This is a genomic window from Wolbachia endosymbiont (group A) of Longitarsus flavicornis, from assembly GCF_963931955.1.
Taxonomy (GTDB): Bacteria; Pseudomonadota; Alphaproteobacteria; order Rickettsiales; family Anaplasmataceae; genus Wolbachia.
On record NZ_OZ008337.1, the window covers coordinates 1 to 57,671 of the forward strand.

The 57,671-nt window shown below is 35.0% G+C and carries 55 protein-coding genes, 1 tRNA gene and 8 pseudogenes (1 of these 64 running past the window's edge); 19 read left to right on the forward strand and 45 right to left on the reverse strand.

Annotation, left to right across the window (positions count from 1 at the left end):
• Positions 1-3,238 (reverse strand): annotated as a pseudogene (locus AABM58_RS00005) (hypothetical protein); the annotation flags it as partial.
• Positions 3,239-3,862: 624 nt separating this feature from the next.
• Here AABM58_RS00005 and AABM58_RS00010 point away from each other — a divergent pair.
• Together AABM58_RS00010 and AABM58_RS00015 are read left to right on the forward strand one after the other, a co-directional pair.
• Complete coding sequence (locus AABM58_RS00010) at positions 3,863-5,203, forward strand: hypothetical protein (protein WP_338405915.1); 1,341 nt, start codon at positions 3,863-3,865, stop codon at positions 5,201-5,203.
• Between the two features lie 9 nt (positions 5,204-5,212).
• Positions 5,213-7,414: a hypothetical protein gene (locus AABM58_RS00015; protein WP_338405916.1), complete on the forward strand. Its 2,202-nt coding sequence runs from the start codon at positions 5,213-5,215 to the stop codon at positions 7,412-7,414.
• A 266-nt stretch (positions 7,415-7,680) separates the two neighbouring features.
• Here AABM58_RS00015 and AABM58_RS00020 read toward each other — a convergent pair.
• Positions 7,681-7,911: pseudogene (locus tag AABM58_RS00020) on the reverse strand (TomO hydrophobic C-terminal domain-containing protein); the annotation flags it as partial.
• Positions 7,912-7,990: 79 nt separating this feature from the next.
• Between AABM58_RS00020 and AABM58_RS00025 the strand changes: the two are divergent.
• Complete coding sequence (locus AABM58_RS00025) at positions 7,991-8,749, forward strand: hypothetical protein (RefSeq protein WP_338405917.1); 759 nt, start codon at positions 7,991-7,993, stop codon at positions 8,747-8,749.
• 359 nt (positions 8,750-9,108) lie between these two features.
• Entirely contained in the window at positions 9,109-10,035 is a 927-nt protein-coding gene (locus AABM58_RS00030; RefSeq protein WP_338405918.1) for an Rpn family recombination-promoting nuclease/putative transposase, read from the forward strand.
• Positions 10,036-10,104: 69 nt separating this feature from the next.
• Here the strand turns inward: AABM58_RS00030 and AABM58_RS00035 are convergent, their stop codons facing one another.
• The 9 genes and pseudogenes from AABM58_RS00035 to AABM58_RS00075 all read right to left on the reverse strand — a co-directional run bounded on the left by AABM58_RS00035 (position 10,105) and on the right by AABM58_RS00075 (position 17,744).
• Entirely contained in the window at positions 10,105-10,710 is a 606-nt protein-coding gene (locus tag AABM58_RS00035; protein ID WP_338405919.1) for a hypothetical protein, read from the reverse strand.
• 21 nt (positions 10,711-10,731) lie between these two features.
• Positions 10,732-12,234, reverse strand: coding sequence for a recombinase family protein (locus tag AABM58_RS00040; protein WP_338405920.1), 1,503 nt, complete (start codon positions 12,232-12,234; stop codon positions 10,732-10,734).
• A 10-nt stretch (positions 12,235-12,244) separates the two neighbouring features.
• Complete coding sequence (locus tag AABM58_RS00045; RefSeq protein WP_338405921.1) at positions 12,245-12,676, reverse strand: DUF2924 domain-containing protein; 432 nt, start codon at positions 12,674-12,676, stop codon at positions 12,245-12,247.
• Positions 12,677-12,719: 43 nt separating this feature from the next.
• Positions 12,720-13,301, reverse strand: coding sequence for an ankyrin repeat domain-containing protein (locus AABM58_RS00050; protein ID WP_338405922.1), 582 nt, complete (start codon positions 13,299-13,301; stop codon positions 12,720-12,722).
• A gap of 184 nt (positions 13,302-13,485) precedes the next feature.
• On the reverse strand, positions 13,486-14,055 hold the full coding sequence (locus tag AABM58_RS00055; protein ID WP_253302212.1) for an ankyrin repeat domain-containing protein: 570 nt from the start codon (positions 14,053-14,055) through the stop codon (positions 13,486-13,488).
• A gap of 16 nt (positions 14,056-14,071) precedes the next feature.
• Positions 14,072-14,818, reverse strand: a complete 747-nt coding sequence (locus AABM58_RS00060) for an ankyrin repeat domain-containing protein (protein ID WP_338405923.1) — start codon at positions 14,816-14,818, stop codon at positions 14,072-14,074.
• Positions 14,819-14,961: 143 nt separating this feature from the next.
• Positions 14,962-15,144: pseudogene (locus tag AABM58_RS00065) on the reverse strand (phage tail protein); the annotation flags it as partial.
• A 1-nt stretch (position 15,145) separates the two neighbouring features.
• The gene (locus tag AABM58_RS00070; protein ID WP_338406860.1) at positions 15,146-16,492 is read right to left on the reverse strand and encodes an IS110 family RNA-guided transposase; all 1,347 of its coding nucleotides are present in this window, start codon (positions 16,490-16,492) and stop codon (positions 15,146-15,148) included.
• A gap of 211 nt (positions 16,493-16,703) precedes the next feature.
• A complete protein-coding gene (locus AABM58_RS00075; protein ID WP_338405924.1) occupies positions 16,704-17,744 on the reverse strand; it encodes a phage tail protein in 1,041 nt (346 codons plus the stop codon).
• A gap of 47 nt (positions 17,745-17,791) precedes the next feature.
• Between AABM58_RS00075 and AABM58_RS00080 the strand changes: the two genes are divergently transcribed.
• On the forward strand, positions 17,792-18,067 hold the full coding sequence (locus AABM58_RS00080; protein WP_253302209.1) for an HU family DNA-binding protein: 276 nt from the start codon (positions 17,792-17,794) through the stop codon (positions 18,065-18,067).
• Here AABM58_RS00080 and AABM58_RS00085 read toward each other — a convergent pair.
• The 16 genes and pseudogenes from AABM58_RS00085 to AABM58_RS00160 form a co-directional block, all read right to left on the reverse strand.
• Entirely contained in the window at positions 18,055-18,849 is a 795-nt protein-coding gene (locus AABM58_RS00085; RefSeq protein WP_338405925.1) for a baseplate assembly protein, read from the reverse strand. The genes AABM58_RS00080 and AABM58_RS00085 overlap by 13 nt on opposite strands.
• A 2-nt stretch (positions 18,850-18,851) precedes the next feature.
• Positions 18,852-19,187, reverse strand: coding sequence for a GPW/gp25 family protein (locus AABM58_RS00090; protein WP_253302207.1), 336 nt, complete (start codon positions 19,185-19,187; stop codon positions 18,852-18,854).
• A gap of 33 nt (positions 19,188-19,220) precedes the next feature.
• A complete protein-coding gene (locus AABM58_RS00095; RefSeq protein WP_253302206.1) occupies positions 19,221-20,318 on the reverse strand; it encodes a PDDEXK nuclease domain-containing protein in 1,098 nt (365 codons plus the stop codon).
• Positions 20,302-20,538: a PAAR domain-containing protein gene (locus tag AABM58_RS00100; RefSeq protein ID WP_338405926.1), complete on the reverse strand. Its 237-nt coding sequence runs from the start codon at positions 20,536-20,538 to the stop codon at positions 20,302-20,304. Before AABM58_RS00100 ends, AABM58_RS00095 begins: the two co-directional genes overlap by 17 nt.
• A protein-coding gene (locus tag AABM58_RS00105) for an IS5 family transposase (RefSeq protein ID WP_338405927.1) occupies positions 20,504-21,296 on the reverse strand; the annotation gives its coding sequence in 2 pieces (ribosomal slippage) (positions 20,504-21,031 and positions 21,033-21,296; 792 coding nt in all). The genes AABM58_RS00100 and AABM58_RS00105 overlap by 35 nt, the downstream gene beginning before the upstream one ends.
• A gap of 133 nt (positions 21,297-21,429) precedes the next feature.
• The gene (locus tag AABM58_RS00110; protein ID WP_253302204.1) at positions 21,430-21,894 is read right to left on the reverse strand and encodes a phage baseplate assembly protein V; all 465 of its coding nucleotides are present in this window, start codon (positions 21,892-21,894) and stop codon (positions 21,430-21,432) included.
• The gene (locus AABM58_RS00115; protein ID WP_338405928.1) at positions 21,881-22,357 is read right to left on the reverse strand and encodes a hypothetical protein; all 477 of its coding nucleotides are present in this window, start codon (positions 22,355-22,357) and stop codon (positions 21,881-21,883) included. Before AABM58_RS00115 ends, AABM58_RS00110 begins: the two co-directional genes overlap by 14 nt.
• Positions 22,354-22,875, reverse strand: a complete 522-nt coding sequence (locus AABM58_RS00120) for a phage tail protein (protein ID WP_338405929.1) — start codon at positions 22,873-22,875, stop codon at positions 22,354-22,356. Before AABM58_RS00120 ends, AABM58_RS00115 begins: the two co-directional genes overlap by 4 nt.
• Positions 22,876-23,181 (reverse strand): head-tail joining protein, encoded by a 306-nt coding sequence (locus AABM58_RS00125; RefSeq protein ID WP_253302202.1) that lies wholly within the window; start codon positions 23,179-23,181, stop codon positions 22,876-22,878.
• Between the two features lie 188 nt (positions 23,182-23,369).
• A pseudogene (locus tag AABM58_RS00130) lies at positions 23,370-23,663 on the reverse strand (major capsid protein); the annotation flags it as partial.
• A gap of 17 nt (positions 23,664-23,680) precedes the next feature.
• Positions 23,681-24,507: pseudogene (locus AABM58_RS00135) on the reverse strand (IS5 family transposase).
• Positions 24,508-24,558: 51 nt separating this feature from the next.
• Positions 24,559-25,251 (reverse strand): annotated as a pseudogene (locus AABM58_RS00140) (hypothetical protein); the annotation flags it as partial.
• A gap of 350 nt (positions 25,252-25,601) precedes the next feature.
• Positions 25,602-26,270 (reverse strand): JAB domain-containing protein, encoded by a 669-nt coding sequence (locus tag AABM58_RS00145; protein WP_338405931.1) that lies wholly within the window; start codon positions 26,268-26,270, stop codon positions 25,602-25,604.
• Positions 26,271-26,456: 186 nt separating this feature from the next.
• Complete coding sequence (locus AABM58_RS00150) at positions 26,457-26,585, reverse strand: hypothetical protein (protein ID WP_338405932.1); 129 nt, start codon at positions 26,583-26,585, stop codon at positions 26,457-26,459.
• 69 nt (positions 26,586-26,654) lie between these two features.
• Entirely contained in the window at positions 26,655-26,822 is a 168-nt protein-coding gene (locus tag AABM58_RS00155; RefSeq protein ID WP_338406861.1) for a hypothetical protein, read from the reverse strand.
• 258 nt (positions 26,823-27,080) lie between these two features.
• Complete coding sequence (locus AABM58_RS00160) at positions 27,081-27,368, reverse strand: helix-turn-helix domain-containing protein (RefSeq protein WP_338405933.1); 288 nt, start codon at positions 27,366-27,368, stop codon at positions 27,081-27,083.
• A 751-nt stretch (positions 27,369-28,119) separates the two neighbouring features.
• On the opposite strand from AABM58_RS00160, the gene AABM58_RS00165 reads away from it, so the two are divergent.
• A complete protein-coding gene (locus AABM58_RS00165; RefSeq protein ID WP_338405934.1) occupies positions 28,120-28,803 on the forward strand; it encodes a reverse transcriptase N-terminal domain-containing protein in 684 nt (227 codons plus the stop codon).
• 266 nt (positions 28,804-29,069) lie between these two features.
• Positions 29,070-31,124, forward strand: coding sequence for a recombinase family protein (locus tag AABM58_RS00170; RefSeq protein WP_338405935.1), 2,055 nt, complete (start codon positions 29,070-29,072; stop codon positions 31,122-31,124).
• A gap of 5 nt (positions 31,125-31,129) precedes the next feature.
• Here AABM58_RS00170 and AABM58_RS00175 read toward each other — a convergent pair whose 3' ends face one another.
• From AABM58_RS00175 to AABM58_RS00220, 10 genes are all read right to left on the reverse strand, one after another.
• Entirely contained in the window at positions 31,130-31,360 is a 231-nt protein-coding gene (locus AABM58_RS00175; RefSeq protein ID WP_338406862.1) for a reverse transcriptase domain-containing protein, read from the reverse strand.
• An 11-nt stretch (positions 31,361-31,371) separates the two neighbouring features.
• Entirely contained in the window at positions 31,372-31,767 is a 396-nt protein-coding gene (locus AABM58_RS00180) for a reverse transcriptase N-terminal domain-containing protein (protein WP_338405936.1), read from the reverse strand.
• A gap of 405 nt (positions 31,768-32,172) precedes the next feature.
• Complete coding sequence (locus AABM58_RS00185; protein ID WP_338405937.1) at positions 32,173-32,742, reverse strand: Rpn family recombination-promoting nuclease/putative transposase; 570 nt, start codon at positions 32,740-32,742, stop codon at positions 32,173-32,175.
• Positions 32,743-32,850: 108 nt separating this feature from the next.
• On the reverse strand, positions 32,851-33,636 hold the full coding sequence (locus tag AABM58_RS00190) for a hypothetical protein (RefSeq protein WP_338406863.1): 786 nt from the start codon (positions 33,634-33,636) through the stop codon (positions 32,851-32,853).
• Between the two features lie 65 nt (positions 33,637-33,701).
• Positions 33,702-34,091, reverse strand: a complete 390-nt coding sequence (locus AABM58_RS00195) for a phage tail tube protein (protein ID WP_338405938.1) — start codon at positions 34,089-34,091, stop codon at positions 33,702-33,704.
• Positions 34,066-34,476, reverse strand: coding sequence for a DUF3168 domain-containing protein (locus AABM58_RS00200; RefSeq protein WP_338405939.1), 411 nt, complete (start codon positions 34,474-34,476; stop codon positions 34,066-34,068). Before AABM58_RS00200 ends, AABM58_RS00195 begins: the two co-directional genes overlap by 26 nt.
• A gap of 135 nt (positions 34,477-34,611) precedes the next feature.
• Positions 34,612-35,160: a head-tail connector protein gene (locus AABM58_RS00205; RefSeq protein ID WP_095742630.1), complete on the reverse strand. Its 549-nt coding sequence runs from the start codon at positions 35,158-35,160 to the stop codon at positions 34,612-34,614.
• Positions 35,161-35,296: 136 nt separating this feature from the next.
• On the reverse strand, positions 35,297-35,608 hold the full coding sequence (locus AABM58_RS00210) for an ECH_0659 family protein (RefSeq protein WP_319803698.1): 312 nt from the start codon (positions 35,606-35,608) through the stop codon (positions 35,297-35,299).
• 343 nt (positions 35,609-35,951) lie between these two features.
• Positions 35,952-37,487, reverse strand: a complete 1,536-nt coding sequence (locus AABM58_RS00215) for an ankyrin repeat domain-containing protein (RefSeq protein WP_338405940.1) — start codon at positions 37,485-37,487, stop codon at positions 35,952-35,954.
• 219 nt (positions 37,488-37,706) lie between these two features.
• The gene (locus AABM58_RS00220; RefSeq protein WP_338405941.1) at positions 37,707-37,916 is read right to left on the reverse strand and encodes a WPE palindromic element domain-containing protein; all 210 of its coding nucleotides are present in this window, start codon (positions 37,914-37,916) and stop codon (positions 37,707-37,709) included.
• A gap of 23 nt (positions 37,917-37,939) precedes the next feature.
• Here AABM58_RS00220 and AABM58_RS00225 point away from each other — a divergent pair, with 23 nt between their 5' ends.
• A complete protein-coding gene (locus tag AABM58_RS00225; protein ID WP_338405942.1) occupies positions 37,940-38,086 on the forward strand; it encodes a hypothetical protein in 147 nt (48 codons plus the stop codon).
• A gap of 482 nt (positions 38,087-38,568) precedes the next feature.
• Here AABM58_RS00225 and AABM58_RS00230 read toward each other — a convergent pair whose 3' ends face one another.
• Positions 38,569-39,165: an RDD family protein gene (locus AABM58_RS00230; protein WP_338405943.1), complete on the reverse strand. Its 597-nt coding sequence runs from the start codon at positions 39,163-39,165 to the stop codon at positions 38,569-38,571.
• Positions 39,166-39,189: 24 nt separating this feature from the next.
• Positions 39,190-39,272: transfer RNA gene (locus AABM58_RS00235), tRNA-Leu, on the reverse strand.
• Positions 39,273-39,378: 106 nt separating this feature from the next.
• On the opposite strand from AABM58_RS00235, the gene AABM58_RS00240 reads away from it, so the two are divergent.
• Positions 39,379-40,830 (forward strand): replicative DNA helicase, encoded by a 1,452-nt coding sequence (locus AABM58_RS00240; protein WP_338405944.1) that lies wholly within the window; start codon positions 39,379-39,381, stop codon positions 40,828-40,830.
• Between the two features lie 196 nt (positions 40,831-41,026).
• Positions 41,027-41,713 (forward strand): hypothetical protein, encoded by a 687-nt coding sequence (locus AABM58_RS00245; RefSeq protein ID WP_338405945.1) that lies wholly within the window; start codon positions 41,027-41,029, stop codon positions 41,711-41,713.
• A 33-nt stretch (positions 41,714-41,746) separates the two neighbouring features.
• Here AABM58_RS00245 and metG read toward each other — a convergent pair whose 3' ends face one another.
• Positions 41,747-43,366, reverse strand: coding sequence for a methionine--tRNA ligase (gene metG, locus AABM58_RS00250; protein ID WP_338405946.1), 1,620 nt, complete (start codon positions 43,364-43,366; stop codon positions 41,747-41,749).
• 139 nt (positions 43,367-43,505) lie between these two features.
• Between metG and AABM58_RS00255 the strand changes: the two genes are divergently transcribed.
• Complete coding sequence (locus AABM58_RS00255; protein ID WP_338405947.1) at positions 43,506-43,964, forward strand: TrbC/VirB2 family protein; 459 nt, start codon at positions 43,506-43,508, stop codon at positions 43,962-43,964.
• A 50-nt stretch (positions 43,965-44,014) separates the two neighbouring features.
• Here the strand turns inward: AABM58_RS00255 and ubiG are convergent, their stop codons facing one another.
• Positions 44,015-45,184: a bifunctional 2-polyprenyl-6-hydroxyphenol methylase/3-demethylubiquinol 3-O-methyltransferase UbiG gene (ubiG, locus tag AABM58_RS00260; protein WP_338405948.1), complete on the reverse strand. Its 1,170-nt coding sequence runs from the start codon at positions 45,182-45,184 to the stop codon at positions 44,015-44,017.
• Positions 45,185-45,379: 195 nt separating this feature from the next.
• On the opposite strand from ubiG, the pseudogene AABM58_RS07900 reads away from it, so the two are divergent.
• The 3 genes and pseudogenes from AABM58_RS07900 to AABM58_RS00270 all read left to right on the forward strand — a co-directional run.
• Positions 45,380-45,466 (forward strand): annotated as a pseudogene (locus AABM58_RS07900) (WPE palindromic element domain-containing protein); the annotation flags it as partial.
• 618 nt (positions 45,467-46,084) lie between these two features.
• Positions 46,085-47,824: a DNA primase gene (gene dnaG, locus AABM58_RS00265; protein WP_338405949.1), complete on the forward strand. Its 1,740-nt coding sequence runs from the start codon at positions 46,085-46,087 to the stop codon at positions 47,822-47,824.
• A 237-nt stretch (positions 47,825-48,061) separates the two neighbouring features.
• A complete protein-coding gene (locus AABM58_RS00270; protein ID WP_338405950.1) occupies positions 48,062-49,144 on the forward strand; it encodes a Fic family protein in 1,083 nt (360 codons plus the stop codon).
• Between the two features lie 233 nt (positions 49,145-49,377).
• On the opposite strand, the gene AABM58_RS00275 is transcribed toward AABM58_RS00270, so the two are convergent.
• Positions 49,378-50,170 (reverse strand): IS5 family transposase gene (locus tag AABM58_RS00275; protein WP_338405927.1). Its coding sequence is split into 2 segments (ribosomal slippage): positions 49,378-49,905 and positions 49,907-50,170, totalling 792 coding nucleotides; the frame shifts between segments, so codons are not numbered across the junction.
• A 97-nt stretch (positions 50,171-50,267) separates the two neighbouring features.
• On the opposite strand from AABM58_RS00275, the gene AABM58_RS00280 reads away from it, so the two are divergent.
• On the forward strand, positions 50,268-51,308 hold the full coding sequence (locus tag AABM58_RS00280; RefSeq protein WP_338405951.1) for an efflux RND transporter periplasmic adaptor subunit: 1,041 nt from the start codon (positions 50,268-50,270) through the stop codon (positions 51,306-51,308).
• A gap of 705 nt (positions 51,309-52,013) precedes the next feature.
• On the opposite strand, the gene AABM58_RS00285 is transcribed toward AABM58_RS00280, so the two are convergent.
• The 3 genes from AABM58_RS00285 to AABM58_RS00295 form a co-directional block, all read right to left on the reverse strand.
• Complete coding sequence (locus AABM58_RS00285) at positions 52,014-53,186, reverse strand: porin (protein ID WP_338406864.1); 1,173 nt, start codon at positions 53,184-53,186, stop codon at positions 52,014-52,016.
• A gap of 62 nt (positions 53,187-53,248) precedes the next feature.
• On the reverse strand, positions 53,249-54,064 hold the full coding sequence (locus AABM58_RS00290) for a hypothetical protein (RefSeq protein WP_338405952.1): 816 nt from the start codon (positions 54,062-54,064) through the stop codon (positions 53,249-53,251).
• 238 nt (positions 54,065-54,302) lie between these two features.
• On the reverse strand, positions 54,303-54,953 hold the full coding sequence (locus AABM58_RS00295) for a hypothetical protein (protein WP_338405953.1): 651 nt from the start codon (positions 54,951-54,953) through the stop codon (positions 54,303-54,305).
• A 260-nt stretch (positions 54,954-55,213) separates the two neighbouring features.
• On the opposite strand from AABM58_RS00295, the gene AABM58_RS00300 reads away from it, so the two are divergent.
• From AABM58_RS00300 to AABM58_RS00315, 4 genes and pseudogenes are all read left to right on the forward strand, one after another.
• A complete protein-coding gene (locus AABM58_RS00300; RefSeq protein WP_338406860.1) occupies positions 55,214-56,560 on the forward strand; it encodes an IS110 family RNA-guided transposase in 1,347 nt (448 codons plus the stop codon).
• A 1-nt stretch (position 56,561) separates the two neighbouring features.
• Positions 56,562-56,744 (forward strand): annotated as a pseudogene (locus AABM58_RS00305) (phage tail protein); the annotation flags it as partial.
• A 143-nt stretch (positions 56,745-56,887) separates the two neighbouring features.
• Positions 56,888-57,634, forward strand: coding sequence for an ankyrin repeat domain-containing protein (locus tag AABM58_RS00310; RefSeq protein ID WP_338405923.1), 747 nt, complete (start codon positions 56,888-56,890; stop codon positions 57,632-57,634).
• Positions 57,635-57,650: 16 nt separating this feature from the next.
• Positions 57,651-57,671, forward strand: the 5' end (the start) of a protein-coding gene (locus tag AABM58_RS00315; RefSeq protein ID WP_253302212.1) for an ankyrin repeat domain-containing protein. 549 nt of this gene lie beyond the right edge of the window; 21 of the gene's 570 nt are visible here — the first part of the coding sequence; its start codon is at positions 57,651-57,653; its stop codon lies beyond the right edge, outside the window.

The window sequence follows — 57,671 nt, forward strand, 5'->3', positions numbered from 1 at the left end:
ACAGATTATATAAGTCTTTAAAAGCTTTAGGAGCTTTAGCCCTTGCCCCACTTAAAATGCTGGACATATTAGATAGATTTATTCCTTCTCTTTCTAGGGTTTTTAAACATTGTGTTTTATTTCCTTCCCCATCAAACCACAGATCATATAAGTCTTTAAAAACTTTCGCAGCATTAGCTTTTGTTCCATGCAAGATACTGGACACGTTGGATAGATTTATTCCTTTTTTTTTCAGAGTTTTTAAATATTGTGTTTTATTTCCTTCTCCATCAAACCACAGATCATATAAGTCTTTAAAAGCTTTTTCAGCATTAGCTCCTGCTCCGCTTAAAATACTGGACATATTAGATAGATTTATTCTTTCTTTTTCTAGAGTTTTTAAATATTGTGTTTTATTTCCTTGCTTATCGAACCACAGATTATATAAGTCTTTAAAAGCTTTTTCAGCATTAGCTCTTGCTTCACTCAAAATACTGGACATATTAGATAGATTTATTCCTTTATTTTTTAGAACTTCTAGATACTTTATTCCTTCCCCTTTAATTAAAAAACCCAAGAACTGATCAAATGCAGGTATACCTTCTTTACCAACTACACTTTTAGCAAATTTAATTTCCTTATCAATGCCTTTATTTTGAATCTCCTGATAACTAGATCTATTATTTTTGATATCTTCTAAAAGCTTTTCCATTATTCCTTTTGTAATAGGGCCAAATTCATTAGATTCTGACCAACGTAACGCTATTTCATGTAATTCTTCATAATTATATGGAACATTAGACTTATCTATCTCATTTCTAATAACACTATTCAATTCTTCTCTATTAGGTTGGTTAATCGCAAGTATTAGTTTATCTAAAAATTTCTCTTTTATTTCTTTTTCATTTTCATCAGAGAATCTCCCTTCCTCTTTTTCTTTCTGCAAAGAAGGTGGAAGATTTAATAGACTTAAAAGCTTCTCTCTTGTTATTTCTTCTTGCGAAAATCGATAAAGACCATTTTCATTTATACACGAACAATTTCTTAAAATTTTATACTTTTTCTTTTGAATATCTATACTATCAAGTTTTAAAGGATAAAAATCTTTAGATTGCCCTTTTTTTAATCCCTTTTCTTCTGTAAGGTCTAGATCTGCATTAGTATAGATAATAAAATATTCTATATCTTCTCTTAATTTCTCAATAAAAAGCTTATCAATAGAAAATGTATTATCCTGTTGTTTAGAGGGAAATAACTGACTATAACCAACATTACTATTTGTATTATGAGCCTTTACGTAAGTAAATCTATCTTTATAATTGATAGTAATGCCATTAGATATATCACGGCTTTTTCCTTCAAAATTTATGAAAAACATATTTTTATGCAAGAACATGTCATGCAAGAAGAGCATCAATAAATTGAATTCATATATAATTCCAGACACATAATTCTTAAGTTTTTTATCATTTTCTGGAGCTGTTAAATCACGTAATATTTTTTCTTGTAATGCTATATAATCATCTTCAGTTGTACTATTTTTTTCCATTTCACTTTTAATAATACTATTCAGCTCTTCTCTACTGGGCTGATTAACTGCAAATACTAATTTATCTAAAAATGCTTCTTTTATTTCTTTCTGAGAAAGTTTTCTTTCTTTTATTACTTTCTGCATAACAGATGAAAACTCTAATCGCTTTAAAAGTTCTTCTCTTGTTTTATCTTGCGAAAATTGATAAAAACCACACCCCTGCGCATTATCATTTGTAAACAAAAAGTCTTTCAAAATGTCATATTTCTCCATATCTATGCTACTAAATTTAAAAGGGTAAAAATTTTTAAATCTTCCTTTTTTTAATTCCTTTTCTTCTGTAAAATCCAGGCATGAATCAGTATAGATGATAAGATATTCTATATTATTTAATAAACTATCTGATTTAGATATTAGATGTTTAACAAAACTATCAAAGTAATTATTAATAGAAAAACTTCGTTTTTCTTTAGTAAATAATCTAGCATAACTAATACCATTATCTATATAATATTTGTCTACATTTTCAATTTGTATATGAATAGACTTCTTTTTATAACGAAGAACAATATTATTAAATTCATCAATTTCAGAATCTCCAAACGCTAATGATAATGAAGGATATTTATGTTTATATATAGACTCTCTAAGTGAGCAAAGCACCGACAAGTCTAATTGATACATAAGTCTAATCAGCTTATGAGGAATGCATCGATTAGTTTGATAAGCATTATGTAATTCATCCTGTCTAGGTTCATCTTGTAAATCACTAGGAAATTCTGAATCTTCATTACTAGTGACATTGACATCCATGCGCGCCCATTTCGGTGCATTATTACCTTTGTCTGTAACAGAACGCCCACGTTTTCTACTCGTTTTACGATTTTTCTTACCTGGACTCCTTGAAGAACCACTTTGTTTATGTGAGGAATTTTCAATATCTCGTAATGGTATAGAAATGTAAGATTGAGAAATATTGTTTGAATTTAAACCTATCACATTACCGTAAGCTTCCTCTCTAGAAACTTTTATGCTTCTCTTTATATCTTTTTCAATATTGCTAAGAAGTGGTACAAAATGGTTCCTGTAATTCACTATATAAATAATATTATTACCTGCACCTACCTTACCTTTAGTAACATATAATCCATCTATCTCTTCATCTCTCAATTCTATAGTCCTAATTTTTACGCCATACTTTTCACATATCATTTTTCCTTCAACTTCAGGTCTTCCCCATATAGCGTTTTCCAACTTTAGAATTTTTATTTCTGAACCAGAACTTGCATTTTTAATGTCTTCTGCAGTAAATTCAATACGCGGAATATATTCACAAAGTTCTTCAATTTCTACTTTTAAAGCATTATCCAACCATGAGCCTTCTTTTGATTGATCAACTTGTTGTGCATATTGCTTACAACTTTCCCGCAAAGACTTTACACTAAATCCTTTACTACCTGTAATCAGACCTTTATCTTTTAGCTCATTCAACCCTTGAGCTACGGAATCAAAGAAACAATCCCCTTCACCTACAGCAGCTCCTATTTTAAAGCCCTCAGGCAATTTCTTTCTTAGTATTTCTAAAAGTTGATTAAGCTCCTTTTTCTCTTCATCCTTTGCATTTTTTATCTGACTAAAAATGGAAATAGGTTCTCTAGTAACAGACCTTTTTAGAGCGGCATCATTAGGTGATTTATCAGGTATGTCATTTACTTTTGCTTTAAACATATAAAACTCATCATATTAAACTTTTAGCAAGTTACTTAAAAAAAATCATCAAGGCAAGTTTTTTTTTATGACTAATAAAAGATTGGTATATATATTTATATTTTTTATTATTAAATTAGTAATATGATTTTACCTTTGCATAATTAACAAGCAAGCGTGAGAACAATTTTCTTTGGAATCTTATGGTCTACCATGTGTACCGTTCGAACTTTTCTTTATAATAATTCTACCATACCACAAAGTCAGCTATATTAGCCTACTTTTACCACATTTAGATATGAACCAATTTGCTTGGCTTTGTTGCAACAATTTAAATCTTCTATTTTTATAACCTTATTTTTACGCGGCTTGTTCTCACAAATATACGATCTTTTTTGCAATTTTAGGAAGAGTCAATAATTCAAATTTTTGTGGCACTAAAATAGACGTTTCTTTAGTTACAACAAGGTCTATTTTTTCGTAAATAAAAATGTTTTACAATTAATTATTAGAATGAAAATATCATACTTGGCTCTCAAGAAATTTCCTGTTGTGCAGTGGTAAGGTTTGGAGAAAAAGATTGGCTTGGCAACGATAATTTACTAGACTAAAGTTTATATTAAAATACAAAATGGGGTTGCGGGTATGGAATCTAGCTTAGATCACAATTACAATAAAATACTTGATATATTAAAAGGTGCTATTAAAGACGACGATAATCAAGTTAAAGCGAGAAAACACCTTAGAGTAGAAAGATGGCTAAGGGTTTATATTCAATTAATTGAAGATTTTGATGAGGAAAAACTAAAATTTTTCTCTGATATATTCTCTGATAATTCTTGTTGGGATGGAATAAAATTAAAAAATAAAGCTGTTGGTGAAAGGCTAACTGAAGAAAAAAATAAAAACGGAAAAGAAAATCCGCTTGATCTTGCAGATAGACATTACTTGGCATGTAAATATTGTCTAGAAGATAAGATTCCTGGATTATTTGAACAAGTATTTATGAGATTTAAGAGAAGTGCCTTTGAAGAGGATGGATCTGATGATGATCTGAGAAGAGAATTATTGGAAAATATTGAAGAAACTAGCCCTATAGAAGCTTTCTGGTCTTTTCTTATTGATAAGCAGATTGGAAAACTAAACGAATATAAATCATTTGAAGGTTTGCAAAAATCTATACAGATAAATTCTAATAAAAACTGGGAAGAAGGTATAGAGTTCTTCTATAATAAGTTGCACAATGATTCTAGTATTTCTAGTCAAGATAAAGATAATTTGTTAATTGAAGCAGCTTTATCTGCAGTAAAGGGTTACAAAGAAGTAGACACTATAGAGTTTTGCCTGTCCAAAATGGATGATGAACAAAAGAAAAAATTACTAGATAGAGATTATAAGGAAAATACTTATCATGCAGTATTGAATGTGCTAATAGATCAGTATTGTTTTGATTCTTTTATGGAATTAAGCCAATTGTCTAGTCAGCTTGAATGTGAACGTTACACAATCTTTTTATCTTCATTATCAGACCAAGTATTGAAGAATTTAGATCTGTCTGAGGAAACAAAAAAATGTATGATGAATGTTTGGAAGCATATAGTAAAACATGAAACTCAAGATTGTGGAGAACAGTCTATTTTTCCTGTTTTCGTAGATTATTCAGTTACACGTACAATAGCAAATTTAATTGTGGATCCAAGTAGACAGGAAGGAAGTAAAGAAGGAGTATTAGAGGAGGTATTAAAGCATGTAAATAACAAAGAAATGAGTGATGAAGAGATAATAAAGGTTAAAGATTCTGTATTAAGAAAAATTCAGTTATTTCATGGAGGCAAAAAGTTGCAGTTAGGAGAACAAGTATTTTCTAAATTAGCTGAAGAAGCTTCTAAAGAGTCACTTCGTGAAGTTGGTGATACTTTGCCACAGTCAAGTCTCAGTCCAACTGATACCCCATATAATATAAAATCTTTAGGCCATAGCAAATAGGAGAATCATATGCCAAGAAATGTAAAGCCATTTGAATTGGTACAACTTCTGTTAATGGAAAATAGATCAAAAGATAAGTTTTTAGACTTTCAAGAAAGGTTTCAGTCATTTATTAGTCAGTCTCCTTCTTTTTTGCATTCAGTTGGAAAGCCAGGCTTTTTTCCTAGTTTCTTTTTTGGTATGTTTGCTACTGTATTAGACACAGAACTTGCTACTAAAATTAGTATCGAAAAACTTTATTTTCGTTTTGATGGTGATAGAACTTTAAAAATAGTTGTATTAACTGGTAAAAAGAAATTGAAGTGTATAACAATTTCTGATGAGGCTAGTAATAACAAGCATCTAAAGTTTAGTGAAGAAGAATTAGAAAAAATAAAACAAGTGATAAGATTGACGCTATTTGATAGCTATGAAAAAGAAGAGCATAAAATAACAATTACAGGAAAAAAAGTAAAGTATAGAAAGGTTGATCCAGCTTTTAGTAAAAAGACTGACTATTCACAAAAAATTTTTACAGAAATAGAAAAGACTCAAGACCGGCAAAACCTAGAGAGCTTAATTTCAAAATTGAATGATCAAAGTTCTAAAAAAGTAAAAGAGAACGCTGGAAAAGTGTTTGATTATATTACAAATGTTTATAAGAAGTATAAAAAAGAAGAAATTCCATTTAGTAGCAAAGAATCAAGTTATCATGGTTTTTTAGCTGGGTTTTTGATGAATTTCAAGTATCGTTTTCATCTAAAACTTTATCTCGAATTGTTTGCTGGAAAAGGTTACGCAGACATTATTTTACTTGTGCGCGGTTCTGATAAGTCGCTAAGCTCTATTCCCATTATTATTGAGCTTAAAGCAGGTACTGGTGAGATAAGTACAGTGATAAAAGCATTGAAGCAAGCACAAGATTATGTTAAGGGCTCTTTTTCTAACTCTATAAGAATGATTACTATAGCTAATGAAGCTATTTGTGTAGGATTAAATTTTGAAATGGTTGATCATGGAAATGTTGGAATTGATGTAGAAAATTTTCTTAGTCGAGAAGGTAATTCTGTAATAGAAAAGTTACTTGGCACTGAAGCAGCGAATGCTGAGGTGATAAGAAAACAGCTAGAGTATCTTTACTATGGGATTGTTTGGAGCAATGGTGGAAGTGATAATATTAATTATGTCAGCAGAATGATCTTAGGTCAACTAGCACTTATTCCTAATATTATTAAGCGTGAAAAGTTAGGTAAACATATTTTTATTTATGATCAAAACGATAAAATGGTTACTGGATCACAGACACGCTTAGAGGCAGCAAAAGAAAGTATTGCGGATTGTGTTACAACTATAGTGCTAACTGTAGGTAAGAAGGTGCTTATACTCAACATAAATGAAAAAAATAAATTTGTATTGAGAGTGCCAGCCAATAAAGGAATTCCTATTGAAAATATTAGAGGAATTCAAAACGTTAATGACATACAGATACAAGAAATAACCTGTAACTTATACAGTACACCTAGTAATAAGAATCCATTTGATCAGTACTGTGATGAGAATAAGGGGATTACAGTAAATACGTATAACTCATTGGACAAATACAAAAGAGATAAAGAAATTTTACAAGGTAATTTTACTCCAATTATGGAAAATAAAAAATTTAAAGCAGCTTTGAGCAAAGCTATAAAGTCTGGTAAATATGATGATTACAAAAAACTATTTGAAGAAATTTCTCGTATATTACATCCTTTCAAATCATTAATAAGCAATGAGGCTACATTTCAAGCTGTATTGCATGGTTTATTTAGTAGCTACGGTGACGATAATATAAAAGTTATTACTGAATTTCAAATAGGTGGTGGAGAGAAGTTGGATGTTATGTTGGTTATAAATGCTACTGATGAAAAAGAAGAATACCCTCCAGTTGGAATAGAGCTAAAATTTGCTAAGAAAGGAGAATTAGATAAAAAAGAAAAAGAGGCTAAGGACCAGTTGACAAGATATAAAGAAGGTGAAGCGTATAAGGTAATTACTGATGCCGGCAAAGTGAAACTGATATATGCTGTTTTTAATAAAGGTGCAACAGATGAAGGTTCCCTTATAAAAATTGGTAATGAGTTTGTAGAGGTAGATGTAAGACATAGTTCTGTGGTTGCTCTTGGTCAACAGTCAGGTAGTCTCCAACAACCTTATGCTCAACAAGCGGGTCAATCTCGAGCAGTTAATCAGTGATCTAGTCGGGAATGTTCAAAAAAGCATATGCGTCAAGTTAAGGAAATATTGCCCAATATAGCAACATTTAAAGGGGTATCTTATTTGTTAAATTTACTTTTCGAGGAGGTTTTGATCTAAAATAAAATAATTTTTTTAGAAAAATCCATAAACTATTAGCTTTATTGCTTACTATCTAAAATAGTTTTTACCATTTCCCTTTATACTACTTTCCCTTAACTTGACGCGTATGCTTTTTTGAACATTCCCACTCTTGCTATCCTTTCTCAACTTGAGCTATTTAAAACTTTCATAGCCGCAGAATCAACACCATTTTTAACTTCAACATTGCTAAGTACTGTATTTGCTTTATACGAACAGTAACATCCTACTGCAAGAAAAGTTAATGCGGCTACAGCAAGTGAAATACATATTGCTAAATAAGGTATTGTTAAAATTGCACCAACAGCAAATACCCCAGATAATAAAAAAGAAACAGAGGCGTAATTACTTGCCTTTTACAGAATTTCTTGACTTCCCTGCTGAAACATGTAATAATTAATTTATTATTTATATAGGTAATTATATGATCGGTTATTGGACGCAATAAAAAATGATGGTGACGTTGCTGGAATTCTACAAGGAGCTTCAAAAGATGATTTCCTGAATGTTTTTAGAGAAAAGCAACATGGTAGTAGTAATGCACTGCTTGGCGAGTTTGAAGATGAAGGGGAAGCCTTGAAAGTTGTTTTTAATGTGGCTAAAGAGAAAAATGTATTAAAAGAAATTGTAACTGATGAGATTTGCTCTGTTATTTATAATAGTACAGAAATTTATGCCTCACTGATTGACTTGATTATGGCTCCTAACTCCCCATGTATAAGATATTTAAATGTAATTGAGGAAAGTTGTGGGTTAGAAGCATTTTGGAAGGTTATAAGCAAAGATGATCGTGGACACATTAAAGATGCTTTAGGAAGAGTTAAAAATCAGAATATGCTAGACAAAATTTGTCAAGTTGAAAAGAGCATGTCTAAAGCAGTGAAAGAAAACTCACCTAGTAACGGAAGTGCGACGCAGCCTCTAAAAAACGAAGCAAAAACTAAACAAGCAACTAGTAAAGCAATGATAACTGGTGGTGTTTGTGGTGTCATAGCTGCATTAGCAGTCATTGGTGGATGTTTTGCTTTCGGTGTTCAATTACCAATGTTGGCTTTAATTGGCATAGCTGTGGCTGCTGCTTTGGTAGTTGGGATTGTTGCTGGCGTTATTACATATGCAATATCAGAACCTAGTAATAAACTAGATGAACCAGACTCAAACAAAGTAGCGAGTGACCTTACCCAGAAAAAGTAGAGAGAAAGTTAAGACGTTTTTGGAGTAAAATAAAACGTTTTTTCAAAGAGGTGTAATATGACAAATGGGAATGTTCAAAAAAGCATACGCGTCAAGTTAAGGGGAAGTTGTTTTAAATGTTAAGTGATAGCCATAGAGATTCTTCTTAAGAGGTTATCTTGGCGCTTATGATCTTTCAAGCATACCACTAGCTTTAAGATTTTTTAGGTCAGTCGCCTATATTAATAGGAACACCTACCTCAAGTAGATTCTTCACCAACTCTTGAAATTCAGCTAACTTTAATAGACTTTAGCATAAAAAGGTTGAACATTTCTTCAGAATTGTGTATAATTATTAATGCTTTTTAGGTTAATTTCCTATGACTTTTTCTAAGTTTCTTGATCCCAAAAATGATATATCGTTCAAGCGTATCTTTGGTACTGAAAAAAATAAGGACATTCTTATTCACTTTCTCAACGATATCCTTGGCTTCACTGGTAAAAATGAAATAAAGGATATAGAGTTTTTAAGTACTGTTCAAGACCCTGATATTGCTGCTAAAAAGCAAAGTATTGTTGATGTTCTCTGTAGAGATGAAAATGGACTGCAAGTAATAGTCGAAATGCAGGTCGCTAAAACTAAAGGCTTCGAGAAACGTGCTCAGTACTATGCTGCTAAAGCTTATTCAAGACAAGCTGACAAGGGTGATCAATACCACGACCTTAAGGAAATTATCTTCATTGCTATAGCAGATTGTGTACTGTTTCCTAATAAATCTGAGTACAAGTCAAAGCATACTATTCGAGATGAAGACACTAATGAACACGATCTAAAAGATTTTTACTTTATATTTATTGAGTTGCCAAAATTTCCAAAGAATAAGGAAGATCAGTTGGAGAATATAGTAGAAAAGTGGGCTTATTTCTTTAGGTATGCAGAGGAAACCAGTGAAGAGGAGCTGGAAAAAATAATAGGGAGTGATTTTATAATCAAAAAAGCCTATGAAGAGCTAAATAGATTTAACTGGTCAGAGAAAGAATTTATTGCCTACGAACAGGAAATAAAACGTATTCTTGATGAACAGGCTGTCCTCGCTCAAAGACTTGATGATGCTACTGAAAAGGGCAAAAAAATTGGTAAAGAGGAAGGAAAAATTGAAGGAAAAATTGAAGGAAAAATTGAAGGAAAAATTGAAGGAAAAATTGAAGTAGCAAAAATAATGCTGGCTAATAATGTTGATATTGACACTATTGTCAAGTTTACTGGTCTTTCTATAAGTGAGATAAAAGAATTGCAGAAAGTTTAATAACTTATAGATTCTTCTAAAGAAATTACTTTATTTGAAATTTACTTGACGTTTTTTGAGTATGTCCTTTTATGTTGGATTCAAAGAAGACTCAACAATTGGTTGTTCTATGTCCTCTACTTTCTCGAGCTTGGTGTTGGGATTTATGATATTATACAGCGCAAAACCTATGCAAGCTAATCCAACAATTCCCACAATCACCGCTATGGCATACATTTTCAAGATACAAGCTACGATACTACTGACTAGTAATGCCGCACCAACACTACCAAATATGATTGCTTGCCTTTGTTGCAGTGCTTTTGCTGATAGGTTTTTGTCTGCAGCATCACCATCAAAACATAGTTCAGCGGAAGATGGGCTGTCAGGGGCATTTGGCTCTTGCTCATTAGTTTCTCTATCGACGGAAGTTGGTTCTACAGTGGTTTCTACTGAATCATTTTGCGCTTTTTCGCTACTTTCACATATAGGTTGAAGATCTTCACTATTTATATTACATAATTTAGTGTCAGTCTCTGTAGCTTTATCAACTGTATTGGTTTGCTTTTTTATTTCAACTTTAACTTCCTCAACATCTGCCGGCATCTCCATATCAGCTCCTTTTGCGGTAGTGGTACCTTTTTTATTTCTAAGCTTTTCAGCAATATCTTTCCATATTTTTTTCGGTGTTCTCATAATGTTTTTCTCCTATTGTTTTTATAAATTAAGATCATAAAATTTCTCCAATTGCTCACTCCACAGCATCGGTATTTCTCTCAAATCAACCAACCTCAAACTACTTGGCTGCCTCCCATTTACTATGTCTTCTTTTATCTTTGGAGCTAAATAATTTAATCTTAAAATTTGTTGTATACGTCTTGTACCTATATTAATTTTAACGCTCAGCTCCTTCACACTTCTATATTTTCCTTCCTCTAGTTGACGTTTCCAAAGATGGGCTCTCACCACTGCTTTCAGTAGCGCATTGTTTGTTTTTCCTTCTGGTTCCACTACTGTGCATTTGTTTCCTTTCTTCTTCAAATTCATTGCTATAAATGTCTCCTCTGATTCAGAACATACTTCTACTCCTTCCTCTCTTACCCACACTACCTTTATTAATTTTTTCACTGCTTCTTTCTGCTCTCTGAAACTTAAATTTTCCCATTTTTCTTTTTTTGCCCCTTTTTCCCAATTTTCATATAAGCATTCCGCTCTCTTCATTACTTCTTTTTCCACTTCTCCTGCTACTACGGTTCGATTTATTGATCCACAATCTTTTCCTCTTAAATGGTTATTGCATATGTAGTATCGATACCTTTTATTTTCCTTTTTTGCATAGGTCAGCGTCATGTTTACTTCACAGCTCTTGCACTTTATTATCCCCTTTAGCAGCGCTTCCTCATATTTTACTTTTCGATATGGTTGATTCTTTATCAATTCTTGCGCTTTTTGCCATTTTTCTTCTTCTATTATCGCTTCATGTTTTCCCTCATATTGCTTCTCATAATGTCTGATTTTTCCCATATATATCGGATTTGTTATTATTCTCCTCACTGTGGCCTTTTTAAAGATATCTGATTTTGCTTTCGTTCGATATCCTTCTCTGTTTAACTCTCTTGCCAATTCTGCCATTGATTTCAGCTCCATATACCTCTCAAATATATGCTTTATTACTTTTGCTTCTTTTTCATTTATTATTAATTCTTTATCTTTTACGTCATACCCTAGCGGCACATTCCCTCCCATCCATAGACCCTCTTCCTTCGATGTTGCTATTTTATTTTTTACTCTCTCTACTATCATTTCTCTTTCTAGCTGTGCCGCTCCTGATAACACTGTTTGTACAAATTTTCCCATTGGTGTGTTGTTATCAAATATTTGCGTCACTGCTACAAAACTTATCCGGTGCCTTCTAAAAAATGACGTTACTTCTATGCAGTCCTTTGTTTCTCTTGATAACCTATCTAGCGTATACACTACCACACAGTCCACTTCTCCGGCTTTTACATCTTCAAACAATCCCTTTATCGCTGGTCTTTCTAAATTTTTTCCTGAATAGCCTCCATCATCATACCTTTTGGCTAATGCTACCCACCCTTCTCGGCTTTTTATATATTTTTCACATGCTACCCTTTGTGCGTCCAAGCTATTAAACTTTTGTTCTAGTCCATCTTCATTTGATTTTCTCGTATATATCGCACACCTCACCTCTTTTAGCATTTTCTCCCCCTCAACTTACCTTTTTATCACGCATCCCAAATAATAAAGGACCGTTGTAGCTCATTCCCATTATTTTTCCGGCTACCGCTGATAATGACGTATAAAACTCTTCTCGGTAGATTAAACCAGTATCTGTTACCAATACCGCATGCGTTTCCTCACCTCTTTCTAGTATCAACTCCGTTCCCTCCACTGGCAGTTTATCGCTACTTATTCTTTTTCCCTTCTCTAGTCGATCTGCCAGGTATTCTAGTCTTTTTGCTCCTTTTCTTGATATTTCTCCATACGCTTTCTCCTGTAACCTATATGCTAACCTCGGTATCAAGTATTTCTTTGAGTGTCTAGGTGCTTCTTCCTCAAATACCTTCTTCCATATTTTTTTCAGTTCTGCTAGTGGTTTTTTCTCTAAGCATTTTACCTCTTTTTCTACTTTTTTTTCCATATGATCACCTTTTCAAACACAGCCCTTCTGAATTTTTAAAACGCTATAGCACTTTCTCATCCACAGTTTCTAGCTCTTCCTTTGCTACTATCACACCTGCTGTCGTACTTTCCGATACAACCCTTATTCTTTCTATAAACTCCCTCTGTTTATTTGCGATTCTTACGTTCTCTAACACTTCTTTTATCTCTTTATTATTTCTCGCATAATCCATTGGGGTTTTGCCAAATTTATCCTTTTGCTCTATATTCGCTCCTGCTTTTACTAGCTCTTCTACTATTTTTATTTCACTTACCATGCAGGCAAGGTGTAACGGGGCAAATTTGCTATTTCGTTCCACTGCGTTTACATCGACTTCTGCCTTTATCAGCTCTTTTGTATTTTCTAGACGTTGGCCCATCACTGCTAGGTGTAGTGGTCTATATTGCCCTGCATCCGCCACATTTATATCTGCTCCTTTTTTGATTAATAACCTCACTTTTTTTGGATCTAGCATCCCTACTGCATAATGTAATATCGTCCTTCCTTTTGTGTCTTTTTTATTAATATTTTCTATTGGGTTATCTAATACTTCTTTCCACGACTTATTAAATTCTTCTCTTTCTTTCTTACTAAATTTTACCATAAGTTCCTCAGCTATTAATACAATATAAAGTGGCTCCAATTTGGCTCACTTTAGCGCTTAGCAAATCTTGTTTATTTACTAGCTACTTTTTCACTTAGGGCTGTTTTGGCATAAAAAGCAAGTTTTTTTTTACAAAATATACACATTTTTTCAGCATATTATATTAAGATATAAATCTATATGTTTAATCTGTTAAATCTACCTCCTGCTGTTGTAATTCATTTACGTTTCGTTTCTCCATTATCTCCTCTATTGCCTTGTTTGCTTCTCCATACATCACCGCCACATCTCTCATATTCACTCCCCTTTTCTCTAGAAAATTCGTTACCTTCTGGTAAATCTTCGCATAGTTTAGTGGACTACATCCAAATTTATCTACTGTATCAAGATCTCCTCCCGCCTTCATTAACTCTTCTATTGTTCCTTTCCTCCCTGCTAAACAGGCTAAGTGTAGTGGTACTGCTTTGTTGTTCGACTTTGCATTTACCTCGGCTCCTTTCTCTATCAGTGCTTTCACATTCTTTCTATTTCCTAAAAATGCTGCTAGGTGCAACGGTGTCTCGCCTCTATTGTTTCTATCGTTTATACCTGCACCTTTTTCTATTAATAACTTTATTACTTCTGGGTTTGACACTTGTGCTGCTCGGTGCAATGCCGTACAACCACCTGAATCTTTTCCTTTTATGTTTTCTTCTGATATTGCTTTCAGTAACTTATCAAAAGCATTTTTTGTTTCTTTGTTAAACTTTACCATAATATACCTCAACTATCTATCTTTCATCAAATTCTTTAATCATAGTGTTCATCTTGCCCACCACCCTGCTTATTACGTTGTTAAAATCTTCTATTATTAGCGACTCATCTCTTTTTCTTATTTCTTCTAAACTTACCACCTTCCCTTTTAACTTCGGTAAAAATTTTCTACTCCATACATCTACCATTTCTCCAACCGACTCCACTATTTCATCGCATATCTCTGGTCTATCTCTTACTACACCTCCTTGCTTTTCCAGGAATTTCTTCACCTCTTTATTCTTTTCATTGTCCATTAGCCAATACATTGGTGTACAACCAAATTTACTCTGTTGATTAATTGCCGCTCCTGCTTTCACCAACACTTTTATTATACTTTCTGCTCCTACCATACATGCAAGATGTAGTGCTGTATGTTTACTACCATACTCTATAGCGTTTATTTCCGCTCCTGACCTTGTCAGCTCTTTTACGTTTTCTAGACGTTTCGCTAATGCTCCCCAGTGTAACGGTGTAAAACCCTTGTTATCTCTCGCATTGACTTCCGCTCCTTTCTTGACTAGAAAACTTACTTTTTTTCTTGTCGACATTCTTGCTGCCTTATGTAGTATCGTTTCCCCTTTTTCATCTTTTTCATTAATATTCTTAAACGAGTTGTCTAATAATTCATAAAATGACTTATTAAAAGCTTCTCTCTTTTCCTTGCTAAACCTCATTACATACCTCACTATAAAAACATACATAAAATCGCCAATTTGGCTCATTCTAGCGTAAAGTAAACTTCTTATGTTTACCCACTACTATTCTAGTTATGCCTGTTTTGATATCAAAAAGCAACTTTTTTTTTCAAAAAACACACATTTTTACCGAATGTTAATGTAATATATGAAGATATAAATATAAGTATTTAGCGTATTAAACATATGATCTGTTTTTCTTCCCAAGACCTGTTCAAATGACGATGTTCGTGCCACGTTAGTACACCTGGGTAAAACACTAAAATGTAATTTTCCGGTTCATGTATTGAATCCTTTTGCTCTGAATTTAAATCGCTTCCAAAATGAACATTGTGTTCTGTTAAACCAAATCTCCTAAGAAACTCCTTGAACTAACTCATCTTTTTTTACCAAGAGATAGCCAAGTTCCTTTGCTCTTTTGATCAAATTTTTTACAGTTCTATCTTTATAGCGTATTTCATAGTATTCCATTCCTTTTTCTACATATTCCTGTCCGTATTTGAGCATACTATAAAATATGCACGCTATCTTTCTTGCAGTAGCTGTTATTGCTTTTGGCGCTCCTAATCGTTTTTTTAATTTCCTGTAGTATGCACCTAATGCACTTTTACTATTTCCCACAGAATTAGCAGCCATTCGAAATGCATTCGCAGCACGATTAATGACTTTACGCGTTCTTGTGCTAAACACTTTTTCTCCTGTAATTTTATTGGCAGGGCTGAGTCCTAACCACGATGAGAAGTGTTTTTCTGTTGACCATTTACTATGGTTTATACCAGTTTCTGAAATTATGGTCTGTACACTTAGTACATCAAGCCCTGGAACTTTAGTAAAATCCATACCAGTTATCCGGTGCAGTTCCTCGTGCAAAGCAAAGTTTGGCTTACTTTTTCTATGCTTATTCTTTTCCTTACTCAACTGTTTACTTTCGCCAGGTTTTGTTTCGAACGTTTTGTAATAGGCCTCAATATTTCTATCACATTCTGCTATTTTTTCTTGATAGATATTATATAGTTCAAATTCTTGCTTTAGCGTGAATAAGTGTTCCTCTCTATAGTCACCAGCTAACGCTTTTGCAATAGTAGACTGATCATTTTTTATTCGTGCATCCCTGAATTCAACCAATTTCTCAGGATCCCTTTCGCCTTCGATTATAGCCTTGATAATTTTCATACCAGTTACTCCAGTAATATCTCTTATAACTTTATGCAGCTGTATATTCATTTGAATTAATGCCTTCTGCATACGCAGAACATGTGTAGATGCACTTTCAGTAAGACTTTTACGTTGCCGCACATAACTACGCAATACACAAATTTGATCATCGGGTCTGAATGATCCATGAAGTAGTCCATAACTGTGTAGTTGTTGTAACCACTGACAGTCCTGAACATCTGACTTTCTTCCAGGTACATTTTTTACATGTCGCGCATTTACCAGTTTTACTTCAAACCCATATGATTCGAGTACTTGAAATAAAGGAATCCAGTATACTCCTGTTGATTCCATAGCTACAGTTGTAACTTTACATTTTTTCAACCACCGTGCTAAATTATGAAGGTCTTCAGTGAAGCAGCCAAATTTTTGGATACGTTGTTCATCTCTTCCTTCAGGTACACATACATAATGTACAGATGAACCAACATCAATCCCTGCTGCATCAGGATTCACTATTTCTAATTTACTTTTTGCTTTTTTCATGGCAACTCCTTCGTATAATTTGTAATAGGGAAACGCTTCAGCTTGGAACGGTTGATAGTACAATCTCCTAACCGAGGTAGTCTACAAAAACTCCATCAATGATTTGACCGTTCCTCCCAAAACCACGCTTACGAACGGGCACTAAAGGCACCAGTGACTTGGTCGGTTATAACTGCAAAAGCGCTTCTCACAAAGTTATATCAGAAATTACTCAAAACTTAAATTGGGAGTTTCTTCCTGGTTTGACAGATTTCGTCTGTTTGACGCTTATAACTTTCTGGTTGGTAAAATCTTCTACCTTGTAGCGGTGAGTAACGCTAAACCTTTCTAAAATTGGCTTGTATTTTAAATTCCACAGTTGTTCAGATAGTTTGCTACTTCCCAATAAAAATTTATCCCCTTCCTCTTCTATACTAGTAACCGGAAAACATGCGTTTATTTCTCCTAAACTCCAACTGTCCGATAATACTATCTGCGCTTTAGCAAACTTAATTGCCGGTAGTAAGCTCTGTGGTAGCGGATATAGCGCTTTGAAGTTATACCACACATGATTTCTTTCATAAATACCGTTATAGTTCTTAGTATGAGGCTCGGTTTCTCCAAGTATTGCTACATCCAAGCGATATATGTCATTGCTTAAAGCTCGTTCATAATGATCGCGTAGATAACTCTCTATAACCTCAATTAATGGACTGCTAGATCTGAAAAAGTTCACTCTTCCAAATGATAACACTGGTCCATCTTTTTCTATTTTTACCCCCGAATAGTCAGAAAGAAGATCTCCAAATAAACTCTCGTCCAATATAAATCTCTGCGCATTATAATAATCGTTAAAAATCCTCATCAATCTGGATCTTACAGGCAGTGATAGTTTTGCCAGCTCTACTACTGCATCTACGAAGAAGTCGTTTGGTACGTCTCTTATCCCTATCTGTAATTCAAAAAAGTGTTTACCGGGTGGCTCTTCAATAATCGTAATATCTTCTATGTTTGCCCATTTTAATGCTATTTTCAGTGAGGCAGGTGTTCCTCTTAAACGCTGAAATTCTACCCCTTCTTTTATCGCTCTTCTTTTGTCTTTTGCCCAACGCAGAATCTCTTCTATACCATATTCCTCTACTATCCATGGCAATATTTCTTCTTTAGGATTAAACTTAAATCCTCTTATCCCGCTTGGATCTACTTTGTAATCGATTGCTTCTACTAGCGCTTTTTCCTGTTTTGTTGCATTTGGGGGTAATAAACTTTTCATTTGTCTTTTCTTTCAAGTTGCTTTAACTTTCTTTATTTAGGTAACTTATGAGTAAGCAAGAGATCATTGCGGAACTTATGAAAAATAAAGATGTTCTTAATATCAAAAACACTGAACACGCTTCCATAATATTTGACCATATTATCAATACTTTAAAAAACAAGTTACAACTTCTGGAAGAAGATCAATATTTTCGTCTCCCTAACATTGGTCATTTTTATCCAGTAAACCTTAAACCACTTATTGCACGCAATCCCCTCACTGGTGAAACTTTTACGATTCCACAAAACAAAAAAATACGTTTTAAATCCTATCTAACTTGACGTAGCCCAAGCACTGCACACTCATTCCCCAGTACCACAACATCCTCTCTTGGCTCGATTAATTCTACGTTTTCTACTCCTTCTACGAACAAATTCGCTATAATCCACGATCTTGTCACCTTCCATCCTAATCTTTTCGTTGTTTCAAATTTTTCTATAAATTTCTTCTTCACCGTTTCAATAATATCTGGTCTTTTAATACTAATTCTGCTGTGGATATTTATTTCAATAATATTGCAACCAACTACTGTTATCGTATCTGTTAATACCCTTATATCATCCCTGGTGACTCGTTTTCTTACAATATCAAGTAGTTCTTCAGACGCTATGCCATTTGTGGATAACTCCGTGGATAAAATCGAGATCTCTACACTTCCTGGCACTTTTGATTCAACCAGCGCATCCTTTACTCTACTATCTGCTGAGAGTGCTTGAAACCGATAATGCTCTTTACTCCCTCCTGTGCTTGAGCCAACTATTCTTGCCTTGATTCTTTTTCTGAAGCGTTCATCTTCTTCTCCATCTTGCCTCTCTGCTCCATAAAACTCAGCTAAATTATCAAGTTCTTCTCCCCTTGCAAACTTCAGTAAATTGCTTTTTGCTGCTTCGTTTATTCTTTCTCTAAGCAACAGTTCTCGCCATGCTGCTACTTCTAATACCTTCATCGCTGGGTCACTTTCTACTAATGCTGTAAAACTTGCATCACGCTTCACTAACTCTTCTTTCATCCGAGAAAAAATCTCTTCAAAGTTCAGTGGTTCGATAATATTTGGCTGCTCCATCTTTATACCACAACCCCGTCAAAGCGAATATTTCTTCCACTTGGTAAGTATAATCCTTCTAGATCAAGCGTTACTTTTCCTTCTTTCACTTCTGTGATTTTTACTTTCTCGAGTTTGAACCTTGTTTCCCACTTTTGTAGTGCTTCTGCTACCGCTGCATAAATTTCTAACGAAAAATCTCTATTTATTGGCCGATCTACTAATTCAAGTAACCTCGATCCATAGTCCCTACGCATGATTCTGCTGCCTATCGGCGTGGTCAGTATGTCAACTATCGATTGCTTTAGATGGTTTAATCCTTCCAATTCTTTTCCAGTATTAACGTCCATTCCTCGCATAAATACGTTGCCTTTTGTGTTATATCTGTTTAATCATTTTCTTCTTAGTACTTTAAGTCGTTCGTATTTTTCACGAGCTATAGAGATAGCTTTTCTCAACTTCTCCTCAAGAATTTCCTTAGGAGGCAGATGTGTTAAATACTGCGCAACATGAATATTAGATCCTTCAAGCTCCAGGTATTCTATATCTTCTTGATCCTTATCAGCACATAAAATAATCCCTAGAGGTTTTTCTTCATCTGGTTTTCGTTCATTTTTATCTAACCAATTTAAGTACCATTCCATCTGTCCTTTATAAGCTGGTTCAAATCGACCAATTTTTAGTTCTATTGCAACAAGACGTCTTAATCCTCTATGAAAAAATAGCAGGTCTAAATACCTATCAGTTGCATCAGTGCTCATCCTTTTTTGACGTGTTATAAAGCAAAAATCATTACCAAACTCTTGTAAAAATTTTATCAGTTCATCCAAAATCGTATTTTCTAGATCAGTCTCACTATGACTTGATGGCAATTCCACAAAGTTAAGGAAGTATGGATCGTGAAAAATGAATTCGGGGGCTAACGTATTTTCTTCACGTAACTGTTTGATGCTTTGTCTTATGAAGTCCTCAGGCTTTTTTGCTAGTGCTGTACGTTCATACAACATGGTATCGATTCTACTACGTAGTGCTCTAACACTCCATCTTTCAATACGACACATTTCTATATAATAATTACGCTTCAGCTCATCAGAAATTGCAATAATTTCTACAAAATGTGACCAACTCAATTGTTGTGACAGTGTCGCGACAATTTCTTGATCGGGAAAGAATTTGGAAAATTGCACCATCCGAAATAATGAAGCTCTATCAAATCCACGTCCATATTTCATCTGAAGTTCTTTTGCAAGTTGGGAGATGATTTGCTTCCCATAATCTGCACGTTTGTGCTTTAGGATATCTTGATCAATTCTGGAGCCAATTTCCCAGTTTAACAATACTAGAGTAGAATTGAATTGAACAGAAAGATGATTCTTTGCTCTATCTATTAAATTACTAACGTCTCCTAATAGGCTAGTAGTTATATCCATGTTCATAATTTTACTTTTGGTAAGTATAGCACATGGTTTATTTTTATTCTGAAAAAACATTACTACTTCCACTTATTACTTTGAACCCACAAGATACTGAATCCCCAACTCTTCCTATACCATGACCATTAGCAAACACTGTTTTTGACCCTTGTGCCATTACCTTATCTTCACTAAAACTATCTCCTTGCCTACAAATTGGTCTACTATTCGCAAATACATCACTGCTTCCTCTTAGAACCTGTTCATAATCTTTTGAGGAACAAAGCAGTGAAAGCAAGAACTACCATTTGCAAGCTGGTGTTGAGTTTACGCTCGCAATTTTTCCATAACCGTCTACATTTTTCCAACCAAGCAAAAGAACGCTCTACAACCCATCTTTTTGGCAATACAGCAAAGGTATGTAATTCACTGCGTTTTATTACCTCAACAGTTGCACCAATAGTTGCTTTTATTTGTGTTGCAAAATTCTCTCCCGTATAGCCTGCATCAACCAGTACATTTTTAACTCCCGAGAGGTTTTCTTTTGCATTTTCTACCATTCTCACAGCACTGCTACGGTCAGTTATCTCTGCTGTTGTTACATAAATTGCATGTGGCAAACCTTGCGTATCTACTGCAATATGGCGTTTTATTCCTGAAATCTTTTTGCCTGCATCGTAGCCTTTTTCTTCAGCAGTATCTGCATTTTTTACACTCTGTGCATCAATTATGCAGAAGCTGGTTTTTTCTTTCCGACCATTGTTTTGTCGGACTACGCCAACTATTTTTTTTTAACACCAGCTCCAGAACACTTTCTTTATTTGCATCTGGTTTTTCACTCCACTTCTTAAAATAGTCGTAACAATTGCGCCATTTTGGAAACTCTTTTGGTAGCATTCTCCACTGACAAACGCTTTTCAGAACGTATAACACTCCACAAAATACATCATACAAATCAAGTTTTCTTGGTTTTGTTTTTTTTCTACAGGACTCTAGATCTGGTAATATAATCTCAAATCTTTCCCGACTTATATTACTTGGGTATAAACTCCTCATATATCCTAACTTATATACATTATCTCTTAGTTTATTCCTTTCTTGAGATCATGTACAGGTTCTTATACAAAAATGCGGCATAGCTTCTCCACAGTAGTCTCCTAGCCTCACTATTCCTTTTTTCACCTTTTCCTCAATTTAGATTTATTCTTTGTGCCTTAAGTTTTATTCCGTCTTTTGTCATCTCTATGCTTGATCCTCCTACTTTCAACATTAGTTTATCTACTACATCAATCTCAAGATGATGCTTCTCCTTATCGTACGATAATTTCGTTCCATCCTGAAACTCAAAAATATGAGCATCTTTTCGGCATTCTGAGGGAAAATACTTCTGCTGATAAATTGCTGGTAACACTACCCCTAATGATAATTCCCCAAATGGCGATAATACTATCACTTGTTCATCGAGACTCAATGGTGACCAGATTCTATCTTCTCCAGCTCTTCTTGCTATCCATGGCAGATAATCTGTTACAATATCTCCTATTTGCACTTTTACTCTCGCTTTTTCATAATCTACTTCTTTCACAAGCCCAATACGTACAATGTTAGCTAACTTTCTTTGCAACTCTGAAATAGCAAAATTACTTTCCAACATTAATTCCTCCAACATTTATGCTATGTGGCTTAATTTTTTCCTCTAACCAGACTGATTCTCCTAAATGTAGCTCGTGTACCCATTCTACCATCCACACTAAATACGCATCCAATTCGGGTCTAAATCCGTCAATTTCCGCAGATATAAATTCACCTGGCGAAACATTTTCCACGTTCCAAGTATTTTTATTCACTACTTTCGCAACTGCTGCTGCTAATTCTCTCACAACCACCGAGTAATCCTCGACTGTTCCATCAACTACCACTCTCGCCTCAAATCTTGCTTTCAGGGCTAATTCTTCTGTTCCCGGATCTTTTCCTTGCTCTAAACTTGACAATTCTACAAATACCGCTGGCGCTACTATTTCCCTTCTTATCGTTGGATATACTTCACATGTCTTTATCGCTGGTATTTCTTTCTTCAACATCCTGCAAATTGCTTTGTGCAACTCAGTTAAAATCATACTTTTACAATATAGTTTAATTCACGCTCAAAATATTTCTCAAATATCCCTTCTGTTTCATAATTAACTAGCTCCTTTATTATTTTTGATGCTTCTGGCTCCAGTGCTAATTTTACCTCTTGTATTGGCAAAGCTGTTCTTCCTTCACGCCTAAAAACACCACTATTTCCTCTTGGCATTGTTGCCATAAATGCTACTATAAACTCATGTTTTCCTATTTTTGTACCTCTTTTTGTTTGTCTCATTTTACCCATTGATGAAGCTTTGATGTCATACAAGTTTGCTCTTATTAAAACCTCCAATCTACTTGTTCTTGCCTTAAAGATTCGCAACCTTTTTCTCATTATCGTTAATTTTATCTTCTTTTCCTCACTAATTTCCTTAGCAGCTTGCGTTTTTAACCAAAGTGCTGTTTTGTTTAGTGCCCTCATCGTCGCTTTTTCCACTTTTTTCCTTTCAGCATCTATACTTTGCATAACTTTTTCTATGCTACCGGTGACTTCGATGTTAATACGCATCTATACCCCCACTGCTTGTATTTTCCATACCATTCCCGAATTATCCCTAAGTGGTGGTGAATATATTTTGTACTTACGCTTATCAATAATAAAGATATCTCCTACTACTGGCTGCAATACATCGAATATACTCACCTCCAAAATCAACATCTCCCCTACAAATTGTCCTTCACCAATCTCGTATAATTTATCTGGCTGTTGTTTTAATATCTGCACCAGGTATGACTTATCCTTTGACTCATACAACGCTTGCTCTCCTAAATGTGCAAAACAATCTTTCAATAACCTTTTAATATTTTCTTGCATTCTTCCTTTATACTTACTAAACTTCTAAAGCTTGTGTAGGCAGAGCAATCTTTTTTCGTACCTCCTTTCTTGTAGTTGCTCTGTCTACAAAAACCATTTGCATACCTTGCCTTTATATAGTAACTTAAAAAGCACGCTAAGAAAGTGGCTATATTGGTAGGAGGGTTTGATTGAAGTCATTCTCTCCTCTATGCTGTAACAAGCTTGACTAATATGCCTGGACGATGGCACATTGGTAAAGGATTTGACTGAGTATGTAAATCGGTCCCTCTATCAAATCTTCTTGGCTCTTGTTTTGCATAGAGTGGCTGTCCAAGGGTATTCACCGTTTCATTAAAGTCCGCTGGCGCAAAATATGTCGTAAATGTGTTAGCTGTACCAAGTGGAAAACAGTGTCCCGTATCTTTTTCTATAAATCTTCTCACAATTCCTTCAGGATCAGTTGCTTGTCCTCTGTACTCCTCAAATGTTATTCCACAGAATAGACTTCTTTCAAAATTCATGTATGGAGCTCAAAATTGTGAATTGCAGCAATCAAATTAAACCTTAAACCAAAACGTTTTCGTCGGTTTCTATACCTGTCCGAGATGATTTTAAACCTTTTCAATAAGCCAATTACGTTTTCAACAATTGCCCTTTGGCTCATAAGTGCCCTGTTCTCTTTTTTTTGTTCTTTGCTTAACGGATTCTTTTTCATTTTCCTGTGCGGTAATACAACATTTTTGTGTATCTTCTGCATTCCCCTGTAGCCGGCATCAGCTAAGATTTTGGTGTCCGGTAATATTGCTACCTTTGATTCTCTAAACATCCGAAAATCGTGTTTTCTACCATTCGAGAAAGATGTGCATATGACTTTTTTACTCTTCTTCTCTGTTACTATTTGTGTTTTTATAGTATGCCTTTTTTTCTTTCCAGAGTAGAAGGGCTTTTGCTTTTTTTTGGTCTCTCTACTGGCGTTTCAGTTCCGTCTATTACTAAAACTTCATATTCTACATCACTCTTTAATAGCTCTTTTTTTCCTGGTAATGCAAAATCTGGATGTTTTATTAATATGTCTTCTACCTATCTTATTATTTTAAAACTGTTACTTTCACTCATGCCATAGCTTTGCCCAATATGAAAATATGTACGATATTCTCTTATATATTCCAGTGCCATAAGTAGCCTGTCTTCTATGCAAAGTTTACTTTTTCTTCCACTTCTAGCTTTTTTTCTTTTATCCTCCACTTCTAGAATTTCTACCATTCGCTCAAATGTTGCTTTTTTTACCCCTGTTAAACGTCGAAACTTTTCTCCTTCTAACTTTTCTATTTCCTTATATTTCATGCTTTCAAATACTTCATCTTACACTCCCTCTAACAATTTTGAAAGAAGTCTATTGTCTATTTCCACATCTATTACAGCTCCTTTTTGAACAGCACTTTCACCGACTTTCCTCAGTTCTTCAAGTTGCTTGTCTAGCTGTGGCTGCACCTCTTTTTGCAGTTCGTTATAAGTTTCACCTACCAGCTCATTCTGCAATAGCCTGTCATGAAACTCTGCACCCTTCAGCATTAATTCACGCATTATTTTTTTTAGTTCACCTTTTTTGACTTTGTGAAAATGTGTGCCTAATATCACATACTCGGAAAAACTCCATTCTCCTTCATGACATGCATTTATCCTTATTCCAGCAGATAGAGCTTGATCCACAACCTTATGCATCTCTTTTGGGCTGCCTGCTTTTACCACTGCACTTTTAAACCAGCTCAACTTTTTATTTTCCCTTGCACTTAGCTTTATTTTTTGCAAGCCTGAGGTAAATGGATTTAAATTTTCTGGATAATCTTCTTGATTACTTGCTGGTTTTGTACCATAAATATGGTCAAGTCCTTCTTCGAAGTTTATTTGGTTTTCGCGACCATCTCTACTAGGGGAAGGCATTGTACCTCCAGGATTTTGGTTATTAATTTTGCTCACAAAGTTAGACGGTTGTATATCAATGCCCTCAAGAGCACTAAATATTTTGCCCAATAACTTGCGGTTAATATTGAATTTACGATTTTTTTTATTTGGGTCTTTTCGAACCATTGTAATTTTTTTACTAGCCATATAAGCCTCCTATATTAAGCATATTATCTAAGTCTATAGCGCAATTTATTGCTTTACTATTAACTTAATATACAAATATTAGAAAGATCTTGTATAGTTTGCAACTTTATAACAAAAGAATAGAGCTTTTTGGGCTTTTATTCGTTTATTATAACTTAACATGCAAGTTATACAAAGATCTTGTATACTTTACAACTTTTGTGATGTCTTTTTCCAAATCTCAGCTATAGAAATATGCTTTCCTTAAAGCACTTATATTCATATTTCGTATTGTTTCCACTAGCAGTGGTAGCCAAACTTCCCAAACCTGAAAAATTTGGCATCCATCTTTATAACAGCTCTCTTTCCTTAAAGCTGCAATATCCTTTGTCCGTCACAATAATGTGATCCTCTAGCTCAATTCCCACCCCTTGACATGCTGACACTAATTCTCTAGTCATAACTTTATCATCTTCTGATGGTTCTAAACTCCCTCCTGGATGGTTGTGAGCTAATATTATCGATGCTGCCTCCATTGATAATGCCTTTTTTACCACTTTCCTTTCAGATAGGTGTACTTCATCTATTGTACCAAAATACACTTCATCTCTTATCAGACGGTTCTGTTTATCCAAGTATATTACCAGGACAGCTTCTTTTGCTGAAAAGCCTATGTTTACCCTTACATACTCTATCAGCTTTTCTTGACTATCCATTACAGGGCCTCTCTTTAACCCTTCTCTTAGTGCCCTCTTGTAAGCTTCTTTAACACATTCAATTGCTGCAGCTGCATGTTCGGTCATTCCGTCTATCATTTTCAGGTCATCGATTTCTCGCCCTAAAATTTCTCCTATTCCTGGGCAATTATCCATTAAAGTTTTAGTCACATCTTGTGCTTGCTTTCTGTCATGAACTGCTCCTAGAAGCACTGCCACTATTTCGCGATCAAATAGAGCACTTCCTCCTCCGCTTTGTAGTACTCTCTCTATTTCTTCTGTAAGTTTTTCACTATTATTCATAAAATATACTCCTCGTTAATAACAAATTGTTTTTAATTGTTTACTGCTACTTTTTTAGCAGTCTTGGCATAAAGCCATAGCTTCCGAGTGAAGTCAAATCAATTTTTCAATCTTTTTTACTTATTTTTTCATCAAAAAATTAAGATATTAACAGATGCTTATTTTATCTAATTGAAAATTAATTCTTTATGTAAAAGAAGTTGTTACTATTTTAGAAATAACATCAGTAGAAAAACCTAACTTGAGTAAATTATTTGCAACTTTCATTTCCTCTACTTTATCAATCTTCTCTTTGTAAATTTGCTTTCTTTGCAATAAAAATTCTACCCATATATTCAGTTTATCTAGTGATTCTTGATTATCAATTTTTCTATATTCTCTTGCCTAACTTAATAATTCATCTTCTGCTTCACCATCTTTGCAATCATTTTCTTTATATTCCTTTATCAAATCTTCAACATCCACTGATAATTCTCTTGCTATTTCCCATAACCTTTCACTTAAAATCGTAACACTCCCTTGCTCGTAGTGATGTATCTGTGAGGGTCCTATATTAAGCTTTTTTGCTAATTCTTCTTGCGTATAGCCTCTTCCACTTTTTTATCTCTTGTCCTCTGTTTGGCTCGTATCTCTCTTTATCAGCATATTCTTCGGTTGATAAGCCTGTTGCTTGATAGATAATCTCAGTATCAAGCCCTGCCTTAACTAGATCCTTTGCAATTTTTATTCTTGCTGCTTTTATATTACTTTCTTCCTCAGTTCGGATAGATTTGGTTAATGCATAAATTGCTTTGCGTCCTTCTATTCTTTTTATTTTTCTATGAAATTATACATTTCCTGGATCTTAGCTTTGTCAAAACAACTGCTTTCTTTTAGTACTTTTTGCCCAGGAAAGAGATTTCTAACATTAATTGATAACGCCTCTGCTAGGATTTTTAACTTTTCAGTTGGAATGCCACATGTTCCTTGCTCGTATCTTATCAGTGTATGATAGTTTATGCCTGCCTTGTCTGCTAAGTTTTTCAGAGTATATTTTTGTTTTAACCTCCAGCTCCTTACTTTTTGTGCTATCTGGTACCTTATCGAGATGTTTGTCATAAATATTATACAGGTTAACGTAAATCAACTACGTTTAATTGTTGAATATTTCTTCAGAATTGTGTATAATTATTAATGCTTTTTAGGTACCCTTGCTATGGCTCTTTCTAAATTTCTTGACCCCAAAAATGATGTCGCCTTTGTGCGACGTGAAAAGTCGCTTATTAAATTGTTTAGCAGGTCACCCTGACTAAACCGAGTGTTTTGCCGCTCGTACCCTACTAGACTGTACAAAAGCAGTAATGCTTTGTGCAAAGCGTTTAGGACAATGAACCCGCCTGAAAAGGAGAAGTTCGGTCTGCGAAGAAAGAACAATGCTATAAGTGTCGAGTTGGCACGGGGGCTAGGGTTAATGGTATGGATAGCGCAAGCAAATGATCCTAAGCATCGTTACGTCGAACAAGCCAAAGACACTGATAGGCTTGAACCAAAAGGTAAGTAGACTGGTTATCAAACTGAACGCATTTGATACGCAAACATCAAGGTCACCGGTGTAGAGATCAATCCTAACCCGTTGTTGTTTAATAGGTGGAACACGGAAACCCCATATATCTCTGGGTTGGATATTCAGTAAGGCCGATCGTGAGAAAGGCTTATGGGTATGTGGGATTGGGAGTGTGGAAAAAGTGAACGCTCATCTGTAATGGATGTGATACAGGTTTAAACGTTACCTGGCTCGAAAGAGAACTGACGTCCACAATGGTCATCTTGGACAAGATTGTTTGTAAAACTTTTAAAGAGAGGAAAGCAGATGGTTACAGGTAAAATTGTAAGTGCACCTTTCGGTACTGCCGAGCACTGGAACCAAATTAATTGGTCTCAATGTAAGAAAAAAACCAGGAAGCTACAAGCTCGTATTGTTCAGGCAACAAAAGATGGGAGATGGAATAAAGTGAAAACTTTACAACATCTTCTCACACGTAGTTTTAGTGCTAAAGCATTAGCAGTGAAACGCGTAACTTCGAACAAAGGAAAATACACGGCTGGTGTTGATAATCAGTTGTGGCAAAGTCCTTCAGCTAAATCTCAAGGAATTGCTAGCCTAAAGCGACGTGGATATCGCTCTCAACCTATGAGACGCATTTATCTAATCAAGCCTGAGGGCGGCAAGCGGCCGATTAGTATTCCAACTATAAAAGATCGTGCGATACAAGCCTTATACCTTATGGGCTTGGACCCTGTTGCAGAAACAATAGGAGACACTCACTCATATGGATTCAGGGTGCATCGTTCAGCAGCAGATGCGGTAAGTCAAATTTTCATAACATTGGCAAGACGTGATGCTCCGCAATGGATTTTAGAGGGGGATATTAAGAAGTGTTTCGAACGATCAATCACCTTAATACCCCCTTCAATAATCAAGCAACTAAAGAAATCACAGTTACAGATCCAACGCATCCACTATTTGGCAGAACTTTTCCCATATCATCTGTAAGCTCAAAAGCCCATAAGGGTGGCAATGTGTTTGTTACTTATCGTAACTACATCATTCTACGTATTCCGTTTTCTGCTGCTGACTTAGTTAGTAAGCAAGATTTTATCATCAGCAAGTTAACATTGGCTTCATTATACGAGTTTGTTTCTTTAGCAAAGGAGTATAAATTATGCCATGTAAACCACATCAAGTGTGGCAGAAAATGCCGCAAAGTTTCAAGTCAGAAATTTTAGAAAATATATTATTAGAATCCAAAGAGGTTATCCATGAGTACATCAGAACTAATCACAGCACAACACCTAGCACGCGAAGCAATAATTTACATCAGACAATCAACACCTCATCAAGCACTGAGCAATCAAGAAAGCTTGGAGTTACAGTATGCACTGAAACAAAGAGCAATTGACCTTGGGTGGAAAGCTGATAGTATTGTAGTCATTGATAGTGATCTAGGTTTGACTGGTGCTAGTGCCGAAAAGCGTGAAGGGTTTAAGGAAATTGTCACTAAAGTTACCTTAGCAAAGGTAGGGATTATTCTTTCTTATGATGTAACACGCTTGTCGCGTAATTGTTCAGACTGGTACCCATTACTGGACATATGTGGCTATAAACAGTGTTTGATAGCCGATAGAGATGGTATTTATGACCCTGGTACCATTAATGGTCGGCTGCTACTTGGTCTGAAAGGACAACTTGCTGAAATGGAGTTATCTACTATAAAAGCTAGACTAAATGCTGGACTGCTAAATAAAGCAACTAGAGGCGATTTAGCATTATCTCTTCCAGCTGGCCTTGTTCGTAATATTGATGGTTCTGTGAATAAGGATCCTAACCTTGAAGTTCAGTCTCGTATTAATCTTATTTTTGAAACTTTTTTGGAAAAACGAACAGCATCAAAGGTTCTAAGACATTTTAATGATTATCAACTTACCATTCCTAGATATGACAAATTTAAAGAACTGCAGTGGAAAAAGCCAACTGTGGCAGCAATTACTTCAATACTCAAAAACCCAGCTTATGCTGGAGCATTTGTTTATGGACGTTCCCGTACTACACGCCATAAGCCATCTTCTGTTGACAAAATAACAAAAAAATTACCAATGGAGGAATGGAAAGTTTTAATCAAAGATAAATATTCAGCTTATATAGATTGGGAAACTTTTATAAAGATTCAAATGATGCTAAAAGATAATCATGCAGAATATGATCGCAATAAAACACGTGGTATAGCTATACCAGGTGCAGCATTATTGCATGGAATAATCTATTGTGGAGAATGTGGACACAAAATGTTGGCACAGTATAAAGAAGGAAACCGTTATTTATGCAACTATTTACGCCAGCAGTACCTTGTGCCTATATGTCAACTTTTACCAGCTGATATTATTGATAGTGAGGTAGTTCCCAAATTTTTTGCAGCACTTGGTCAAATTGAGCTTGATGCTTATACTCAGGCGATTAACTCACAATTGCAATCTGAACAAGCAATTAATAAAGCACATTTACAACAATTAGAGCGTCTAAGGTATCAAGTTAGATTGGCAGAAAGACAATTTAATCAAGTAGACCCTGACAATCGTCTTGTAGCTGCAGAACTTGAAAGACGCTGGGAACAAGCATTGAAAGAACTCCAGCAAGCAGAAATTATGTTCGAACGTCAGCATCCACGTAAACCAACACCTCAATTATCTGAGAAATTGAAAACAGTATTTTTAGATGTAGGCAAAAGATTACCTGAGATTTGGCATAAGCCAGTTCTGTCACGTCAACAACGAAAGTCCTTTCTCCGTTGCCTAATTGATAAAGTAGTAGCACACAGAATTAAACGCGACTGCTTACAAATACGCATTGTATGGCATGGTGGAGAAACTACTACTTCTAATGTGCCTATTCCAGTAAGATCTTTTCGTGAATTAACTGCAGCAACAGAAATGGAGCAATCTATAATAAAGCTCAGTAAAGAAGGCAAGACAGATATGGAAATTGCTAAATACTTAGAAGAACATGGGCATCGCTCTCCCATGAAAAATGTTGTATTAGAAAGCACAGTAAAAACAATTAGATTAAAGAATAACATCTTTCTGAAAAAGTGGCAATCACATCCAACTAAAGTGCCTGGTTACTTTACTATTCCACAAATCGCAAAAATCCTTAAAGTTCCCAGCCACTGGCTTTACGATAGAATAAACAATGGTCAAATTAAAATACGGAAAGATGATAGTATTGGAAAGGGTAAATATCTATTTGAGGATAAACCAGAAACTGTTAAAATGTTTATGGACTTTAAAGATGGTAAGTTCAACAATCTAAATTTTTTATAGGAGTATCAATATGTATAATCAAAGCATCCAGAAATATCAGCATCTAATACATATGCTGTTTTCTGTTTTAGCACATCAAATATGGCTTCAATTGCATCATGACATGATCTACCAGGTCTAAAACCATAAGTGTTTGGCTCAAGTTTTGCCTCCCATTCTGGTTCTAAAGCCATTTTTACAAGTGTTTGTTTTGCTCGACAGATATAGTGGGTATACCAAGCGGGCGATGCTCCGATGGCTTACCAGGTCAGACACGTCTTGATGGCTTTGCTTTTCCTTTTATATCTAAAGAATATGATAGTTGTAATCTTTCTTTTTGATTAAGGTTAGCCTTTCCATCAATACCTGCAGTCTTCTTCCCCCTATTGTCCTGTGTTACTTTCCTAACAGCGAGTGTTTTTGCACTTGTTGATTTGAGTAATAATCTCTGAAGATTATGCATCTTTTTGATATCATTACATTTAGAAGCTTGGTAAATTCGTTTTTGTAGCTTAAATGAAGATTTCTTCAGCTTTCGCCAAGGAATTCCATTCCATTCATACCTAGCTTTTTGCTGGTCCATAACATATTCACTACTATTCACCACTTTACCTTCCAAATTAAAGTGTTTACGTCTGCATATCCCAGATATTACTTTGGGCATTAGCTTCTTCTTCCACATAGCAGCTTGTGGTTGGCTACCTACTTATATTTTAATGAATATAAGAGCTTTTATGTGGTTACTCCGTTCCATGGCTTCGTTTCACGTTAAACTTAGATTCCTACTATTTGCCGGAAGCTGGGAACATCAATAACTAAAGTCTTCAATCTTTAGTTCCCCTTTTGCTTCGTACCATTTTGGTCTATGCGTAGTTCAACCTCTTTTCGCATACTATGCTTTGACGACAATTCAAACATAGGTTCCTCTCGTAATCATATCTAACTCTGTTTGCAGGATGAGGTTTAGTGTTACCTGCTTTTATCTCATGCTTGCATCCCAAAGGTTGCCACCCTTTAAAATGTGAGATATACATTATCCCCGATGTCTAGGGAAGATGGAATTTAACCATCACAAAACCACGGCTTTCCGGGTCGCACTAAAAAAGAAGCACCACCTTTCTACTATACTTTCTAACTGCTCTACTTTATTTTTTGCGAATTTAGGCAACTCAATAAAGACAAACTGAAAATCTTTTAAGTAATGGCCGTTAGTTTTTATATCACGTATATTGTGAGTAGAAATATAATCAACTTCTTCAGGAAGTAAGTTACAATTTGATATAGCAATAAAGAAAATCTTCTGTAAATTGGCGTACCTAATAGATTGCCTTGAATAAGCTTTGGCAGCGTAATATTGAGCACGTTTTTCAAAGCCCTTGTCTCTAGCGAGCTGCATTTCTGCTATATATCTATTTCCGTGAGAATCCTTGCAGAGAACATCAACAATACTTTGTTTATCAGAGGCAATTTCAGGGTTCATAATGGTGCTGATGAATTCTATTTCTTGTATAGTATTAACTTCAGTACACCCTAAAATATCGTTCAAAAAATGAATAAGAATATTCTGATTTCTCTCAGTACCAAATATTTTTTTAAATGTTAGGTCCAATTTTGGATCGAGAAACTTAGAAAAAGCCATAAGAAATCCACTTAGAAAGCATTAATAATTATACACACAATTGTTCAATCCTATTTTGAAGTATTACAACTTTTGACCTAAAAGATAGAGAGAAATCAGAGGGTAAGTCTATACAGATCGACCTTTTTGTGGATCTGCGTTTCTGCTTTCTTCAACTTGTTTTGCAAAAGATGTTTCCTGTTTCTGAAGTGGTTTAGCAATTTCGCGCACAACGGCAGTAACTGCTGTTAAAAATGTTTTTAACAATGCACCTAAAACTCCACCAACTGCTTCCCTGCCATGTATATGAGCTTGCTTTTCGTTACCGTCAGCAGTTTCCCCTGCCCTCCTTCTTGGATCCATCCTATGAGCAATCACCGAAAACAACACTCCCCTGATTGAAGACTTCACTTTTTCCTTTGCTTCGTGGACATCCCCATCTTTTGCTGTTTCATGTCCATGACTTAAGTGTTTAGCGTTCATTAGCTCCTTTTGTTGCTGGGCAAACATGCCACTTAATACTTCTTCTATCACTTGCTTTCTCCTCTTCTCTCTAACTCTTTTCATAGATTCTGATTTATCGCGAGTATGCTTTGTGGTTTCAAGTTCTGCATCAATATCTTCGGACGCAGCCTGACTATATAAAGTCTCTATGAGCCTATCTATACTTCGCTTTATTTGCATAGTCCTTTCGTAACTATCTAAATTGTCAATTCCTTCGTCGATCTGATTTAGAATATCCTCAAAAACTTTTAAATAGTCTTGAATATATTGTATTATGTATTGCTTATCTTCCTCTTTGTGTTGTTTTTCTTGATTTTGCTGATTTTCATTTTCTAAACTTCTCTCTCTTTTATCATCGTTATTTTCTTCAATATTATCACCGTCTTCCTCGAAAAGGTCTTCGTCGTTCATGATTTTTTTTAATTTAGTTAAAATTCTCACCAGTTACTATTGTATATGAAAAAATTAAATTAACATTAATGAAAAGCGTTTACAACTTCAGCACTGACTAAAACGACAGTAAAACTGTCAAAAGTAACAGGATCATAATATCTCTCATACAGTTCAACTGAACATCGTAATCTGATCTTTTCTTTAGCATTAAAACTAATTTCATAATCATTATTAGAGTTTAGCATAGCAGAATTACGTAATAATTCATCAGCTAATACAGAGTCTAAAATTCCATTAATTTTTATCGTAATATGTCTGCTTCCAGCAGAGTCCAATACTTTTCTCCAGCCAAAAGAAGAAATATCTCTCACCTCTTCTCTGTTATTACGCAAAGTAAACCTTAGGTTTCGTATATTATTTAACACAATAAAATTATTGTCATGATCTTTAATTTTTAGCTGTAATTTGCTCATTATCACCTCCTTTTATTAAAATATCAAAATTAATTGTTGAATGTAAAATTTCATCGTGCTGACTCATAGCACAATTACTTTCCAAAATAGTTTCATTATCAGAATATTTAATACTCTTAAGTATCAAGTTAATATGCCTTATAATGGCAAACATACTGTCTATATGATAAGTATATATGTCGCATGAAAATCTTGCCTTTGTAGCAAAATTGGACAGCATATGCAGGTTATTATAATTCACTACACGCAATCTCAGGTAAGGAATGGTGACCTGTTTAGGTAAGTAGTCATAAATGTTAGTAACATATTTCCTTAAATCAGAGTTTGCTTTTAGTGCTTCATAAATGCTACTGTACAACTCGTTTATAGCTTGAATTTTTTTCATAATTAACCCTCGAAAGATATATAGAAACTCGTCATCCCGCTGCTTGTTAGCGGGATCTATGTTAAGAGATACCGCGAATGAATCGCGGTATGACGTTGGCAAGTCTTATTTACTTTAGCTATATTTCATCCTTATCTACAAAACAACCTTTGGTTCGCGAAATGGAGAATATACCTTCTTCACTTCAGATAAATGGCTACTTACCTCCGATTCACGATTTTTGTAAAGAGCAGAAACATGCCGCATAATACCTAGTTTTATCTGCTCAGGAACATTGTCATAACCAGCTTCGTATACAACATCAACTCTTATTGCATTCAAACAATTGAAAAACTCAACGTAGCCCCCTACATCACTAAAATAATACTTAAGTGTACTCTTCTCTTGATTTTTAGACATCATTGCAGTAGCCAATACTATCTTACTCACAGGGCCATAGCTTAAATAGATCCTACGAGGTACATAATCTTCATATGAAACTTGCCATGTTTGTTTCACCAGTGACTTTTCCATATGCCATTCAGCGTAATCAGTTGCCATAAAAATTAGATCTGAAATCAACTTATCATCCTGGTCGTTCTCAATGCGTAAAAAAGATTTAACCTCTTCTAAAGTAACTGGAAAAGATTCAGGCTTAGATTTACGTTGCACAGATATTCTTGGTGAAGTAGATCTTATTGACATAATAACCCTCCTTTTTGATATAGCTAGAATAAGTAAGGTTTACCTCGTGACAGCGTGGGGCAAATCTTACTTACTTTAGCTATGCAGCTTGCATTCAACATTAAATTAAATTGGCGCAGCAACAACTCTGAGTGCTTTATCGTATGAATATATTGAAAAGAGAACGTATTAAAGCTGTTTCTCCTTTTTTATTGATAAAATTTGAACTTATAGCGTATTCAACTAGGCTGGATTTTAGTAGATTGACATTTTGAGAATGAATATTATTAAAGGTGGAGTTTAACTCTTTAGCAAGCAGACTGCGAAATTTTTGCACACTGTCATATGCGATATTTTCAAGTTCATGTGCAAATTTATCTTGAGCTATAGTTGTTATATCTTCAATTTCCTTATTAAACTCCTCTAGCTTTTTTTCGTTATTTTTAAAATTTTTCGTAAAAGTTTTCATATCAATTAAACTCAACTACTTTTATGATTATAACTGTAATAAAAAAACTACCAAAGTAAAAAATTCACACTACTGTGTAACTTGCAAATACTTTTACGCGCTAGGGCTATAGGTGTTATCCCAGCTCGTCATGCAAGTAGCCTCCTTTTCCTGTCATCCCGCGCGGAACAATTAACCGTCATACCGCCGCGGCGCTAGCACGTAGCGGACCGTCATACCGTCACGGTATCTCTAGATCCCGCTGCGGGATGACGATTGCCAGGGTGTCATGCAAGTAGCTGACACATAACTGTACGAACATTACCTCCTGGGACAATGTTCGTGCAGCTGTGGGTGCTAAGTTTTACAAACACCGTTGTGCTGAACCTTGAATATCCACTTCTTTCAATTCAGTGTCAGGAGCGATGGGTTTTGATATTGTGTATGTAATGCCACCGGCTATCAGTGCAGATACCACAGAAGCTGCAACTATTAATAGAGCAGACAATCCGGAAGCAATACTAAGAGCAGCACCTACTGCTAACATAGCTGCAAGGCTCGCGTAGGCAACTTTTGGGGAAAATTGTCTTTTTCCTACTTTTTCTAGTGACACTTCATTTGTTTTAGTTTTGCCCAGTTCACCCTCAAGTGGTGTGTTTTCATTCTCCAGACTTTTTATTTTTTGTGTCAGTGATTCATTCTCTTTATTGAATTGTTTCAACTTAGTCTCATGTCTAGCTATACAACTTTTTGATTCTTCTAGTTCCTTTTGCGCTTTTTCTAACAACACTTCTGCTTTAGAATACTGACTTTCTGTTTTGTCTAATTTATCCTTAAGCGTTGCTTTTTCACTTTCTAGATCTTGTATTTTTTGTTCTAGTGATTCATTCTCTTCATTGAGTTTCTCCAGTACTTCCAATTTAGTCTCATGTTCAGTGACACAATTTCTCAATTCTGTTAGTTCCTTTTGCGCTTTTCCTAGTCCACCCTCAAGTGTTGTGTTTTTACTTTCTAGATCTTGTATTTGTTGTTTTAGTGATTGATTCTCTTCCTTTTGAGATCGCAGTGCGTTTTCTAGAGTCTGATTATCAACATTTTCCTCAACATGATTTGCCCCATCATGATTTATTTCGGAACGGGAAGAGGTATTAGATGCAGTCTCAAGTCCTAATTCTAGACCGCTGTCCTCACTATCACTTTCATCAGTAAGAATCCGTTTATCACTATATGTAGCATTTGTTTTTTTCGATGACTCAATTTTTTCTACCATATTCTTAACACTAACACGTAGGCATTGCTCATCTGCTGTACTGTCACTACTTTCACCCGTAACAGAAGTCTGTTTATCATTACGTGTAGCATCGTGTTGTTTCAAATAAGGACTTATAACATTTGCTGGTGCAGCAGCTGCATTATTCCCGTTCACAACTAAACCTTCTGGAGTTTTATTCGTTTTTATTATGATATCTCTTGGAGTTTTGTCTTTATTCTTTTCTAATTGAGGATTTGCTTTTCGTAAAAGCTGTATTATCTCTTGATTACCATTCGAAGTAGCAATGTCAAAAGGAGTCAGTCCAGAGTGATCTTTCATAGTAGCACTTACTTTGTTTTCCAGCAGGAGCTTCACCATTAGTGCATTACCGCATTGTACAGCAAAATGTAATAATGTACCTCGTGCTGTAGTGCTATCTGGCATTTGCAGCTTAAATTCGTGGTTTTTATAAAAACTGTCAGATTTAAATATGTTATATACTATTGTATATGGAGAATCTATTCCGTTCTCATCACTCTTTTCTTTTAATTTATCTTGTACTTTTTTTAATACATTATCGCTGCTTAAGTCTTTGCGTTTACTTACTTCTCGTATTATTTCAAAAAACCTTTCCTTTTCTATTGCCACAACCTTTACACCTAATTTATTTATTATTGCTGGACAGTCTCACAAAAAAGTTAAGTTTGTCGAAATTCCATGTTTGATCTAAAAATTAGTCACAAACATTTTCTATGCAAGTAGCTCTGTACGAACATTGTCTATCAGATCCAAGTGGCTGACACTGGTTCTTTTATGACGGCAGTACCCTCTTCTTGTCATTCCAGTGCGTGACACTTGAATCTCATTTTACTTTATGATGATGTCATGAAAGTAGCTTTCCATCCAAAAGGGTGTCATCCCAGTTCCTTGACTACTTGGATCCAGAAAAAAGAATGGTGTCATGCAAGTAGCTGACACTGGTTTCCATCCAAGACGGCAGCGCCTCCTTCTTCTGTCATCCCAGTGCCCAGACACTGGGATCCAGGAAAGTTTGCTTGTGAGCAAGCAAACTAGCATAGAAAGTGGTTACAACATTTTCGATGAGATTATATGGAAAACTGGATCCCAGTGTCAGCTACTCGGATGACAAAAAAAGGAGCACTGGGATGACATCATCCTTTTTTGGGATTCCAGCGTCACGCGCTGGAATGACAGCAATCTACGTCATACCGCCGCGGTATCTCTAGATCCCGCTGCGGGATGACGGTTGTCGTTTAGCTATAAATATTTAAGAAATTTACCAAACGAAAAAAAAGGCAAAAGAAGCCCCGTGGTTGGCTAATTACTTACATTATACTTTCAAGTATGGCGTTTTTTTATTCTAAACGTTTAATAACCACGACTCAGCTGCTTTTAAACCGCAACTAATCTAAATTATAAACGTTAAGAAATTTACTAAACAGAAAAAAAGGCAAAAGAAACCCTAGGGTAGCTAATTATTCACTATCCATTTTTTAAGTTGGCGTTTTTTTATGTTTTAAATGCTTTATAAGCGTATTTCAGCTTGAAAACCCAGAAATTTGATAAAGACATAGAGTGCACATAGTGCAAAAAATTAAACATGAGACGCCAGATACGTGAGTTTTTTTGTCATTTAATCTGTACAGAGAAGATAAATAAATAGCTTCAATTTCATGATAAGAGGGCTGGCGGAGTTTGTCAAGTAATTTTAGCTCTGCCTTCTAAGGCTTTTACTCGTGACAACCACTGTGCCTGCGATCTTATCGTGCCAAGTTTGGCAGCGTTTATCGAAATTTGACCATAAAAAGCCCAAGAATAATGGTGCAACTGATAGTATGAGGGAAAAAAATCTCTTGGTTGCTTGCCTTAAAGTCATTTTTCCGAAGGTTTGTGCATCCACAACTCTGAGCCCAAATAATAGTTTTCCAGGTGTAGCAGCAAACTTTACCCACATATATATTACATAGCAAAAGAGCATAATAAACTGGACTATTTGATTTAGGATTAGTAATTTTATAAGTCTACTCTGCGTTGTCTTTTCTTCTATAGACAGTGGCACTTGCATTTGATATTTTGCAGCAATTTGGCTTAATATTTTGCTATCCTCTGAGTTCATAAAGAGCTGATTTAAGGCTTGGCCGCAAAACTGCAAGAACAAAACGATAATAATCAAATCAAGCAATACTGATATATAGCGCCTGAGGCCCGTTACATAACATATTCCATTTTCGTCTTTCTTTACCTTTTGAATAACATTTATAGAAGAAAAAATAGAAAATAAACGATCAAAAAATTTATGTAACATATATACACTTTCCAATATTTAACGTGCCCCTGGCCGGACTTGAACCAGCATGCTTTTGCAAGCAACAGATTTTGAGTCTGCCGTGTCTACCATTCCACCACAGGGGCATTAAGTTTTAATGCTATAGGTAGCACAAAATTAGTCAAATTTTATATGTCTTTCAAATCAAAACTAAATATTCTACAATAATCGATAGTTACTCTTAAATGCAGAATGAATAAATTAGCTGATCTCCTTGATTCAAGAGGTGTAGACAAAGAAATATGTAAATTACCGCATAATTTAGAAGCTGAACAGATGCTTATTGGTGCAATGATTCGTGATAATAGAATTTGTGATGCAGTTGAAGACACAATTACAGCAGAAAATTTCTATGATCCACTGCATCAAAGTATTTTTACGCAAATATCTAAAACCAGAAAACATGGCATAGTTGCCAATGAACTGAGCCTTAAAATGTTTTTTGAAAACGACCAAGCATTTACCGAGTGTGGTGGGGTAGAGTACTTAGCAAAGCTTGCAGCGAAGGCAAGTATTGCACTTGATATTTATAGTTTGACTAGAATAATCCGTGATACTTACTTAAGGAGATGTTTAATTAAGCTCGGGCAAGAAATAGTTGGTGATAGCTACAACTACGATATTGAAAATCCTGCACAGGCACAAATTGAACAAGCAATGACAAAATTGTTCAATTTGGCAGTAAAAAAACAAGGTGAGAAAACATATATAAAACTTGCAAGTTCAGTCAAAGATGTGGTTGAGAAGATCAGCGCACTGAAAAATAATCCAGAAGCGCTAGGCGTTACAACCGGACTTCAAGATCTAAATCAGCTTCTTGGTGGTCTACAAAAATCTGATTTATTAATTTTAGCTGCAAGGCCTTCTATGGGTAAAACAGCATTGGCGCTAAACATCGCACTTAATGCTTGTAAGATGTTGCAAAAAAGAACAGATAAACAACACCATGTAGCGTTTTTCTCACTTGAAATGTCAGCAGAGCAATTAACTGCAAGATTGATTACTATAGATTCAGGAATTAGTTATTATAAGGCATTAACCGGGAGAATTAGTGATTTTGAATTGCATGAATTTATCAATACTAGTACAGAGTTATCTGAACTGCCTTTCCTCATAGATGACACCCCTGCACTATCAATTAGCGCACTTCGCACTAGAATACGTTTGCTGTATCAATTATATAATGTAGAAGTGGTATTCATTGATTATCTGCAGCTAATCAGAGGAACGACAAAAAGGAGTAATGAAAATAGAGTGCAAGAAATCTCGGAAGTGACGCAGGGTTTGAAAGCAATTGCAAAGGAGCTAAATATTCCCATTGTTGCACTATCTCAGCTCTCTCGTTCTGTTGAGCAGAGGGATGATAAAAAACCACAACTTTCTGATTTACGTGATTCAGGAAGCATAGAGCAGGATGCAGATATAGTAATGTTCCTCTATAGAGAAGAATACTACGAATTGAGAAAGCAACCAAGTGAAGGAAGCAATAAACATCGAGAATGGCAAGAGAAAATGGAGAAAATTAGAAATATTGCAGAGCTTGTTATTGCAAAGCAGAGGAACGGGCCAATTGGCAGTGTGAAATTATATTTTGACTCTAACAGAGGTGCATTTAAAGATTACACGGAAAGGCATATTTCATAGCCTTCAGCAATCTTTTGTCAATATCTATCCTTGTCATCCCGCTACTTGTTAGCGGGATCTATGGCCGGGATACCGCGGTGGTATGACGGTAAGGTTTACCTTATTATGATTTATTAATTTGCTAATAAATTTGACATATCTTTTTGTTTGTGCTACAATCTTTAATAATAAATTAATTATTTTAGTGAGGTACACAATGAAAAATATATTTAATAAAACTAATGCACCCTATCTTGTAGCTAGTGCTCTGGCTACTTTAGCTCTGGTATCATCTGGAGTAGTTGGTGTCTTAACTGCAGTTGCGGTTTTTAATGCGAGCCTTCCACTTATTGCAGGCCTTGTAAGCCTTGCCGTATTTTCTGCTGCAACTATTGCATTTTCAGCTATAAGGATTAGCAAAAACAATATTATTTCTCAAAAAGAGGCTGAAGCACAATTTTATAAGGATAAACTTAGCACTCAAGAGCTGACTAGTTTAGATTATTTAGATCCTGCGGTTCCTTCTAAAAAGCAAGAGCAACAAGCTGATAAAAAGGTTGATTATTTAGATCTTGCAACTTCTAAGAATTTGAATCATTTAAATGTTGATATTTCTAGCCTGAAAGAGCAGTCAGCTAAGGATGAGATATATGAGGATGCAGTTGAAGAACAAGTTACTAAGGTTTCTAGCCCAGAAAGTCAGCCAGCCAAAGGAGAAAATGGTCAAGGTTGGGGTGCATGGGGTAAGGCTAAGGTAGCTGCAACAGTGACCACTGGAATAGGACTCTGTGGTGCTGTTTTATATTGTGCTGCATCATATATTCCTACAGTACTTAATGGAGTTGTAGCATCATCTATGGACAATAGTATGTCTGTAAACAATGGTACGTGCCCTAGTCAATGAATGTAATCCCATCCAAGAGAAATAGCTTAAAAACTATTTCTCCACTTTAGTATCAACCCTCAAAAAAACCGGCGTAGGTTTAGGCAATGTTATGCCTGAACTTACGCACGTATCGCACAGAGATTTTAAATCACGTTGTTCTTTCGGGATTTGCAGTTGATTTAGTATCATCTCCGCTGACTTTGGAACAATCGGTTGCAATAAAATGCCAATTATCCTGATATATTCTAGTAATTTGTAGATTACTAAGTTCATACGCGCTCTATCAGTTTTGCTTAATGTCCAGGGTGCACTTTTATCTATATAAGCATTTGCTTCAGAAGAGATGTTGATAATTAGAAGTATAATCTGGTTAAACTCATACTTTGATAAATGATTCATGATTTGATCAATTATGGACCTACAATTTGGCAAGCTCTCATTCCCTTGAAGCAAATTTTTATCAATTATTGGTACAATTCCAGAACATTGCTTGTGTAAAAATGAAATTGTTCTTTGTACTAAATTGCCTATGTTGTTTGCCAGTTCTGAGTTTATGCGGCTGATCATATTTTTCTTACTAAAGTTACCATCCTGGCCAAAACTTGCTTCTCGAAGGAGAAAATAGCGTAGTTGATCAACACCAAACTCTTGAGCGAGGTCAATTGGATCTATGACATTACCAAGGGACTTGGATATTTTTTCTCCCTCGTTTAGCCACCAACCATGAACTGCAATTTGTTTTGGTAGTGGCAAATCTGCTGCAAGGAGAATTGCCGGCCAATATACGGCGTGAAAGCGCAATATGTCTTTACCAATTACATGAACGTTGAAAGAGCTGTCAGCTAGGTTTGCAGCGCGTGACGCTGGAATCTGTGTTTCCTTCTGGATCCCAGCTGGGATGACAGATGGTGGTTCTGCCCAAAACTTCTTATATTCTTCACCTTCAGTACTAGGGAAACCTATTGATGTAAGATAATTGGTTAATGCATCTATCCAGACATAGATTACGTGTTTGTCATTACCTGGTACTTTTATTCCCCAGTTAAAACTAGTACGAGAGATTGAGAGGTCAATGAGCCCTGATCTTACAAACGATACCACTTCATTTTTTCTGCTCTCAGGAAAGATAAAATTTGGTTGACCTTCATATAGCTCAAGCAATTTATCTTGCCAGTTTGATAAGCGAAAAAAGTAGCTCTCTTCTTTTATCCACTGAACTTCCGCGCCTGTTGGTGCTTTGCCATCTATCAGCTCTGACTCCTGATAAAATGCTTCATCACGAACTGAATACCAACCCGAATAGGAATCCAAATATATTTGCCCTCTCTCTTCAAGTCTATTCCATAAAGCTATAACTGCTTTTTTGTGACGTTCTTCCGTAGTGCGAATAAAATCGTCATACTCAAAATTCATGAACTTAGCCAATTCTTTAAATGAAACGCTCACTTCATCTGTAAATTCTTTTGGCTGCATTTCCTTTGCTTTAGCTGCTTTTTCTATTTTTTGTCCATGTTCATCTGTACCGGTGGTAAATTTGACATTTTTCCCAGCTAGTTTCATGAACCTTGCCACCACGTCACACAAGAGAGAAGTGTATGCATGACCAATATGCGGCTTATCGTTTACGTAATATACTGGCGTGGTGATGTAAAAGTTCTCGAATTGTTCCATGGTTTAGCATTTTGATAAAAATCAACTGAGTTAATTATAGTATTAAAAAGGCAGTAATAAATAAATATTGATTGGGTTAAGCATAATTTTTGAAAAAAGCTATTTACTGAAATTTTATTAAAATAAGAAACAATCAGGCATGATTATTGAAAGAACAATGGGAAATTTTCTTGTAATTCTATTTATAGTTTTCTATGCATTTGATGCACACGCTGATGGAGCAACAGATGTAATGTGTAATGTAATAGGTTACGTTCATAGAATAGGTGGGCCAATGATCACAGTGGTAGTAATTGGTACAAGCTTGCTTGCAATATTTGGCAAAATGCCTTGGCCTGCGCTTTTCTCACTTGGTATGTTCGTTGCAGTGTTTTTTGGTGGTCCCCAAATTGTAAAAACGGTAACAGAAAAAGAAGTTTGTTGTCTTTATGAGGGGCAAACATTGGAAAATGGAAAGTGTGTTGCTGCTCCTGGATATGAACATGTAGGTAAGTCGTATTTTGGTTGTAAGGGGGCTTGGGTGGGGACTAATAAGCCCGGCACATGTATGAGAGCCGGCCAAGACCCTTCAAAGTATTGGATGATAAGGAAGAAGTGAAAAAGGTGCTTTTATGGATAAAATTGTTATTATGTTATAAATTATTGAATCTAACTACTCATCAAACCACAAAGTATATAATTAATATCCACACCTTTAGTTAAATTCCACTCACGCTTTATTACGTTGTACTCCATGCCAGCCATGTTTTGCAGCGTTACATTATTTTCTCTTAAGTGATTTGCAATTTCTGACGGCTTGAGAAATTTATTCCAGTTATGCGTACCTTTTGGCAGCCAATTTAATATGTACTCTGCACCAATTATTGCAAGGCAGAAGGATTTGATAGTTCTATTTATTGTGGATATAAAGATCAGTCCCTCTGGTTTTAGCAGCTCTATTGCTCTTCTCATAAAGAATTCTAAATTATCTACATGCTCGACTACTTCCATTAGTAAAATAACATCATATTTTTTGTTATTATTCAGCTCTTCAATGCTGGTGTGTATATATTCTATATTTAACCCTACTTTTTTTGCATGTGAATGCGCTACTTTTATGTTTTCTTCACATACATCTATTCCCACAACGTTAATGCCAACGCGTGCCATTGACTCTGACAAAATGCCACCACCGCATCCAACATCAAGCAATGATAATTCTTTCAAATTGCATTTTTTTAACTCTTTTATTTTCTCAATAATGTAAGATACTCTAACAGGATTCATCATGTGCAATGGTTTGAATTTGCCGTTCTCATCCCACCACTGGCCTGCCATTTTAGCGAATTTTGATATTTCATCTTCGTTATAAGTTTTTGTTTTTTTTTTCTTAGAGGTTATATTGCTGAGTTTATCAAGGCGTTTTTTATGTCTGCTTTCTTTTGAAAATTCTGTTTCGAGGAATTGTTCGACTATGTCTTTTGCTAATCCACTCGCAGTAAATCCTGCACCAAGACACAGTACATTTGCGTTGCCATGCTCGCGAGCTAATTTTGCGATTTCAACACTATTACACAAAGCAGCGTAGATTCCTTCAAAACGATTTGCCACAGTACTCATGCCCAAACCTGTACCACAAATTAATATCCCATAATTTGCTTTTTTGCTTGTTATATCTTCTACAACTTTAACAGCATAGTCTGGATAATCCACGCACTTTTGCTGAGCAGTGCAGCCTTGATCTACCACTCTATAACCTAGGGTTTCCAGGTAAGGTTTTATTTCTGATTTTAATTCATAACCAGCATGATCTGAGGCAATTGATACTACATCTAACATATAAGAAATAAGGACATTTTATATGGGTTTGAACTTTCTGTCAAGTCATTCAATGCTTCTGACCTTTTGGGAGTTCTAAAGCTATAGCTAAGGTTTTCCTACGTCATACCGCAATTCATTCCACAACTGTACGAACATTGTGATTTGAGAATAATCTCCGCCAGGAAGGGTGTCATCCCAGTGCTTTGGCACTGAGATCCAGAAAACTTAATTTTAAATAAGTACACCAGATAGCTGTATAATAAGAACTGGATTCCAGTGTCAAGCACTGGAATGACACCTCCTGTATAAATATTAAGAAATTTACCAAACGAAAAAAAAGGCAAAAGAAGCCCCGTGGTTGGCTAATTACTTACATTATACTTTCAAGTATGGCGTTTTTTTATTCTAAACACTTAATAACCGCGATTTAGCTGCTTTTAAGCCGCAACTAATCTAAATTATAAACGTTAAGAAATTTACTAAACAGAAAAAAAGGCAAAAGAAACCCTAGGGTAGCTAGTTATTCACTATCCATTTTTTAAGTTGGCGTTTTTTAATGTTTTAAATGCTTTATAAGCGTATTTCAGCTTGTGTAGGTCAAAACCCGGAAATTTGATAAAGACATAAGGTGCACATAGTGCAAAAAATTAAACATGAGACGCCAGATACGTTGAGTTTTTTTGTCATTTAATCTGTACAGAGAAGATAAATAAATAGCTTCAGTTTCATGATAAGGGCGCTGGCGAGGTTTGTCAAGGAAGTTTTTTGTTTCTGTGGGCTACCTGGATGACAGGATTGCTCTTGAATTTGTATAGCTACATTGTCGGTAAATCTAAATTGCTTTAGTTATAGAAATAAATTTCGAGTCAGATGTGTATAAATTCTATATAATTTTTATCCTACTACTAATTTAACAAGATGGATCATATAGATATTATAAAATCAAAATTATTATTATCCGACATAGTAGGTAAAAAAGTCAGATTAATAAAAAGAGGAGATAGTTTTGTTGGGCTCTGTCCATTTCATAACGAAAAAACCCCATCTTTTTCGGTGAGCAATACTAAGGGGTTATACTACTGTTTTGGTTGTTCAGCTAGTGGTGATGCATTTGAATTTATTTCACAAACTGAAGGATTAAGCTTTAAAGAAGCATTGGAAAAATTAGCATCGGTTACAGGTGTTGAACTGCCCAAAAGTCTTAGTATTACAAAAGAGGACAATAAACTATTTTTAGCGCTTGATTTAGCTGCAAATTGGTTTGCACAAAAAAATCAGGGCGTTGTAGATTATTTAAAGCAGCGCAAGATTTCACCTAAAATCATAGATAAATTTAAGATAGGTTATGCACCAAGCTCTGGTTTGAAAGAGTATTTAAACTCTTCAGGTATTGAAGACAAAATTTTAATTGATATTGGATTAGTAAACAAAAATTTTCGTGATTATTTTTATGACCGGCTGATATTTCCTATACAGAGCATTGCAGGAAGAGTTATTGGTTTTGGCGGACGTGCGCTGAGCTTTGAGCAACAGCCGAAATATTTAAACAGCCCAGAGAGTCAGCTCTTCAAGAAGAGAGAGAATTTATACGGATTAAACTTCGCTTTAAGCGAAATACGTAAAAAACAGCACATATTTGTTGTTGAAGGATATATGGACACTATAGCGCTACATCAAGCGGGAATTAATAATGCAGTTGCTCCGCTTGGTACCGCAATTTCTGCAGAACAGATAAAAAATCTATGGAGATTTGCTAAAGAAATCTCCATCTGTATGGATGGCGATAGTGCTGGACGTCATGCTGCTACTCGAGTTGCAGAACTTGCTCTGCAAATATTAGAGCCTGGATACACGTTAAAGTTTGTGACTTTGCCGAGTAATAAAGATCCATACGATATATGTAACGAACTGGAATACAAGAAAGAAGACGTATTGACTGCTCTTGACCATTCAACAAAACTGCATTCTGAATATTTATGGCATCACATAATCGATAGCAATTTGCAAAATTATGAAAAACTTGCTCCGGAAAAATATTCAATTCTTGAGCACAAGTTCATGGAATATGTAAATACTATTAGCAACAGCAGTATTAGAAGGTATTACAGAGATTATTTTTACAATAAGGCTAGTGAACTAAGAAGTAGCTTCAAAAAACAGATTTTTAATAGTAAAACTAGAGCAACAAAAGGTGAGTATCTTCATAACAAATCTCCAGAGCTAATTGAAGCAGAGCAAAATCAGGCCGTAATTTTGCGTATAGCCGTAGAATTTCCTGAAATCTTGAACCGTCCTATATTTTTTGAGCAATTTTCTCATTTTGAATTTACTAATGAGATGAAAAGATTGCAACAGCGTGTAATTGATGCAATAAGTAACAAAAGCAAACTCGATAAAGAGCAAGAATTAAAACAGTTTAACGTTATAAAGTATGTATTTGAAAAAACTAGTGTACTAAATAGCCAACTAAACGAGAGAAAATCTGCAGAAGTTGTGTGGAATAATATAGTGTTACTAAAAGAATTAAATGCATTACGAAAAGAAAGAACCGAAGCGAGGCTGAGCGGTAATCTTGACTTAGAAGAAAGGTTGATAGAACAAATAGAGCAAATAGAAAGTAATATACAAGAAATGCAAATGGAGTTTATTGAAAAGTAGATATCGTCTCGTTAGTCAACAAGAAAATTACAAAATAAGACAATATTTTACATAAGATTGAAATTTTTAACTAATTAAGCCTTCCTCCAACAGCTTTGCCCTGTAGTTTTTGATATGGTTAGGATCACTTGAAAATGTATAATTTTTGTAGTTAGCTCTGCTATGCATATAAAGCTTACTATTGACTTTTATCACATTATCTCACATTATCTCACATAATATGCATGTGAGAAGAATATGAACTGGAAGAATTTTCGTCTTAGTACACGTCTCAACCTAGAAGGGCCTGTAATTGAGCAAGTATACGAATTAATTACTGCAGTTGATAGTGTTAAAAATAGCTGGCAGATAACGAAAAAACTACTACCACAAACAATTGAAAGATTAACTCATTCAGTGATTGTTACATCTTCTGGCGCTTCTAACCGTATTGAAGGAAATCGTCTAACCGATAAAGAAGTTGAGGATCTATATAAAAACCTACGTGTCAAAAAATTTAAAAATAGAGATGAGCAAGAAATTGCTGGCTACTTAGAAATGCTTAAACTAATATTTCACGATTATACGGATATTCCAATTAGTGAGTCATCAATATTGCACATTAACAACCAGATGCTACTTTATAGTGAAAAAGATTTGTATCATAGAGGAAAATACAAAGCAAGTTCTAATAGAGTTGAGGCAAAAGATCAGAATGGAAAAGTTGTTGGTATAATTTTTGATCCCACACCACCTTACCTTGTTAGAAAGGAAGTACAAGAGCTTATTGATTGGTATCACTGGTCCTTAAATAATAAATTTAAGCATCCTCTTATTATTGTTGCTAACTTTGTTTTTGAGTATTTGGCAATACACCCTTTTCAAGATGGGAATGGCAGAACTAGTAGATTGATGACTAATTTAATGCTGTTGCAGCAGGGTTATGATTTTGTATCTATTGTATCACATGAAAAGATAATTGAAGCTAACAAACTTGATTACTATTTAGCGCTTAATAAAACACAAAGTAGCTGGAAAAGTGGCAAAGAAGATATTTCCCCATGGTTAATATTTTTTCTTAATGTGCTCAAAACGCAAGCAAATGAGGCGCATTATATTCTTGAGAGGGAGAATACTGAATATTTATTATCAAGAAAACAATTGTTTTTCTGGGAATGGGCACTTAGCCTTGCAGATAAAGAATTTAGTAGAAAAGATGCTATAGAAGCTCTAGGATTTCCTCCAAGAACAGTAGAGGCAATTACAAAGAAACTGCTAGGGATGAAATACTTACAGCGTCTTGGAGAAGGCAAAGCCACTAGATATAAAGTTATTATTTAAAAGTTTTAGTATGTTTTTCAAGATTTTTTTAAATCCAGTCTTATGCACAACTTTGTTTGCAATTTTACATTTTTATTCGATTAAAAATTGCATTTTAGCAATAAAAAACTTACTTATTGTAGGAAAATCTTGTGTTTGTTCTCATATAAAACTATTTATGGAGTGACAATGGTACATGTATTATACTTACATTTCTGATTCGAAAATTTATGCAGTTGTTTCTAAGAACCTGTTCATAATCTTTTGAGGAACAAAGCAGTGAAAGCAAGAACTACCATTTGCAAGCTGGTGTTGAGTTTACGCTCGCAATTTTTCCATAACCGTCTACATTTTTCCAACCAAGCAAAAGAACGCTCTACAACCCATCTTTTTGGCAATACAGCAAAGGTATGTAATTCACTGCGTTTTATTACCTCAACAGTTGCACCAATAGTTGCTTTTATTTGTGTTGCAAAATTCTCTCCCGTATAGCCTGCATCAACCAGTACATTTTTAACTCCCGAGAGGTTTTCTTTTGCATTTTCTACCATTCTCACAGCACTGCTACGGTCAGTTATCTCTGCTGTTGTTACATAAATTGCATGTGGCAAACCTTGCGTATCTACTGCAATATGGCGTTTTATTCCTGAAATCTTTTTGCCTGCATCGTAGCCTTTTTCTTCAGCAGTATCTGCATTTTTTACACTCTGTGCATCAATTATGCAGAAGCTGGTTTTTTCTTTCCGACCATTGTTTTGTCGGACTACGCCAACTATTTTTTTTTAACACCAGCTCCAGAACACTTTCTTTATTTGCATCTGGTTTTTCACTCCACTTCTTAAAATAGTCGTAACAATTGCGCCATTTTGGAAACTCTTTTGGTAGCATTCTCCACTGACAAACGCTTTTCAGAACGTATAACACTCCACAAAATACATCATACAAATCAAGTTTTCTTGGTTTTGTTTTTTTTCTACAGGACTCTAGATCTGGTAATATAATCTCAAATCTTTCCCGACTTATATTACTTGGGTATAAACTCCTCATATATCCTAACTTATATACATTATCTCTTAGTTTATTCCTTTCTTGAGATCATGTACAGGTTCTAACAAGATTGGTCAACAAATTCTATTGTTTAAAGGTGAGAAACAAAGTAATCATCCTTTCTAGTATTGCTTTTATTCTACTGTTTTTTATCAGCAGTGCATTTTTAAAAAAAGATCAGGCGGTTCATAGTGATAATGCAACTAGTAGCTTTTCAGTAAAAACTCAAGAATGTGCGCCGCAAAACCTCACTATATATTTAAATTTTTCTGGTACAGTAAATCCCTTACATAGAGCTAGCCTTGTCTCAAAAATAAGTGGTAAGATTATTGCTATTTATTTACCTGATGGTGAAAAGGTAAAAAGAGATGATGTAGTGTTAAAGATAGAAGATTATGACAGGATTGAGCAAGCTCAGAAAGCCAAAGCTTTATTAAAGCAGCGTGAAATTGAGTATGATTCCTCTCACAAACTGAATAAAAAAGGCTATGGAGCACAAATACAAGTAGAAGCAGCTTTTACTGCGTTACAAAGTGCAAAAGCTGACCTAAAAAGGCTAGAATTGGATTTAGAAAATACTGCAGTCACATCTCCTATAGATGGTTATATTGATAAAATCAATGCAAACGAAGGGGATTTTGTTAATGCTGGGCAAAAAATAGCTGACGTGGTTAATTTCGATCAAATTCTTGTAGTGTTATACGTTTCGGAAAATGAAGTAAATAAAATAGAGCTAGGCAGCACAGCTCAAATTAATTTGCTGGACGGAAAAGAATTGGCAGGAGAAGTAAGTTTTATTAGTAAAATTGCTGAGCCTAAAACTGGGTCTTATAGGGTAGAAGTAAAGGTAACTAATAATAAAATGATATCCTTGCAGGGATTAACTGCCAACGTCAGACTACCTTCAGGCGAAAGATTTGCATATAAAATTCCTTCTTCAGCCCTGAGCTTAAGTGACGAGGGTGCTCTTGGAATAAAGATTGTTGATGACAATAATTATGTAATATTTGTACCAATAGAAATTGTTGATCATGAGAGCGATGGGGTTTGGATAGTAGCAAATAACGAAGGTAAATCCATAAAGTTAATAGTATTGGGCCACCTATTTGTTAAGCCTGGTGATAAGGTTGAAGCCTAAGTCTTTCTCAATATACTCCTTGCGTAACAAACTTTTGGCAGCGTGTTGGAAAAACTTGCTTGACAAACTCCGCCAGCCCTCTTATCATAAAACTGAAGCTATTTATTTATCTTCTCTGTACAGATTAAATGACAAAAAAACTCACGTATCTGGCGTCTCATGTTTAATTTTTTGCACTATGTGCACCTTATGTCTTTATAAAATTTCTAGGTTTTTACCTAATATAAGCTGAAATGCGCTTATAAAGCATTTAAAACATTAAAAAACGCCAACTTAAAAAATGGATAGTGAATAACTAGCTACCCTAGGGTTTCTTTTGCCTTTTTTTCTGTTTAGTAAATTTCTTAACGTTTATAATTTAAATTAGTTGCGGTTTAAAAGCAGCTGAGTCATGGTTATTAAACGTTTAGAATAAAAAAACGCCATACTTGAAAGTATAATGTAAGTAACTAGCCAACCACGGGGCTTCTTTTGCCTTTTTTTTCGTTTGGTAAATTTCTTAATGTTTATGGCTAAAGATTGCACGAATGTTGCAATTACAAAAGCGTTTCTACTAGGAGGGTGTCATCCCAGTGCTTGACACTGGGATGACACCTCTGGGTACTGCCGTCATAAAGGAACCAGTGTCAGATAATTTCATGACACCTCTGGGCACTGGAATGACAAGAGGAGGGTACTTGGATGACAGGCGGCAATGTAACCTCATTAAAAACTTAATTTTAACCCAGCCAAGAGCACATAACCAGAGTTGTTATTTTCTATTTTAGGTTCTTTGGTACTAAATTTTACAATATCGAAATAGTATGAAGTACCTAAAAAAAGAGAATTTTCAAGGCTTAAAGCATATGATGTTAACTCGTTTGTACCTTCGCCTGCAATATCCCTACCACTACTAAAATATGTTAAGCTCGATTTGTAAGAATCAGAACGGTAAGCGATACCTGCATTTATATAATACGTATTATTTGTTTCAGGATTATGCTTCTCACCAGATTTACCGCCATTACCATACGAAAAAATGCAATCAAGATCGAACAATTTTAGCTTCAAACCAAAATTCCAGTGTAGTAATTGATTATGACACTGAAGATCGCTAGGATTTTTATTTGTACAGTCATTAAAATTTTCTCTTGCAAATTCACCAGTCAAAGCAGTAGTAAAACCTATATCATCTGACAAGCCGTTTTTATAGGAAAGGCCAGCAGCAATTAGATTGCTGTACTGTAAGTTATTTTTTCCTGGGACATAACTGAACCCGAGTTGAAAGTTATAGATTTCAGGGGAGATGTAGTTAATTGATGATTGTCTTAACCCTAGTTCTAGCACATTATAATCGCTATAAATGTTGGGTTTTACCCAAAAAGTCTTGTCTTTATCATATCCAGGGTCATTATCTTTGTTTTTGTTACCACGCAAATTTGCATAGTTTGTCCAATGACCATTTATTCCCCCAGCAGCTGCATAAATTTTTGAAGTGTTAATTAACATGCTCTGACTAACTAAACTTCTTTTACCATATTCAACTGATCCAAGTTCCTGGTTTTTTATGATAAAATACCATTCCTCCATGTCTAACTTTTCTATATCTAACGCTTTTAGGTTTGCAATACCAGAAACCCCTGCCTTAACATTAACCCCCATTTGAGTATTTGGATAAACTTGCTGTAAATAAAGAAAGCGCAAGTATGAATAACTTGAAGTTTTATCCTTAGCCTTAGCATTGAAAGAATCTCTGTTGAAGGCGTAGCCGAATCTCAAATCTATTTTTCCGTCTAGCTCTACATAAAATATTTCCTTATCCAAAATTGTTCTAGAGCTAGCACTATTCTGTGAAAATAATAACGAAAGCAGTGCTATCAGGTAGTACCTTAACTTCATAAATAAACTTAAATTTTTGTAAAAATTTAAGTTTAAACTCAATATAAATAAAAAACAACTTTTCAGAAGGTGCCGCTGGTAGATTTTGCTGCCTGTTTTTGAGCTATATTCCCATAAATTATTGATACACTTGGTAATTTTCGCTTTAATAACTGCTTATTAATGGCAGAATGTATACGATTAATTATTTTAGATGTACTTTTTACATCGCAGTTAATCAAAACAAAAAGCACTTTATTCTCATCAATATACCCTAGAAAATCATCACTACGGCAATTTTTATAAAAATGTTCTATGACAACTTTCAGTGCATCATTTGTCTCGCTACAGCTACTATTTAAGCCAATTATTCCTATAGCTGCATTAATTTGATGTTGAAAGGCGAAATTCAATATAACGTATAACTCTAGAATAGTGGACTCATTGCCCGGTATATCGAATAAGTCATGGTTTTTATATTTTTTACCCATTAGATATTCATCTCTAAAGATTCCTAATTTATGGGACAAACTGATATCACGTATTAACAGCTCATAATTTATTTTATTACTGGCAAATTGTGCAGTGCGGAAAACTTTTACTTTTGTCCTGATATCTTCTCCCTTAGCATCAATTAAGGAAAAATCTATCACTTTAGGTAGTATATCAAGTAAATCGTGTCCATTTTCGGTATACTCTAAATAATTCTTCACGTTGTCAGCTGCTCTTGCGCTTAAGATATTAATTAATGGCTTATTAAGCAAATTCTCCTCTTCATATTTTAACAAATCCCTTGCAACTTGATTGAGCCCCGCAATTAACACGGTTTTTTTCTTATTATCCTGACAAATAGATACCACAGCATCATCTTTCCTTCTTGCAGTTATGAAATCATCCATATTTTCATTTTATATGATACATCTATAAGTATAATAAAATTACATTAAAATTTACTTACTTATTAATATGCTTGATTAGATATAAGTAAAATGTCATATGGGATGGCTTTGTTAGCTGCTTTAGGTGGTAATAAATGGATAGTCAAGCAAAATTACATTTGTAACTTTGCTTGACTTGTCCGTTTTTTTTATGTCTTTATTACAATCATAACCTCTAGCTCTGAGTTATACCCCTTTATTACATTGTATTAGATGGAAGTAGAACAGGACCCAATTTTGCGTTTTGTTGTTCTGAAAGACTCCCTAAAAGATCTGTACCAGGTTTTAGCTGCTCAGCAAAATCAAGATTACTGCTTGGTCCTGAATCTTCCAATTGCACGATAGTGCCGCAAGCTTCTTCGTATGATGGTGGTTGTGCTTCTGAAAGATCTGCTGGCTGCTTAGGTCCATCGTATGGTGGTGCTGAAGGTTTTTTACCATAATCGCCTACTCCTGTTTCTTCTTGTTCTAACTTCTTCACATCTTCAGTATTAGTTGCTTTATCCATACATTTTGGTTTTTCTACAAAGTCTTGCATTTCTTTGTGTTTTGGTTCTTCTATATAGTTTTGCATTTCTTTTATAAAACTTTTCTCATAGTTCCTATTTACTAAGTAAGCTACACCTGCTATTATAAGCGTTAATGCCATAACAATGAAAGGTGAAACTGCTATATACCTAAAAACCGTTACTTCATGCATACTCATATGAGTGGGTGGGTTAATGGCTATTATTATTGGGAGAAAGAAGAATACAGAAGTAAGCATTAATATTATAGCAGTGATACCTAAACATCCTAATGCTACTTCTTTTAATAATCCTCCGTTTTTCTTTTTATTATTAAGCGTCAAACAGACGAAATCTGTCAAACCAGGAAGAAACTCCCAATTTAAGTTTTGAGTAATTTCTGATATAACTTTGTGAGAAGCGCTTTTGCAGTTATAACCGACCAAGTCACTGGTGCCTTTAGTGCCCGTTCGTAAGCGTGGTTTTGGGAGGAACGGTCAAATCATTGATGGAGTTTTTGTAGACTACCTCGGTTAGGAGATTGTACTATCAACCGTTCCAAGCTGAAGCGTTTCCCTATTACAAATTATACGAAGGAGTTGCCATGAAAAAAGCAAAAAGTAAATTAGAAATAGTGAATCCTGATGCAGCAGGGATTGATGTTGGTTCATCTGTACATTATGTATGTGTACCTGAAGGAAGAGATGAACAACGTATCCAAAAATTTGGCTGCTTCACTGAAGACCTTCATAATTTAGCACGGTGGTTGAAAAAATGTAAAGTTACAACTGTAGCTATGGAATCAACAGGAGTATACTGGATTCCTTTATTTCAAGTACTCGAATCATATGGGTTTGAAGTAAAACTGGTAAATGCGCGACATGTAAAAAATGTACCTGGAAGAAAGTCAGATGTTCAGGACTGTCAGTGGTTACAACAACTACACAGTTATGGACTACTTCATGGATCATTCAGACCCGATGATCAAATTTGTGTATTGCGTAGTTATGTGCGGCAACGTAAAAGTCTTACTGAAAGTGCATCTACACATGTTCTGCGTATGCAGAAGGCATTAATTCAAATGAATATACAGCTGCATAAAGTTATAAGAGATATTACTGGAGTAACTGGTATGAAAATTATCAAGGCTATAATCGAAGGCGAAAGGGATCCTGAGAAATTGGTTGAATTCAGGGATGCACGAATAAAAAATGATCAGTCTACTATTGCAAAAGCGTTAGCTGGTGACTATAGAGAGGAACACTTATTCACGCTAAAGCAAGAATTTGAACTATATAATATCTATCAAGAAAAAATAGCAGAATGTGATAGAAATATTGAGGCCTATTACAAAACGTTCGAAACAAAACCTGGCGAAAGTAAACAGTTGAGTAAGGAAAAGAATAAGCATAGAAAAAGTAAGCCAAACTTTGCTTTGCACGAGGAACTGCACCGGATAACTGGTATGGATTTTACTAAAGTTCCAGGGCTTGATGTACTAAGTGTACAGACCATAATTTCAGAAACTGGTATAAACCATAGTAAATGGTCAACAGAAAAACACTTCTCATCGTGGTTAGGACTCAGCCCTGCCAATAAAATTACAGGAGAAAAAGTGTTTAGCACAAGAACGCGTAAAGTCATTAATCGTGCTGCGAATGCATTTCGAATGGCTGCTAATTCTGTGGGAAATAGTAAAAGTGCATTAGGTGCATACTACAGGAAATTAAAAAAACGATTAGGAGCGCCAAAAGCAATAACAGCTACTGCAAGAAAGATAGCGTGCATATTTTATAGTATGCTCAAATACGGACAGGAATATGTAGAAAAAGGAATGGAATACTATGAAATACGCTATAAAGATAGAACTGTAAAAAATTTGATCAAAAGAGCAAAGGAACTTGGCTATCTCTTGGTAAAAAAAGATGAGTTAGTTCAAGGAGTTTCTTAGGAGATTTGGTTTAACAGAACACAATGTTCATTTTGGAAGCGATTTAAATTCAGAGCAAAAGGATTCAATACATGAACCGGAAAATTACATTTTAGTGTTTTACCCAGGTGTACTAACGTGGCACGAACATCGTCATTTGAACAGGTCTTGGGAAGAAAAACAGATCATATGTTTAATACGCTAAATACTTATATTTATATCTTCATATATTACATTAACATTCGGTAAAAATGTGTGTTTTTTGAAAAAAAAAGTTGCTTTTTGATATCAAAACAGGCATAACTAGAATAGTAGTGGGTAAACATAAGAAGTTTACTTTACGCTAGAATGAGCCAAATTGGCGATTTTATGTATGTTTTTATAGTGAGGTATGTAATGAGGTTTAGCAAGGAAAAGAGAGAAGCTTTTAATAAGTCATTTTATGAATTATTAGACAACTCGTTTAAGAATATTAATGAAAAAGATGAAAAAGGGGAAACGATACTACATAAGGCAGCAAGAATGTCGACAAGAAAAAAAGTAAGTTTTCTAGTCAAGAAAGGAGCGGAAGTCAATGCGAGAGATAACAAGGGTTTTACACCGTTACACTGGGGAGCATTAGCGAAACGTCTAGAAAACGTAAAAGAGCTGACAAGGTCAGGAGCGGAAATAAACGCTATAGAGTATGGTAGTAAACATACAGCACTACATCTTGCATGTATGGTAGGAGCAGAAAGTATAATAAAAGTGTTGGTGAAAGCAGGAGCGGCAATTAATCAACAGAGTAAATTTGGTTGTACACCAATGTATTGGCTAATGGACAATGAAAAGAATAAAGAGGTGAAGAAATTCCTGGAAAAGCAAGGAGGTGTAGTAAGAGATAGACCAGAGATATGCGATGAAATAGTGGAGTCGGTTGGAGAAATGGTAGATGTATGGAGTAGAAAATTTTTACCGAAGTTAAAAGGGAAGGTGGTAAGTTTAGAAGAAATAAGAAAAAGAGATGAGTCGCTAATAATAGAAGATTTTAACAACGTAATAAGCAGGGTGGTGGGCAAGATGAACACTATGATTAAAGAATTTGATGAAAGATAGATAGTTGAGGTATATTATGGTAAAGTTTAACAAAGAA

Coding starts and splice junctions, on each gene's coding strand:
- AABM58_RS00010 (WP_338405915.1), top strand. CDS start 3,863: ATGGAATCTAGCTTAGATCACAATTACAATAAAATACTTGATATATTA.
- AABM58_RS00015 (WP_338405916.1), top strand. CDS start 5,213: ATGCCAAGAAATGTAAAGCCATTTGAATTGGTACAACTTCTGTTAATG.
- AABM58_RS00030 (WP_338405918.1), top strand. CDS start 9,109: ATGACTTTTTCTAAGTTTCTTGATCCCAAAAATGATATATCGTTCAAG.
- AABM58_RS00035 (WP_338405919.1), bottom strand. CDS start 10,710: ATGAGAACACCGAAAAAAATATGGAAAGATATTGCTGAAAAGCTTAGA.
- AABM58_RS00040 (WP_338405920.1), bottom strand. CDS start 12,234: ATGCTAAAAGAGGTGAGGTGTGCGATATATACGAGAAAATCAAATGAA.
- AABM58_RS00045 (WP_338405921.1), bottom strand. CDS start 12,676: ATGGAAAAAAAAGTAGAAAAAGAGGTAAAATGCTTAGAGAAAAAACCA.
- AABM58_RS00050 (WP_338405922.1), bottom strand. CDS start 13,301: ATGGTAAAATTTAGTAAGAAAGAAAGAGAAGAATTTAATAAGTCGTGG.
- AABM58_RS00055 (WP_253302212.1), bottom strand. CDS start 14,055: ATGGTAAAGTTTAACAAAGAAACAAAAAATGCTTTTGATAAGTTACTG.
- AABM58_RS00060 (WP_338405923.1), bottom strand. CDS start 14,818: ATGAGCCAAATTGGCGATTTTATGTATGTTTTTATAGTGAGGTATGTA.
- AABM58_RS00070 (WP_338406860.1), bottom strand. CDS start 16,492: ATGAAAAAAGCAAAAAGTAAATTAGAAATAGTGAATCCTGATGCAGCA.
- AABM58_RS00075 (WP_338405924.1), bottom strand. CDS start 17,744: ATGAAAAGTTTATTACCCCCAAATGCAACAAAACAGGAAAAAGCGCTA.
- AABM58_RS00080 (WP_253302209.1), top strand. CDS start 17,792: ATGAGTAAGCAAGAGATCATTGCGGAACTTATGAAAAATAAAGATGTT.
- AABM58_RS00085 (WP_338405925.1), bottom strand. CDS start 18,849: ATGGAGCAGCCAAATATTATCGAACCACTGAACTTTGAAGAGATTTTT.
- AABM58_RS00090 (WP_253302207.1), bottom strand. CDS start 19,187: ATGCGAGGAATGGACGTTAATACTGGAAAAGAATTGGAAGGATTAAAC.
- AABM58_RS00095 (WP_253302206.1), bottom strand. CDS start 20,318: ATGTTTTTTCAGAATAAAAATAAACCATGTGCTATACTTACCAAAAGT.
- AABM58_RS00110 (WP_253302204.1), bottom strand. CDS start 21,894: ATGTTGGAAAGTAATTTTGCTATTTCAGAGTTGCAAAGAAAGTTAGCT.
- AABM58_RS00115 (WP_338405928.1), bottom strand. CDS start 22,357: ATGATTTTAACTGAGTTGCACAAAGCAATTTGCAGGATGTTGAAGAAA.
- AABM58_RS00120 (WP_338405929.1), bottom strand. CDS start 22,875: ATGCGTATTAACATCGAAGTCACCGGTAGCATAGAAAAAGTTATGCAA.
- AABM58_RS00125 (WP_253302202.1), bottom strand. CDS start 23,181: ATGCAAGAAAATATTAAAAGGTTATTGAAAGATTGTTTTGCACATTTA.
- AABM58_RS00145 (WP_338405931.1), bottom strand. CDS start 26,270: ATGAATAATAGTGAAAAACTTACAGAAGAAATAGAGAGAGTACTACAA.
- AABM58_RS00160 (WP_338405933.1), bottom strand. CDS start 27,368: ATGACAAACATCTCGATAAGGTACCAGATAGCACAAAAAGTAAGGAGC.
- AABM58_RS00165 (WP_338405934.1), top strand. CDS start 28,120: ATGGTTACAGGTAAAATTGTAAGTGCACCTTTCGGTACTGCCGAGCAC.
- AABM58_RS00170 (WP_338405935.1), top strand. CDS start 29,070: ATGAGTACATCAGAACTAATCACAGCACAACACCTAGCACGCGAAGCA.
- AABM58_RS00180 (WP_338405936.1), bottom strand. CDS start 31,767: ATGCCCAAAGTAATATCTGGGATATGCAGACGTAAACACTTTAATTTG.
- AABM58_RS00185 (WP_338405937.1), bottom strand. CDS start 32,742: ATGGCTTTTTCTAAGTTTCTCGATCCAAAATTGGACCTAACATTTAAA.
- AABM58_RS00190 (WP_338406863.1), bottom strand. CDS start 33,636: ATGAACGACGAAGACCTTTTCGAGGAAGACGGTGATAATATTGAAGAA.
- AABM58_RS00195 (WP_338405938.1), bottom strand. CDS start 34,091: ATGAGCAAATTACAGCTAAAAATTAAAGATCATGACAATAATTTTATT.
- AABM58_RS00200 (WP_338405939.1), bottom strand. CDS start 34,476: ATGAAAAAAATTCAAGCTATAAACGAGTTGTACAGTAGCATTTATGAA.
- AABM58_RS00205 (WP_095742630.1), bottom strand. CDS start 35,160: ATGTCAATAAGATCTACTTCACCAAGAATATCTGTGCAACGTAAATCT.
- AABM58_RS00210 (WP_319803698.1), bottom strand. CDS start 35,608: ATGAAAACTTTTACGAAAAATTTTAAAAATAACGAAAAAAAGCTAGAG.
- AABM58_RS00220 (WP_338405941.1), bottom strand. CDS start 37,916: ATGCTAGTTTGCTTGCTCACAAGCAAACTTTCCTGGATCCCAGTGTCT.
- AABM58_RS00225 (WP_338405942.1), top strand. CDS start 37,940: ATGAGATTATATGGAAAACTGGATCCCAGTGTCAGCTACTCGGATGAC.
- AABM58_RS00230 (WP_338405943.1), bottom strand. CDS start 39,165: ATGTTACATAAATTTTTTGATCGTTTATTTTCTATTTTTTCTTCTATA.
- AABM58_RS00240 (WP_338405944.1), top strand. CDS start 39,379: ATGAATAAATTAGCTGATCTCCTTGATTCAAGAGGTGTAGACAAAGAA.
- AABM58_RS00245 (WP_338405945.1), top strand. CDS start 41,027: ATGAAAAATATATTTAATAAAACTAATGCACCCTATCTTGTAGCTAGT.
- metG (WP_338405946.1), bottom strand. CDS start 43,366: ATGGAACAATTCGAGAACTTTTACATCACCACGCCAGTATATTACGTA.
- AABM58_RS00255 (WP_338405947.1), top strand. CDS start 43,506: ATGATTATTGAAAGAACAATGGGAAATTTTCTTGTAATTCTATTTATA.
- ubiG (WP_338405948.1), bottom strand. CDS start 45,184: ATGTTAGATGTAGTATCAATTGCCTCAGATCATGCTGGTTATGAATTA.
- dnaG (WP_338405949.1), top strand. CDS start 46,085: ATGGATCATATAGATATTATAAAATCAAAATTATTATTATCCGACATA.
- AABM58_RS00270 (WP_338405950.1), top strand. CDS start 48,062: ATGAACTGGAAGAATTTTCGTCTTAGTACACGTCTCAACCTAGAAGGG.
- AABM58_RS00285 (WP_338406864.1), bottom strand. CDS start 53,186: ATGAAGTTAAGGTACTACCTGATAGCACTGCTTTCGTTATTATTTTCA.
- AABM58_RS00290 (WP_338405952.1), bottom strand. CDS start 54,064: ATGGATGATTTCATAACTGCAAGAAGGAAAGATGATGCTGTGGTATCT.
- AABM58_RS00300 (WP_338406860.1), top strand. CDS start 55,214: ATGAAAAAAGCAAAAAGTAAATTAGAAATAGTGAATCCTGATGCAGCA.
- AABM58_RS00310 (WP_338405923.1), top strand. CDS start 56,888: ATGAGCCAAATTGGCGATTTTATGTATGTTTTTATAGTGAGGTATGTA.